The organism is Paraburkholderia sp. SIMBA_053 (assembly GCF_046534895.1).
Lineage (GTDB): Bacteria > Pseudomonadota > Gammaproteobacteria > Burkholderiales > Burkholderiaceae > Paraburkholderia > Paraburkholderia caledonica.
In genome coordinates, this window is record NZ_JAWRXU010000022.1 from 1 (window position 1) to 54,847 (window position 54,847).

A 54,847-nucleotide genomic window follows, 5' to 3' on the forward strand; every position below is an offset into this window, starting at 1 on the left:
AGGCAGTTGAACATGTGGGTCAATTTTCGATGCAAATTTCTATCGGAAATGGGTCAGTTTTATGCGCGTATCAACAGGCGACGCCTCATTGCTTGGCGTGGTCACCTGGTGACGCGTGACATGATGCAGAGGACGTAACGCGGGACGTGTCTCTGGCTTTGCCGCTTCCTGTACGGGTGTCGCAACGGGCGCTTTCGACTGGACGGGCGACTGTTGTGGTACCGGCGCTGGCGCCGGTAGCGATCGCGGTTGCGTGTCCGCCGTAGGGACAGCTTGCGGCGCCGGCGCTGCTGAGGCGACTGTCGCGGGCGCGATGGGCGTTGCGGGCCGCTGGATGCGGATGGGTGACGCCGCCGCGACATTCTCCGCGGCAGGCCGTGCCGTCGGTACCGTCCGGTCCACTACGGGAGCGGATGTCGTTGAAGCGAGCGAGCGTGCGTCGACGTTCGAGAGTGCCGAATGGGTGACGGGCGCAACAGAGTCGAGGTCTTTCGAACTGAGCGGGTGCGGGGGGTTGACGTCGATCGGTCTGTCGCGGGTTGGTTCGCTCGCCGGTACGGGCGCATGAGTTGCCGCCGAAGATGCGGCGAGAACTTTCGGCGCTGCCACCGTCTCATGCATGGCGTGCCAGATGCGCGCGATGCTCATGCCGCCGACTGCGGCTACCGCCGCAATCGCGAGCGCAACAAGCGCCGGCTTCCCGGCCTCGCTCAGTTTGCCGACGAATTTATCTATTCGAGCGCCGGCCGCACCGCCGCGATCGGGAGCGGGCAGGGCGGGCATGGCCGCTGTATGGCTGGCCACGTCGATAACCACCGGTTGAGCGGTATATTGCGCGTGCAATGCCTGAATTTCCCTGAGGTCCATAGTCTCTCCTTTGACAGTTCGAGCGTAACCACCACGGGGCGATGTCAAGTAGCGCGCGGGAACTGTCGTGGTGTGCTGAAAACGGCGAGGCGTTATTGCTCGCGTCGCTCGCCGTCGAAGTCGTACTGATCGTTGTCCGGCATGCAGATCTGTACGACCTGCTTCAACCGGCGTTCAGCGTTGTCGAGGATGCGCGCGCGGTCTTCGCCCGTGATCTTGCCTGTCATCATGCGTTCCGTCGCCCGGGCGTACACACGGTCGTATTGCGTGAGACAGCGAACGAGCAATCCCGCCAGGGGACGGGTGATGGTGAGTTCGATCAGATCGTGCGGTAATTCAATCGGACGAACCTGATGACGCAGCAACCACTGCTCGGTCTTGCGCAGCCAATCGGAGGTCTCGCGCAATGCCGTTTCCAACGCGCGAACTTTACCGCCGCGTGCGACGGCAATTTTCGCGGCGCAGAAGTTGTAGTCCGAGCGGATGTAGTTGCGCGCGAACTGCGACGAATAACGCAGGACGGTCTTTGCGTCTGATTCCGGGTTGATCCGCGATAGTCGCGAATCGCTGGTCAGGCGATCAATGGGTTTCAGGCCACTGCCCGCTGTTGGGGCAATGGACTGTTCAGGTTGTGGAGCGACGCCTGGCGCTGGATGCGGGTCCGGCTCCGGTGTCTGTTCAAGAACGGCGGCCATATGATTATTTCGGGTGGTCTCTCTCACCGGCCATTTTGCTCGCGCACGTCAGACGATTTATGGGTAAAAGCTGCGCTGTTTTCGTCACCTTTCTGACCTACACGGCCTGCGATTTGCGCAATACTGACTCTACTTCTCGCGTCTCTGACGCATCGACATGACCCGGCTAGCCCGGAGTCCATCTTCTGTACCAAGCCGTGCCCTGTGCATGCTCCGACCGGTTGGCTACTGGTGTGGAATTTTCTTCTGATGAGCGCCTCGCCCGCGCTCCCCATTCATTCAGTCATAAAACTCGTCGCCGGCCGCATTCATTTGCTCCGCGACATCGTTCGGACCCGGACATCGGGTGTTCTCTCTCCAGAGCCTAGTCTGGGTAGAACGATCGAAGTCGACTGAACCGTGATCCTGCGGCGGAATGCATTTTCCGAAAATGGGCTGTTGCGCAGCGTGACCATGCTGCGCGAGGACGACTGACGTCCTCGTATATGAGCCCTCGGCTCCCTGAGCGCCACAACCCCGGAAGGGTTGTGGCGCTCAGGTCATTTTTCATCGAATCCCGAAACGCGTTCCTCACTCCGAGGGACGCGTTTTTTTTTCGTCCTGTTGTCCTGTCCAGAAGGAGGTCTTCAATGCTTCCCGACCGTCTTGATGAGCGCATTGCCGAAGCGATCAACCACACGATTGCCGAGGAGCGCGCCACTGCAGATACCGCATCGCCAGCATGGCGGGCGCGTTGCGAGGTCGCCCAGATCGCGAGGTACAGCGATCCGGATCGACGCGTTTTTCTTTCCCACATAGCCGAGCGCCGCGGAGACGCGGCCGCACACGAACTGGAGCAGTCAGCCAGCGAGTTGCGCACCACGGCCATCTTTTTTCTAGCGAGGAAACCCTCATGAACGCAGTAGTCCATCTGGTCAACGGCCCTGTTCGCAGCGTCGTTGAAGAGCGCGCGTTGCGTCCACCGGTCATCGGGCACATTCGTCCGGGCATTAAAGTCCTCACCTCGAAAGCCCGTGGCAACGCGCGTGCGGTCGAGTTGTACAACACGATGGTCGCAGCAGGTGATTCGTTCGATACGATCGCCTCTATGCTCGAGTCGAAGTGCAATCTGAAAAACGCGCTCGTGCCGAAGAACACCGCATATTTCACCTGCCGCCGCTCGGACTTCAATAATCCGGACGTGGCCGACGAAATCCTGCGGCTCTATGGCGAGGACCGCGGTGACGGCGTGAAGCTCTACCGGTTTCCCGTACTGTTCGCGTTCAATGACTGGATGCAGAACCTGCCGAACCAGATGACCGTATACGGCACAAATGGTCGGAAGTTCTTCTCCCAGTACGAGCGCGACGGAATCCGCTATTGCATGACATATGCAAAGATCGAGCGCGATCCGCGTGCGCAACGTGTGATCCGGCACTTCGGCGGACGCACCGTCATCCGTCGTCAGGATGAGGCGATTCCGGACGGCATCTGCGATCCGGAACAGTGCCCGCAGTATCAGGCGCGACACTGCAACCTGTCGGCGAGTTTCGTGTTCGCGGTGCCGGACATCAAGGGGCTCGGCCTGATTGAACTGCCGACAAACTCGATCTACGTGCTGCAGAAGGCCTACTCAGCGATGCAGACCGTGCAGCTTGCACGGGGCAAACTGACCGGCACACGCTTCTGGATCACCAAGCGTGAGTTCGAAATCACGCGTATCAATGAGAACGGCGAGGCAGTGCGGGTCAGCCAGATGCTCACGGTGCTCGATGCAGACATCGATATCGGTGCGTTGCTCGACGCAGCCGATGATGCGCCTTCCGCGCTGGAAGCGGCGAGCCAGGCGGTCGCGTTGGTCGAAGCGGGCGGCAATGTCGTGCGGCTCGGCGGCGAAGTCGATGCAGCGATCGGTAACGCGGTTGCTGAAGGTGTCGTGATGGACGCGTCTGGCGCGCCGGAAGCCGAGGCGGAAGCGGGTGCGGCTGTCGGTGCGACGGAAACTGGCGCAGCCGATAGTGCGGCGGTGGTTTCCACCGCGTCCCCTGTAGCGGAGCAAGGCACCGCGGCTACCACCGGTCCGTTATTGCAACACGTGCTTGCCGCACAGCCGGCAACCGCCGAACCGACGGAAACGCTTGCAGATAAGCGCGACCGGATGTCCGATCTGCTGCAACGGCTTGGCCTGAGCGCGGAGGATCGCAAACAGGACTTCCGCATCTACGCCCATACGAAGTTCGGGCGCGGCTGGACCGATCGCGAGAAGGACGTCGACCAGATGAACGAACGGCTGACGAGAGCGCTAACGGATGTCGCTGAGCTCAATCGCGAGATTGAGGCGGCTACGCTGGCGGTCCTGTTCAACTGATCCTTCCACATTTCGCCAGCCCCTCGGGGCTGGTTTCCTTTCCGTTTCGATTGCGAGAACATTTCAGCAAGCCCGCGTTTGCTCAAATGCTTTCGACCGCGCAACTGCGCATCGAAAAGAGCCCGCCTCGGCGGCCCATTTCCTGTCTGGTTTTCAAGGAGTCGTCCTGTGCGCAAGATCGGCAATTTCACCGCGTTTTTTGGCGCGGACGATGTGTTCAGCAACTGGCATCCCTGCCGCTTCACCTATCACGGCGTTGCGTTCACGAGCGTTGAACAGTTCATGATGTTCTCCAAGGCGAAGCTCTTCAGCGACGAGAAGTCGGCTGCAAGGATTCTCGCCACTCGCGATCCGATGACTCAGAAGATGATAGGCCGCAAGGTTGCCGGCTTTGATCAGAAAATCTGGGAAGCGAAGCGCGAGTCAATTGTCTTCGTGGGATGTCGCGAGAAGTTCGCGCAGAACCCGGGGCTCAGGTCCATCCTGCTCGCCACGGCACCGACCGAACTGGTCGAAGCCAGTCCCTACGATCTCATCTGGGGCATCGGCATAGGCGAGCGCGACCCACGGCTGACTGACCGGTCGCAATGGCGCGGACAGAACCTGCTCGGCATCACGCTGATGCGGGTTCGCGATGCGCTCGCTATGAACTGATCATCCTTTCTTCGCACCCTCGCGGGTGTTCATCCATTAGGCTGCCTTCGGGCGGCCTTTGTGTTTTTTACGGAGGCGAATTTGAAACTCGCTCATTTTTCTGACCTGCATTACGCGCCGGACAATCTGGCCGAGTCCGACCGCTGCTTCAGTTTCGCTGTCGGCGACGCAATCGCGAGCGGCGCACAGGTGGGTGTCATTTCCGGTGACTCGACCGACCACCGGCTTGATGCACATGCGCCGTCACTGCGTGCGCTTGCTACCCAGGTGCATAGGCTCGCTAACGCGATGCCCGTGCTGATGCTGCAGGGCACCTTCTCGCACGAGCCTCCGGGCACCCTCGACAATTTCGCGTTGATGGGCAGAGCGCATGACGTGCACATCGCCGATCGCGTCTCACAGGTCGCGCTCATCGATGGCCGCTTCTGGGCCTCGACAGGTCCGGTCTTTTCGGATGACGAGTTGAGGCAGTTCATCGGCGTGAAGCCCGAAGTCGTGTTCACGTGCCTTCCGACGGTCAACAAGGGCCAACTCGCCGCGAGCGTTGGCGCGCTCGCGGCCGGTACGGAACTGGGCGATGTGCTTGCCGCATATCTGGCGGCGGCAGGCCGCGTGAACATGCAGCTTCGCGCAGCGGGTATCCCCACGGTCGGTGTCTCGCACGGCACCGTCAACGGCTGCACGACGGAGCATGGCGTGGTGATGGCGGGCTTAGATCATGAATTCTCGCTCACGGCGCTTTTCGAGGCCGAATGCGATGGGTTCATGCTCGGCCATATCCACAAGGCGCAGCAGTGGGCGCGCGAGGGAAGACTGGTAGCGTATCCAGGCTCCATCGGCCGGTTTCATTACGGCGAAGAGGGGGAGAAGGGCTATCTCGCGTGGGACGTGCAACCCGGTTTGGCGAGCGCAACACTCATCGCGACGCCATCGCGTCAGATGGTCTGTATCGATTTCGACGGGCCGCCCGACATGGCGCGCCTTGCCGAAATCGCCGCTGACGCCACCGACAAGTTCGTGCGTGTGCGCTGGCAGGTCGACGAGGAGCATCGGCAGGCCGTCGATCGCGAAGCCATCAAGGCGCTGTTTTCCGGCGCTGCGGGCCTCAAGGTCGAATCGCGGGTCCTTCCGGTCGTGCGCAGTCGTGCCGAGGGCATCAGTCTCGAGACGACGGTTGAAGGAAAACTCGCACGCTGGGCCGAACTGACTGTCGTTGATGTCGGTCCTCTTCAGGAGCGCTTGCAGCTGCTGGTCTCGGCCGAGGTGGAGGCGATCGCATCCGATGTTCTGGCGCGCATCGACTCACAGCCGGATGGGCGGTCCGATCCGCAGACGCTTGCAACCGTGCTGCCGCACCCGGCGGTGGGTGCCATCGCGGCAGATGCGCCGGCAGCTTCCGCGGTGCCATCGGCGCCCGCCGGCACTGAGCCTTCGACGCTGGACTGGCTGAATGACGATCTTTTCGCGGCATAGCCGCCATGTAGCGGGGGTGGCCTGTAAGGCGCTCCCGCGCGGGACACGAGTCGTGTTCCGGTAGCGCGTCATCCGCGTGTTACCGGAACCAGATTTACCCGCGTCTCTGACGCATCGATCGCAGTTCGCTGCATCCATTTTCTTTCTAACCCTGGCGGGGAATCATTCCCCCAGGGGATGCACTCCGCCGTTTTTTCCGGAGTGTCCTCATGTTTGGTCTTTATCCCGCCGGCACCCGATGGGTCCGGCACTTCTCTGCAGCACGTACGCCTCGCGAGATCCAGAAGGCCCTCACGGCCCACGCTGGATTCAGCGCAGGCATTTTCCATCAACCTTTCGGAGAGAACCGCGGCGCGGTGATCGCCCAGAAAGGTCGTTTGCTGGTACTCGCAGAACGCATCGATTCGGCGAGTGCAGATCTGGCGCTGGTGCCGGATGTGCAGATGCAGAACCTGCTCTGGTCATTCCAGAGCGGTTACGCAAATCAGTGGGGTTCCCGCGAACTCCGTGTGCTGACCGGTTGCGACAACTGGGATGCGTTGTTGCGGCAGGCAAGCGCTGATTACGCGCAGGCCTGCGACCTCGTTGAGGAAGCTGTCTCAGGCGCGCTTGAAGCGAAAGCGGCAGAGAAGCTTGCCGCCGGGCAGCTGGCCGCTGAAAGGGCGGCTGCAGCACAGGCGTCGGCCGCGTCGCATTCTGCGGCAGATCCTGTCGTCGGCACCATGTACGCCAATGACGACGATGTGCCGTGGCTGCCGTCGGACTACCTCTTCGATGCCCCGCATCCGGAGGTCGCCTCATGCGCCCACTAAAGCTGACCCTGACGGGTTTCATCGGTGTGCGCGACGGCATGAAACGCGAGAGCGTCTCGCTGGATCTCACGGCGCTGCCGACTGGCCTTATCGCGTTGACGGGTCCGAACGGCGCGGGGAAATCCACGATCATGGATAACCTGCATCCGTACCGGATCATGCCGTCGCACGCGTCCAAGCTGTCTGTTGACGGATTCTCGTACTGGGACCACCTGTACGGGACGCACGCGCTCAAGGAGTTTGAATGGGAGCACGGCGGCGTCCGTTACCGCTCATCGTTTGCATTCCGCAAACCGGGGAAAACTGGCAAGGCCGAGTATTTCCTTGCATGGTGCGACGCGAGCGGCACATGGCAACCGATGCAGACCGGAAACGGCACTGTGTCAGACGGGAGAGCCGAAACCTACGATGCGTGCGTCGAGTCGGTATGCGGCTCGCTGGAGTCATTTTTCACCAGCGTCTTCTCTGCGCAGAACCGTCGGCCGCTCGCGTCCTATGGTGCGAGCGAAATCAAGGCACTGCTCGCGGAGCTTCTGCATATCGACCATCTGCGCACGCTGGCGGCGAAAGCCGGCGACGTCGTGAAGGTTCTCGCCCGTGCGCTCGATGCGACGCACCAGCAGCTTGGTGCACTCGGGGCGAAGCGCGACCGGGTTGTGCAGATTGATCAGGCCATCGCTTCAGATGTCCAGTCACTCGTCGCGGCTCGGGAGAGCCGGGAGGCACTCAATGCGAGCGCAGTCAGGCTGAGTGATCAGCGCGCAGTTCTGGTTGCAAAACAGACTGCGAACGTGGATGCGCAAGCGCGGTTGCGGGAACTGGCCGGACGACGCAGTCAGATCGCTTCCTCGTTGCAGGCGCTGGCGAACGACAGCGCGGCTGACGATCGCCGCTTTGCGCAGCGCCTGTCGGCCTTGCGCGAGTCGATTGCCGGTCACAACGCGGTGATTGGGCAGCGCGATTCCATCCTGGGTGCTAGCGCTGCGCGCGACGGTGCCCAGGCACGCCTGGCGGCCCTTGAAGCGCGTGTTGAGCCAATGCAGCAGGCCATCGCGGCACTGGAGGCCAAGCAGCTTGAATTGACCGCGGCCACTTCACGCATCAACGGGCTCATGTCCGAGGGTGAGTCGAAGGCGTCGTTGCTCAAGTCTCTGGAACAGCAGGCTAGCGTGATCGCTGCCGTTCCCTGTGCGGGTCACGCGATGCATGACACGTGCCCTCTGCTTGCCCAGGCGCGTGAAGCCAATGCGAAGGTTCCCGAGCAGCGCATTTCGCTCAACAACCTTCGTGTCGCGTTTCGCACGAGCCGCGAAGCAGTGGATCGTTTGACGCCCGAAGTGCAGCAGCTTGCTACGCGGCGCGCCGAACTGAAGACGCTGTCGGCAGAGATTGCCGCTTCGCGGCGTGATCTGCAAATGGCTATCGATCTTGCGGCACGCAAGCCGTTACTTGATGCAGCAACCGAAGGCGTTCGCAAGGCCAGTGAAGAACTGGCCGCCGTGGAAGCCGAGGCGAAGGCTGTTCGCGAGCGACGGCAGGTACAGCAGGAAAGCCTGTCGCTGCAGGCGAGGGAGCTCGACGCAGAAGTTGCACGGCTCGGTGCCGAAGACGTGAGCGCTGCAATTGCTGATCTGGACCGGCAACTGACGCAATGTCGCGACGGCATCACTGCAGCCGATGCGCGGATCGAATCGCTGATCCGTTCACAGGCGACACGTGAGGTCGAGCGGCAGGCGATCGCAAACGAGCTTGCGGGATTCGACGCGACGCAATCGCGTGCGAACCGTATCTCCGATGAGATCGCAAGCTGGAAGCTGCTTGCGAAGGGTCTTGGCAACGAAGGTGTGATTGCCCTGACGATCGACGATGCGGGCCCAGCGCTGACGAAGATGGTGAACGACCTGTTGCTTGCCTGTTACGGCATGCGCTTCACGGTCGAGATCCAGACTCAGCGCGCACTGGCAAGCGGCGAACTGCGCGAGGGATTTGAAATCCTCGTGCATGACGCCGATATCGACAGCACTAAGGCAGTGACGGTGATGTCGGGTGGCCAGAAGGTCTGGATCAACGAATGTCTGACCCGTGGCATTGCGCTGTATCTGGCCAGTAACGCCGGCCAGCCATATCAGACGCTGTTCAGCGACGAGTCCGATGGTCCGCTCGATCCGCAGCGCAAGCTGCAGTTCATGCGCATGAAGCGGGAAGTTTTGCGGCAGGGCGGCTACGAGCGGGAGTTTTTCATCTCACAAACGCCGGATCTGGTTGCCGAAGCGGACGCCGTTATCAATGTCGAGGCGCTTGCCGCCTGAAAACCTTTTTTACTTTCAACCCTGTGGGGGGGGGACGCTCCCCACAGGGGCGTTCCTTCGCTTTTTTTCAACGAGGAACGCAATGAAATCGAAGCACGACATGTATGCACGAACCGGAGCGGTCACCGTTTCAGTTCGTCCTGCCACGCTGCGCACGGGCACAGTCCACACCTACGTCCTGAACGGCACGCTCCTGCGTGACGTCCTCGTCGGCGGCAAGTGGGTAACGCACCACGCCAGCATCCCTCTCGAATCGCGGGCCGCGTAAGCGGCTCGCCTCTTCAAGCTGAGTTAATTCCATGCAAAACCTGATCATGCTGCTCATTGCAGCGGGCAGTTCATCGCTGTGCGCCTGCACGATTCAACCACAGGCCGAGCCGGTGCCTTCAAGGCACGTCTCAACGATCGTCATCCAGCAGCCGCGAGGTGAGCCGGGCGACTTCATCATCTGCAACGACGGTCGCGTGCTGGTCTTCCCCGTTGCGCACCCTAAAACCTGTTCCTGATCCGCAAGGCCTCGACCTCGAAAGAGTGTCGGGGCCTTTCGCATGGAGAGTCTTCATGAAAAAGCAGATCACAACCGCGGCGGCACTGGGCGCATTGCTTGCCGTCGCATGCCTGCTCTGGGAGCAGCAGTCCGCGGCCGCTTTGTCCACCACGACAGGCAAAGCGACACGCGCATCTCGCGCGAGCCCGTCGCCATTCGATCGGCGACTGAAAGTGGCCGTGTCGACCGGCACGCAACGCGCCTCTCGTCGCGGCGACTGTGTGTCGACCTGACCTCTGACGCATCTTTTTACTCACCCGCCGGGGCAGGCCCCCGGGACGGGGACAGCCTGCGCCGGCAATCCTCTTGTGGAGCAGGCCAATGACTTACTCTTGCACTGATTTTTTCGACGACGTGATGCGCTGTCTCGCCGATTCTGGCGCGATCGCAACCGATGACATTCCGGAAAACAACCCGGGCGCCGCCGCGGATCTGGCGGTGGCGGCAATCGTCACGATGCATCGCGCGAGCCTCTCTTCGAATTTCGTCCGTGAGCTTCTGGATGAAGTTGAGACTCTCGCCGGCGTAGCCGAAGAGCATGGCAACGGAGCGCTCGCATTTCTCTTTTACCTCCAGGCCGCGATTCTTAACGACAGATTCGTCGAGGCGCGGAGCCACGACGACTCAGGTCTGCTTGAGCTTATCAGGCGTCTTCCGTCAGGCGTTACCTGGATGAAGCATGTCCAGGTCGCGGAATCATCCTAGCCGTTTAAGTTTTTCTCTATCCCTCGCGGGGCACGCCCGGGAGGGGCTGCTCCGCATCTTTTATTGGAGTGGCAAATGACGATAGGACCACGCGTCCCCGGCATGCCGGTGCTGCAGAAAAACGCTCATGTTGACGACGGGCTGCTTGTTCGGGTCGGCATCCCTCATAGTGGCGGGCGGCTTGCATTCCACGCTTTCAATGAAGGTTATGCGGCGATGGTGTCGGCGTCCGCCTTCTGGGACCGTAAGACCGGCCGCTTCCGTATCCCGCGGGCGACCGATCTGACGGAGATTGACTTTGCTCTCGATAGCGCGGGCTTTTCGGCGATGAAGCTTTTCCAGTCAAAGGGCGGCCAAAGCGGAATCGCGGGCGTCTATCCCTGGACCATGGAGCAGTACGTCGAACTGGCATCCTGTTCCGGGGCATCCTGGGTCGCCCAGCCGGACATGTGCTGTGAACCGGAGCTCGCTGCAGATCAGGAGGCGGTCGACTATCGCGTGAATGCAACGGCGACGTTGCTCGAGGCCATGCTGCGGGTGGTTTACGCCTGGCAGGATCAGCTTGCGGCAGGTTGCAGCGCCGAAGTTGTGCAGAACACTGTCCGGATTCCTGTACCCGTTGCACAGGGTTGGAAAGTTGACGACTATCGACGGAGCATCGACCTGCTGCTGCAGGTGTGGGAGCGGTGGGCTCCGTGGATCGCGGCGCCGGCTCTGATCGGGCTCGGGTCGGTCTGCCGACGACACCTGACGGATACCCGGCATGGGCTCTTCGCCATCCTGGAAGGACTGGAAGGGCACCTGCCACCCGGATCGAAACTTCATCTCTTCGGCGTAAAAGGGCAGGCCCTCGAGCGCGTCAAGATGTATGAATGGGTGGCAAGTGTGGATTCCATGGCACCGGACTTTGCTGCACGTGTAAAAGCACGGCAGGCGGGGACGCCGAATACGATTGCTCACCGAGCGGCGGAGATGGATCGTTGGATGAGCAGTGCGTCGCGCCGGGTCGCTCCTCAGATCGGCGATCAGTTTCGCCTCACGTTTAACAGCTAGGCGCCGATAGTATCTTGACCAGCCCGTGGGTTCCTCTGGAACCCCGGGCTTTTTTTTTCTGCAATTGGCGTCAGCGTAACCGCGGTCGACCAGCCTGATCGCGCGAGCGACTGGCCGCTCAAAGAACTTCGACGCTGACATCGAAGAAGCCGTTGCATCCGGTGCAGCGGAACAACCGCCGTTTTATTTCCGCTGCCGTACGTTTCCTGGTCCTCTTGAAACCGTGGGGCCGTGCTTCGACCCGCTGCAGGCAGTGCGGGCAGTCCATCATCGGCCACGGTGCTTTGAGACCAAGTCGTACGCGCTTTTCGTAGTTACCCGCAGGATCGAGTACCAATAACCATTCGCGAAACCGCCTGACCCATGCCTTAACGATCTCCGGCGTTGTGCCCAGTCGATCGGCGGCATCTGCGAGCGGCCGATGCTGAGACAGAAGCGGAAGAATCCCGTAAGCGATGTCTTTGCGCAACATCTTGGCCAATGGCGTTCGGGTCGCACGCGAATACAGACGCGCGCAGGCGCGACACTGGAATTGCGGCAAAGGCGAGTCTGCGCGCCTGGCAGAAGCTAGTCTCGTAACGTGGCTGCCGCAATGCGGGCAGGGCGGGGGTTCCACACTGTCTGAGAGCACTTCATCGACGTGGGTCCGCAGAAAGTTCGTCAGTTCTTCGTCCTCGGCCCACCTGCGCGGCAGAGGACTGTTGTATCGCAGCGGCCCGGCGAAATCAAACCGCCCGGCGTCCAGCGGAGAGAGCAGCGGCGCGGCCACCACGGCTGGATTGACCCGCGGCTCCGTCCTAACGGAGCCCGCTTCGACACGTGGGAGATCTGGCGCTTCCAGTCCAGCGCGCCGGCGGCGCTCCGCCGCGTTCAGCGCCAGATCATTGACGACCATAACCGGGACGGCGCTGGCGTTAGAGCTTACGTTGAGCGGCCAAAGATGACCGCATGATGGACATTTCACCCGTCGGCGGTTATCAACGCTGAAGCCGCCATTGCCTAACTGCCCCTCGTGACCGCATCGCGGGCAGGCACCGTGCGGGCGGTATTTCAGGCCGAGCCTGACAAGCGGCGTCCAATGGCCGTCGGGATCGTGTAGCGCAATCAGTTGCCGGAAGCGCATCAACCAGTTCGAGACGGCGCCGTATTCGACGCCCAGACGCCGTGAGACCTCCTCGAGCGGCACCGGCTGGGACAGAAGCCGGAAGAACTCGGGCATTTTCTTCGCGAACCGGAGGCGGGCAATGGGGCTGCCCGTCAGTCGCGTGTACGAACGACGGCAATCGACGCACCGAAAATACGGCACTGCATGATAGTCGTTCGCCCGCTGGTGCAGGCGGCCACGGGCGCCACTGCAATGCGGGCAGCGCGGCACCGGAGTCGCGTCAGCCGAATGGAGCTCCGCCCAGAGGCTACCGACGAAGGCGGTAAGGGCGGGATTCTCTGTGTCGCCGTACTCCCGCGCTCTGCCGCGCGTGATTGGCTCGTGAGCATCGAAGACAACCTGGGGGCTAACGGAGCGTCCAGAGTGCCCGGTGGATTGATCTTTCGGTTGGCCTGCCATCTCGTTCGGCGATCTGCAATAAGCGGTAATTCTAGGAGATATAGTGGTGCACGTCTGGCCAGAGGGCGTCGAGCTTCAAAAACCGACGTTTATCGCCCCGGTTCGTCCGGATCGACGTCGTGAGAAACCTTGAGCATCAAGACCTGCCCACAGTAAAACAACGCCCGCGCGGTATTCACGCATCATCTTCCTGATTTCTTCCCGACGTAGGTCGGGATCGAATTTCCTCGCTTCGACGATGTGTGCGATGAGGTCATCGTCCACGCTTTCCGGCAACAGCAGTTGCATATCACTTAGCGTTAGATATTCGACGGCGTCCCCACTATCGCCAAATTTCTCGTAGCATCGGGCATAGAGCTTAATGGTGTCGCAAGACAGGTTTGTTTTCTTCGCTATGAACTGGTAGACGGAACCTCGCGCCTGCTTCCGTATGGCGGGCGTGTCTCCGTCCCTCGCGACGCAAACTGCCTCGTAACGCTCAACGAGAAGGACAATGGCCCTTCCTGCTTCTGTGTGATGGCGCCTGGCGCCGAAGGTGAGCCGCAGATGATCGAAAACCGTGAGCGTATCTGGTGTGTCGTCCAGCGCAGCGTCGTGGTCCCCGGTGCTTCCGACCCGTCCCGTAACCTCATTCATCTTTGCTCCTTGCATTGTATGGACAGCCTTATCAGCTTTCGGCCGCATCCTGGAAAACTTTAAGCAGATCGTTGCGCAACTCCGACACGTCCATTTGATTCCGGGCGCGTGTAAGGCCCACATACAGCAGGCGCTTCTCCTCGTCGGTAAGCGTAGTGCGTCCATCGTCGTCCGTCTTGAAACGGAAATCGCCGCAGACCTTCACACGGTTCCACTCAAGCCCTTTGGCGCGGTGGATAGTCGACACAACGTAGTCGGCCTCCGCTTCGGGGCTCACGCGTGACAGCATGTCGCGCAGAAAGGCGGTTCCCTCACGGTCGATGATCTGAACCATTGGCAACAGATCGCGGCCGGCGTAGCTCGACGCATAGTCCTGCACGTCGCGCCACGTTTCAAACAGCGCGAGCGACGCCGGGCTGTAGGTGCGTTGACCCCGCATCAGGCGGTCCGCGCCGTCGGCGAATGCAAGGATCTCTTCCACGTTCGCTCGCACGGCGACCTTGTGTCCGTTCTGCAGGCCGTTTGCCAGCGTCCCGATGACAGTCACGTTCTTGCGGCAGAGGATCGCGTCGAAGCTCCGGGTGGGGTCATGCTCCTCGAAGAAGGTCGATGAGATGTTGGCCTGGCCGCGAACCGGTACGCGCTCGCCGAGGAGGTTCAGAACGCGTGAAGCAAGCGCAGCAAAGTGCGGTCCGAAACGGAAGGACTCGGTGAGCGCGCACTCGCGTGCCTTGATCAGATCCATCGCGTTGACCGCGCCGCGCCACTCGTAGATCTGCTGATAGGGATCGCCCACATAGATGACCTGCGCGTGCTCCTGACGACGCAGGACCGACAGCATCAGACCGTCGCTGTCCTGCGCCTCATCGAACAGGATGAAATCGGCGCCGATCTGCGGACGCGACCGCTCCCACGTCTTCAGATACGTGTCCGGGGTGATGGCGGTCTTTCCCTGCGGGTCAATGCTTTCGTTCCAGTGTCGTACCACAAAGGGCAAAAGCATCGCGCGCAACTCGTCGGCCGACTGTTCGGTGACCATCTCGTCGACTGGAATGTGCCACGCTTCTGGCTCGTCCTGAGCAGACCGGCAAAAGCGTGCAGCGCCATCTGCAACGAGGCGGCCGACCTGGAAGGCGGAAAGCTCGACGTTTTTGCCAATAATCGTCGGAACGCGGACGGGGCCGAGCCCGTACCTGGCGGCGAGAAGGTGAGGCGGCTCCTTTGGGAGATTCAGCCGCGCGGTCAGCGCCTTGTCGGTGGCCCGGAAGGCGACCGAATGGAACGTCTGACACATGACGTTGCGCGGAAACTTCCGCTTTGCTTCGGTCGCAATGTCCTTGTTGAAGGCGAGGTACTGGCCACGCTTCGTGCTGTACCGTTCGGCGATCATCCCGAGCGTCGAGGTCTTGCCGGCGCCGGCGCGCGCTTTGACTTTTACCGTGGCGCCGGAGGCGACCGTCTCGAGTGTGTCGAGCTGTTCGTTCGTCGGCTTGATTGTTTTCATGCGCTCTCGAATGATGTGGGCAGCGAAGGGCTGTGATGCGGGTCGCGGGATACACGAACTCCAGGACATTCTGACCGGTCGCGCAGGTGCACGCCCCATCGAAAGAGGGCGTAACAGCACCGCCTTTCGGGCTTGTGAGCGGGCCGACCGCGTCACACGCCTAGCGCAGCGCGTTGGCTATTTCGCGCGGCACGGCAACGGGCTCGGCGTGGCTGGTCTGTACGCGGGTCCGTCCGGCGACAACCGACTCAGACCGGATCGCGACACGTTCCCGAAACAGACCGCGGCCCGTTGTGACATGCGTCGCCTCGTATGGATTGCCACGCTTGATGTAGTCCCCTACATCGAAATCGATTGGAAACAGCGACGACTCTTCGCCGCTCTCGACAACGAGCCGGATGGCGTTCAGCGGAACACCGCGCAGATGAGTATCCAGAATGCGATTCAGGATCTGGTCGCGGACGATGGATGACTCCATCGGACCCTGGTACTCGGCCTTCGTCTCAAGCAGATGGACAATCGCCAGGCGCTCAGTTGTTGCCGTAAGCACAATGCGGAACTGGAGGGCGCACGGCCGGCCCGTTTCATCGGGATAGGCCATGTCCATGAATGATGTTTTGTATGGCATGTAGCACTCCGAACAAACGTTGTGCCGGCGCAAACGAACCGGCAAGACCAGCCTACGGAGTGGGAAGCGAAGTCAAGTCGCCTGGGCTCTGATGGTGTCGCGGATGCGGATAGCGGTGCGATGACTGGTGAGACCCAACATTGCGCTCGTCTGCTCATTGGTGCGGCCAGACAGCAGCTGACGACGCGCGAAGGTATTGCGCAACACGCGCGGGCTCATGTCCGGCGCGGTGAAGCCGATCGCGTCGAGTGCGTCGCGGACGATCGCACCGAGGAGTACATCGTTGATCGGCTTGTCCTCTGTGCGCGGCGCGGGGAAAAGGAGCGCGCCGTCGGGCGACGGATGAAGCCGTTGCCATGCCGCAAGCGCGGGCGTCGAGAAAGCGGGAAGGGCCACAGTCCTCTCGAGGCGTGTCCCTCGCTTTGGAACGGATACCTGCGGCCTTATCCCTTCAATGACGACGTCGCGCCATCGCGCGCCGCGCAGTTCGGCCGCGGTGAGGCCCGCGCCCAGCAGCAGCGCTACGACCGCGCGGTTGCGGCACAGGCGGGCATCGTCGCCGGCGTCGGGTTGGACATAGCCTTGGAGGGCGGTGTCCGCGTCGGTATCGAGAAACAGCGGCTCGGGCTCGTCCTCGGGCCAGGCGGCCGACAGGGCGAAGACTGCGGCCGGGTTGCTCTCGCGAAGACCGACGTCAACCAGGTGGCGGCAGAGCCGGTCTATCAGTTTTACATAGCGCAGGCGCGTAGTCGTTCCCGGCGCGCAGCGGTTGTCGACATCGCCGAAAAATGATTCGAGGTGCTCAGAGCCAAACGTCGGCAGCGCCACGCCGCACGAGAGCAGGTGACGCAGAAAGCGGTCGAACATCGCCTTGTGCTGCACGATGGACCGTTTAGAGAAACGGCGGCGGTCTGCGCCGGCCGCCTCGGTCGTCTGCCATTGCAGGTAGGCGGTGTTTGGCTCTGCGGTCCAGAGACGGGATTCATTCATGGCATTCAGCACCTTATATACTGGATTGGCGTTACCCCTCCACCTCGCGAATCTCCGATTCGCCATTCTGCCTACAGGAAGAAGGGGTAGTCGCTCCCGTTCCATAGACTTCGGCGATCGCCCGCAGGCAGTCAACAGGACCGCCTTCGACGATCCGCATTGCGCACGCGAGCATCAGGTTCAAGGAAAGGGCGAAGTCCTCCACCAGATAGCCGCGCTCGCACACGTGGCCCACCGCCGTCTCTGTGCCCGGCACGCGTTCCCGCAGGACGGTCAGGTCGTGGCGGTAACCCCAGATCGACTTGCCGAGGGCGGCCGCAAAACCGATCTCGAACGCAGTGCCGGTGTCCGGCTCGCCGGCACCGCGAAAATCACCGACGTTCGCCATGACAGTACCCCAGCGGCGAATCGCGGCCACGTTGGCGCCGTAGATCCACCGGGCCTTGTCACGAGCTGCGAGGTTCGCCGTTGCGACGGCGTCGAGCGGGTAGATGCCCTCGGATCCAAAACCGGCACAGACGCGCTGCAGGCCTCGGCCATATTCCGCGGCGTCGGGCCGGAACACGTCGAAACCTGCAAGATAGATGCGGTGCCCGCCCGCGTCGTTGACCGCCCGCATCAGTCGTTGATGAGGAAGCGTTCAAGGTCCTTGTCCTTAAGCCATCGTGGCGCGCGCCCCCGACCGCTCCAGGTCTCGCCCGTTTCCGGGTTACGGTATTTCGGGGCGACCGGTCGGCCGGCGTCCTTGCGGCGCTTGCCAAAGATGTCTTCGGGCGTGAAGCCGAACTCCGCAACCGTCTTGCGGATCTTGTCCAGCTCGACCGCGGCTTCCCGCTGCCGGGCTTCTTCTATCAGCTTTTCCAGTTGCTGTTTTTCTGCAAGGAGCTCTTTGTAGCGTGCCATCGTGTTGATTTTCCGTTGGGTATGATGGACGATTCTACCAGGCGCGAATCCTTGTCAAGCGCCGACGCTGGCTGGCGAGACGCGATGACTGGTCGCCAGCGCCAACGGTAGGTCGACTTCAACATCCGCAAATCAAACATCGATGAAAAGAATTTCTGTGCGCCGCTCAACCGTCCACGGTCGCGGCGTCTTTGCGGTGCAGCCGCTAAGTGCCGGCGAGGTCATCATCGAGTACACCGGTACGGTGATGAGCTGGAAGCGCGCGGTAAGCCGCCATGCGAAATTCGGCACCGAGGGCCACACGTTCCTGTTCGGGTTGGCCGATGGTCGGGTCATCGACGGCTCCATCGGCGGCAACAGCGCACGATGGATCAACCACGCGTGCGTCGCGAACTGTGAGGCCGTCGAATCCGAAGGAAGGGTGCTCATACAGGCACTCAAGGATATCCGGCCCGGCGAGGAACTGTTCATCAGCTACGGTCTGACGACAGATGGCCGCGCCTCGGTATCGGTGAAGGCGCAGTACGCATGCCGCTGCGGTCACCGGCGGTGCCGCGGAACGATGCTGGCTGGTGCGTGAATAGCAAGGCGAGGCCTGGTCACGAACGCCAGTCCAGCAAAAACAGCCCCGATTATCAGGCGTTTCACGCTCGCGGTTTCGTCCCATTGAACTGAGTGAAGCAAGGCGCTCAGGACGATGAATACCTCTTTGCCGAAGAACGCCACCGCGAGAGCAGCGCAGAGAATTGCGACGCGCGCGCGAATCTTTGATTTGTCCATTTGATTTGTGTTCTTACTCATTAGTTTGTGCGCCGTGAAGCCGCGTCGCAAAAGCAGCCACGCATTTACTGCCAACGATGTCCCCGCGACAGCCATGGCAAGCCAAAAACCGGGCGACGAGCGATCAGCAACAGCTACGCCCGCCGCTGACATAGGAACGCTATCCACAGCAGCAACTGGGATGGACGACGCTTCGATTGCATGCTTTTTCTATCCGTCTGCGTCAGGCATCTTCGAACATGCCGAGCCATCCACTGACGGACACCATCTCTAGTGCGTCGAGGTCGAAAGCGTGGAATTTGCCGTCGAGCGCCGCGTCTGGCTCGATCAGCAAGTTCAAGTCTTGACCGATAGATGACGCGACAACCGCGCGTGTGAAACCCGCGTCGCGAGCCTGGGCCTCTGTGGTCGGCGGTGGGCATTTGCAGCCTGAAATCATTGTCGCTTTCCTTCGCGCCGGCACGTCCGGCTTTTTTCATGTCTGGTTACTTTCGCTCGCAGCCCGCGCAATCGCTTCGTCCGCGATGGTCTTCGGCGTCTCCAGCACAACTTGGCCTACTGAGCACCACTTTTCCCGGCCTGTGGTCAGTCGACCTTGATGACTTCTAGCTCGTACTCTGCCATCCACTCAGAACCAGTACCCCCGTCGCTGGTCACGACGCCGTTATCAAGCTGGTCGCGGATCTGTTCCTCAAATTCCTCGACAGAGCCGCAGTCCATTTCTTCGAGCTCTGCGTCGGAAACTTCGATCCTGATAATCATCCCGTCTCTCCTTTTCATCCGAGGCATTGTGCGCAAACGCGCTTTTCCGTCGTTACTGGCTGCGCCGTGATGGAAGATACCTACGCTCGATGGCGCGGTCTAACAAAGCGCCCACGGCGACGACCACAAGGGCGGTCGGCACGCCGATCCACCATGACAAGCCGACGCCGCGACACATCCATAGGATCATCGGAGCGACCAACCATCCCGGCAGAGAAACGATCAACGTCCATCCGGGCAGTTTGCGCGCGTCCGTGCTTTGATTCATGTGTTCCTTGTTGCGCAGCATGAGTTGCTTTTCCTTGGTATGTGCCTCTCGATCAATCGGGAAGACCGAGAAGCTTCCTGAATGCCTTGCTGTCCGCGCGTCGAACCGTATCAGATACCTCATTTCGCGTAACGGTCTGCCACAGCAGCCATGCGCCCGCTGCGTATCCGCGTAGATGCCGCGCAGTTGCCTCATCCGCTTCCCTCTCCGCGCGCGCTAACTCATCCGCGACGATTTGCTTGGTCGCTTCCGTAATTTGCTCGTAGGTGTAGGTATTCATTGTTTTCCGTGTTGCGGCCCGAGCCGCTTTTCCCATGGTTTTTTACCGAGCGCTTGTCGCACTCACTTAGCCTTCCACCGGTTCTCGCGGATAGACCAGCGCTTCCAATCGCTTTCGGTCGGCAAACCATACAGGCTGTTCTTCAGGGTGCGTCAGGCGGTCCCAGGCGTGAAACGCTCCACGCGCGTTCATTCGAAAAGCGTGGGCCAGCCCAGGGTCGCGTTGATCTTCGACAACGGCTGACGCCAAATTCTCTCGGATCACCGCTTCAATCGTCTCGGTGATGCTCGCGTATGTATAAATTGTCATGCGAAGTTTCCCAGTTGTCGCCGTTCAGGTTTCGATGCTGCTTGCTTGAATATGCTGGCCACGCCCTGACTGACCATCCCGTTGCCACCCCTCGTATTCTTGTTTAGCCCGCGCGAGCGCTTTTCCTTAGTCGAACGGATTCAGCAACCGGGCCCCTGTTCCGGCAAAGTCGTCGACGTTGCGTGTAACAACGGTCAGGTCATGAATCAAGGCCGTGGCCGCGATCAGTTTGTCCAACGCATGCTCTGGATGCGGCACGCGGAGCCGTCCCCATAGCTGGCCGATTTCCTCATCAACGGAAAGAACGTTTTGGGCATAGTCAGCCATGATCGCCCCAAGCCACGTCTCGAGCATTGCCGCCTGCTGAGTATCGCCTCTATGGCGGATCAACTCCACTCCACGGCGCAACTCCGCAACGGTAACCACCGACAGATAAATATCGCTGTCCTCTCGCACCGCCTGTCGAAAGAACGCACGCACCCCTTTATTTGCCCGGTCCCGTTTCCTGACCTCGCTAATAACGTTCGTATCAACCAAATACACGCGACGCCTCGCTGTCATCGACGCGCTCGAAGTCCGCATCTGCGCCGACGTTTGGAATCCCCGTCAGCACTTCCGCGAAGCTTTTACGTTTGGGCTTCCGAAGGGCCTTTGCCAGTATTTCGCGATGTTCAGCCTCGGCGCTGCGGCCATGAGCGGCGGCCCGCTCGCGCAGACTCTGGACCAAGCTGTCGTCCACGTTGCGCACCAAAAGATTCGCCATTGCCATACCTCCTGTGATGTCGCTATCAATGATAGCAATGACGCGGCTAATTGCAAGCATTGCTATCATCGAAAACGGCACGCGGCTTCTATCTGATATCGGCTCGTTTGGCAGGCTTCTTCAGTCCAAACGTGACGCGTAGTTGAAGGGATCAGGGCGTCGCGTTTCGGGTATCGGCCGGCCTCTGTCTGCAAAGGATCGCAGATCAGTTCAGAGTCGGGCCCGGAGTTGGACGAGGTAAAGAGCCGCCGGCCGGTGTGCACTAACCGGTCCGCCGCAACGGGGCCCGCGTTTTGCTTGTTGGGGCGACAGAGTGCAGATCAGGAGACCGACATGATGACGCGTGATCAATTTGAGCGCGAGTTGTCCCCATTACTTCGCGAGCGACCTCCTGGCACCGTCGCCCTTCTTGCGGACTGTCTCGCCGCCTACTGGAACGGTCACGCCACCGTCTTCGCCTTTCTCTGCGAACACGGCTCGGGCGCTGTGGACGAAGAGTTCGACCTCGATGACTACGTGTGGGAGGAATGGCAGCCAGCGTTGGAAGCATGGCTCGCCGACCCGATGTTCAGCACGCGGCCGGAAGTCGTGCGGTGGCTCGCCGATGCACCGCCATTCGAAGCAGGCACATAATGGCCGGACGCTGGAACTCCGCGGCCTCGCGGCGGGTACGAGCACCGGCAACCGTACCGGGGAAAATGCCAGGCAGTCTGGAGCCGCAGCTGGCGACACTCGTCGACCGGGCACCAGTCGGCGACGACTGGTCGTACGAAATAAAATTCGACGGCTATCGCATGCTGGTCCGGCTGGAAAACCGCAACGTCAGGATATTTACGCGCAACGGTCACGACTGGACAGACCGGCTACCGAAGCTCGCCGATGCGTTAGCTCATCTGCCTGTCGATAACGCGTGGATCGACGGCGAAGCGGTCGTGCTGGATGCCAGCGGCAAGCCGGACTTCAACGCGCTGCAGAACGCGTTTGACCGACGCAGCACGTCCCAGATCATCCTGTTCGTTTTTGATCTGCTGTGGATCAACGGCGCCGACATTCGCGAGCAGCCGTTGCGCGCTCGACGCACATTGCTGCGTGAGCTGATGGCGCGGACGGACGAACCCCTAGTTCGCTTATCGGAAGACTTCGCTGAAGATCCCGCATCGCTCGTCGCTTCCGCCTGCAAAATGAGGCTTGAAGGCATCATCGGCAAGCGGGGCGACGCGCCATATCGCTCGGGCCGATCAACAGACTGGGTGAAACTCAAATGTAACCTGCGCCAGGAACTGGTAGTCGGCGGCTTCACGCGCGCAAAAGGCGCAAGGTCCGGCGTTCAGGCGCTGCTGCTAGGCGTTCACGAAAGCGACGGCTCGTTGCGCTATGCGGGCAGCGTGAAACCGCACTTTCCATCGAGAGCGGCCGCGTCGTTCGCGCGCCGCGCAAGTCCACTGCAACGTCAGCAACCGGCGTTCTACAATGCACCGGTGCCGGAAAAGGATCGCGACTATGTGTGGCTGGATCCCGCGATAGTCGCCGAGTGTTCATTTCTTGAATGGACGCCTGGCGGCGAAGTCCGTCACCCTGTATTCCACGCGCTCAGGGACGACAAGCCCGCGACCGCAGTGACCGAAGAGACCATGGTCCCTATCGAGGGCGGCGAACCGGTAGAGGTGGACGCGGGATCGACGCGGGATCGCCCGGGGCCGAAACGCAGTGTGACGATCGGCAAGGTGCGCGTGACGAATCCAGGCCGCGTGATGGACCCTGTAACAGGGCACACCAAGCTGGAGATGGTCCGATATTACGAGGCCATTGCCGAATGGGCCCTGCCGCACCTGCGAAATCGTCCTCTTGCGCTGGTACGGGCACCAGACGGAATCGGCCGCGAACTGTTCTTCCAGAAGCACAGCGAGCGCGCGGCCATTCCTGGGATTGAGGAGTTGCCCACTGAACTGCATCCGCGTCATCCTCCGTTGCTCGTTGCTAACACGCCGGAAGCGCTGGTGGGGCTCGCGCAGATGTCCGTTATTGAGTTGCACACGTGGAACGCCGTCGCGCCCGACCTCGAGCACCCGGATCGCATCATCTTCGATCTTGACCCGGACCCGGCGCTGCCGTGGACCGCGATGCTGGAAGCTGCCGAGCTTCTGAAGGTCGTGCTTGACGAGATCGGCCTGCGCTCTTTTCCAAAGACCAGTGGCGGCAAGGGCTTTCACGTCGTTGTGCCCCTGACGCGCCGGCAGGGATGGAGTGAGACCAAGGTCTTCGCGCACGCGATTGCGAAGCACATGGCCACGGTCGTGCCGCAACGATTTTCGGCAGTGCTCGGGCCGAAAAACCGCGTAGGCAAGATCTTTATCGACTACCTGCGCAACAGTCGCGGTGCGAGCACGGTCGCCGCCTTCTCCGTGCGGTCCCGGCCAGGTATGGGCGTATCAATGCCGGTCTCGTGGGACGAGTTGAAGGACGTGACGCGCGGCGATGAATGGACGATGAGCAAGGCTGTCGAGCGTCAGCGGTCGCTCACGGTTGACCCGTGGCACGGCTACTGGCAAACCCGCCAGGGCATCACTGCCGCTATGCGGCGGGCAGTGAGCATAGATTGAATGAATCGCGCGGCGGCCATGGCCACGTTCGTTACAAGCTAGTATGCGGCGACACCGACCGCCGCGCATTTCCACGTCGACCGGCTGTCATCGACCCACTCCGGTCAGACACCTTGCTCCAAACCGGTCAGTCAGCCAATTCCAAGTTTGCATACTGGAATGCCAGTAAGCGGCCGTTGGCGACCTCACCCAATCGGCCACAAGCGGTCGGTCGAAGTCGCCATCCAATTTTGAATTGTCCAAGGTCTCGTCCGCCGTCGCTCAATGGCCGGTTTCCGGCGAGCAAATCGACAGTGGTATTGCCTCAAGGCGGCCAGGAAGCTACGGCCCTCCGCACATTCCGAACGGCCGCAACGTGCACCGGGAACAGACGTGGAGCGAAACGGACGGTAGATTATTGGCGCTCTCGAATCGGCTTTCCATCTCCACTGACACCGCAACCGTCAAACGTTATGCGGCAACCCGTGCCGTCGAAGCGTCGTGCTTGATCGTCATTGGCGAACGCGTCATGGTGAGAACGACTGTTGCACCGACGAGTAGAAGCAGGCCAGCAATGCCGAACGCCCAGTCATAGCTCCCTGTCGCGTCGATCACATAGCCCGTTGCGATGGGCGCGATCATGCCGAAGATGTTGCCGCCGACAACAACGAATGCCATCGCCTTGGCCACGTCGCGCGAATTCGGAAGAAGGTCGTTCAACAGGGCAAAGTTCAGTGACGTGGTGGACGCGATTCCCGTCAGCGTGATCGAAAAAACAATGAGGAGTGCAATCAGATTCGAGGTGAACGGTACGGCGAGGATGGCGGCACCTGTGAGCATGGCGAGCGCAACAGCATTGCGGCGGCGACCCGTGCCTACGCCACTCTTCTTGAGGTATTGATCGCTCAGGCGGCCGACCAGAATGCAAAGTACTACGGCGGCCGCATACGGCACCGCGGAGAAAAGTCCGGTATGCGCGATGCTCAGGTGTCGACTGGTCTGCAGATAACTCGGCAACCAGGTCAAAAACAGATACTGCGTGTAGACGTTGCAACCCTGCGTGATTGCGAGGCCCCAAAGGGTCGGTGTGCGCAACAACGAAAACAGACCGGAGGACTCAGGTGCGGCTTCTTCCGTCGAGGCGGGTTTTGACTCCCTTTCGCGCAGGATCCTGTCGCGTTCGTCGGGTTTCAACCAGCGCACTTTCTCGGGCGCGTCGAAAAACGTCAGCCACGCGGCGAGCCACACGAAGCCGATCGCGCCTGCGACGACAAACGACACACGCCAGCCGAACAATGCAACGAGCGAACCAAGCACGACGGAGCAGATTGCCGGTCCTGCATAAGAGCCACTGTTGAACATTGACGTGACCATTCCGCGTTCGTTGGCGGGGATCCATTGACGAATCACCTTCGCTCCCACCGGATTGCTCGTCGATTCGCCCGCGCCCATCACCAAACGTGCTGCCATCAGACCGGCGAAGCTGGACGCCGCGCCCGTCAACGCGGTTGCAGCAGACCAGACGAAGATGCCGACACCGGCCATGCGTTTGGTGCCGAAACGGTCGATGAGAACGCCCATCGGCAACAGAAAGAGCGCGTAACTCCAGATGAACGAAGAAAACAGATACCCCATGCCTATCGATGTCAGTTTGAATTCGTTCGCAATTGGCTTGGCCGCGATCGACAGGGCGATGCGATCCATGTAGTTGATCATCGAAAGAGAAAAGAGAAAGAGGGCGATCCAGCCTCGGCGATACGACATGGTTGTCTCCGTATGTCCTGAAATTTTGTGCCTCGTAACGGGAGGCTATTTAGCGTTTTGTGATTAGAAAACGCAATAAAGAGCAAAGAAAAGCGGCCGGACGGCCGCGCGCCTCCGCGAATGCCGCAGCACATCAGATGCGCGGCGTGAAGACCTCCTGCGCGTGCACCTTGGCACGCCGCGCGCCTTCGATGTGATCCCGCAAGAGGGCCGCCGCGCGCAACAGGTCGTGCTGCGCAATCGCGTCGAGAATGGCGAGGTGCTCCAACGCCTGCCCCTGACGCGGCTTGCGCGCGCGTGCCTGACGGTATTCGACGAGTCGGCGCAAGCGGTCCATACGCCGCACCGACTGGGCGATGAAACGGTTTCCGGACCACCTCGCAATCGTCTCGTGAAACTCACTGTTGGCTTCGAACAGCTCGACCGAATTCATCGACAGGTAGCCGGTTTCAGCGATGAAGCGCTGCCGGCGCCGCAGCGCTTCCAGTTCGACACGATCCGCGCTGAAAGTCGGCGACATGACGCCAGTCGGCTCGATTGCGGCCCGGAACAGATAGCTTTCCTCATAGGCCTCGACCGAATCGATCATGGGCATGAACTGCCAGCCGTGGCCTACCTGGCGCTCGAGCCAGCCTTCTTCCTGCATACGGGAAAGCACGCGCCGCAGTTCGCTACGCGAGACATCGTATTGCCGCATCAGATCGGCTTCGGATATGACATCGGCGAGGCGATGCGCGAGACGATCCTCGGCGATCTTCAGGTACAGCGGATCATCGGGTTCTTCAAAGAACGGCGCGGCCACGTCCGTCAGATCGCGAGCCGGCCTCGCCATGAAGAAGCCGCGATTGGCGTCGTGGTAGACCACCCCCAGCGTGACAAGATGGTGCAGGGCCACGTTCACGGGTGTGCGCGAGGTACCGATTTTCTCCGCGAGGATCGATTCGGCGAGCCGTTCTCCGACGGCGAGATCCTCGCGCCTTGCCAGCGCAAGTATTTCCCGAGTGACGCGAGTTTGTAGCGGGGTCAGGGCCGCAGCCGTGGTTTCGTCGGAGGAGCGCATGTGTATCGCAGGCAAAGGACGGTCGTCCACGACCGCCAGGCGAGGCGATGCATCTGGGAGACCGATCTGCGATTTTGCCATTGTCAGCTTCTCCGGTGACTGCTGGTTCCGAACCGCGCCAGGGTAATCACTGAGCTTGTGTTCGTTTGCTTATTGCGTTTTATGATCATAGAATGCAGTGCATCGAAACGCAAGCAGCTCAGTACTGCCCTGGAGAAAATCCCGATGTCCCGCATTCTTCCCGATCAGACCGTCGAATTTGTCAGCGTCGCCGATGCGATGCGATCCCTCAACGCAGGGCAGTTCGCACGCATGCCGTATTGCGTGCGGGTGTTCGCAGAAAATATCGTTCGCCGGCAGCCTGCCGCGGACGCCGCGCGCTACTTGCAGGCACTTGCGGCTCGCCGTCATGACGTCGACTTCCCGTACTACCCGGCGCGCGTGGTTTTGCAGGACCTGCTCGGCACACCCGCGCTGGTGGACCTTGCCGGTATGCGCGATGCCGTGGCGGAAGCGGGCGGTGATCCTGCCACGATCAATCCCGTCGTACCGACACATCTTGTGGTCGATCACTCGCTGAATGTCGAGGTGGCCGGGCACGACCCGGAGGCGATGTCGAAGAACATGGCAATCGAGCAGAGCAAGAATGCCGAACGCTTCGAGTTCCTGGCGTGGTGCAAGCAGGCGTTTTCGAATCTCGATGTCCTGATGCCGGGTAACGGCATCCTGCACCAGGTAAACATCGAACATCTGTCGCCCGTCATTCAGGTGAAAGACGGCGTGGCCTATCCGGATACGCTCGTCGGCACGGACAGCCACACGACGATGATCAACGCGCTCGGCGTGCTCGGCTGGGGCGTTGGCGGGATAGAGGCGGAATCGGTGATGCTGGGACGCGCGGTGTGGCTGCGCTTGCCGACCATCGTCGGCGTGGAACTCAACGGCTTCCGGCAGCCAGGCGTGACGGCGACCGATCTGGTGCTGGCCATCACCGAGTTTCTACGCAAGCAGAAGGTGGTTGGTACGATCATCGAGTTCCACGGCGAAGGCGCGCGTGCCATGACTTTGAGCGACCGGGCGACCATTGCGAATATGGCGCCTGAGTTCGGGGCCATGGCAGCGCTCTTCGCCATCGACGAAAAGACGCTGGACTTCATGCGTTTGACTGGACGCGCAGACGCGCAGATCGCGCTGACCGAAAGCTACGCGCGGGCCCAGGGACTGTGGGCGGACGATCTTGCAGAAGCGGAATATGACCGGACGTTGTCATTCGATCTGTCGGGTGTGGGCCGCGCACTCGCGGGGCCATCGAATCCGCACGACCGCGTGCCGCTGTCAGCACTCATCGAGCGGGGCATCGCTCGACCGCTTGCGCGCGTCGCGAACAGCAACGCATCTTCAGCACTCCGGCTCGACGACGGCGCCGTCGTCATCGCCGCGATTACGAGCTGCACGAACACCTCCAATCCGCGCAACATGATCGCGGCGGGCCTGCTCGCCCGTCGCGCTGTCGCGCTCGGCCTGCAACGCAAACCGTGGGTGAAGACATCGCTCGCACCCGGGTCGAAACCCGTGGAGAGTTATCTCCGCCAGGCCAACCTGATGGCGCCGCTCGAAGCACTCGGTTTCGGCATCATCGGGTTTGGCTGCACGTCGTGCAACGGTATGTCGGGACCGTTGCCGAACGAGATTGAAGCGGACATTGTGAGCCGGGATGTGCATGCCGTTGCCGTGCTGTCAGGGAATCGCAACTTCAACGGCCGCATTCACCCACGCGTGAAGGAAGCGTTTCTGGCGTCGCCTCCCTTGGTGGTGGCCTACGCGATTGCCGGCACGATCCATATCGACATCGAGAACGGTGTGATCGGTACGGCTAAGGACGGAAGCGCCGTGTCCCTGAAGGATCTCTGGCCGACTGACGAAGAAATCGACGCGCTGCTCAAGGCAAGCGTCCACGGTGATCAGTATCTGCGCATTTACGCGGAGATGTTCCGCAAATCCGCGCAACTGGAAAGTGCCGGAGCGGTGCCGGCACGCTTTCCGTGGCGCGAAGACAGCAACTACATTCGCCGCCCACCCTACTGGCAAGCGAGCTTCACGCAGCCTGCGCGATTCCAGCGGATGCGCGCCATCGGCGTGTTCGGCGACAACGTCACGACCGACGACCTGTCGCCATCAGGCGCGATTCTGCCCGACAGCGCCGCAGGCGAGTATCTGATTGCCCAGGGTGTAAGCGCGGCGGAGTTCAACTCATATGGGACGCGACGGGGCGATCATAAAGTGGCCATTCGCGCGACGTTTGCAAACAACCGTCTGCGCAACGAGATGGCTGGTGGAAAGGAAGGCTCCTTGACTCGCATGGAACCCGAAGGTACGACGATGCGCCTGTTCGACGCCGCCCAACGTTACATGGAACGAGGGCAAGAACTGATCGTCGTTGCGGGCAAGAACTACGGTGCGGGTTCATCGCGCGACTGGGCCGCGAAGGGTGTCCGCCTCATCGGCGTGCGCGCTGTGGTCTGCGAAAACTTTGAACGTATTCACCGCTCGAACCTGGTCGGCATGGGTGTGCTGCCGCTCGAATTCACTGAGAGTGTGACTCGACAGGCCTTGTCGCTCGATGGCTCGGAGACGTACACGATCGAGGGTATCGCTGGCGCGATCGAACCGGGCGGCCTTCTGACGCTGCGCATCATTCGCCGCAACGGCGACACGCTCAGCACCCCGGTGAAGTGCCGGATCGACACGCTCGAAGAGGCGCAGATTTTCGAAGCGGGCGGTCTGTTGCCGCGCATTGCGGGCGAGTACATGACTGCGGCGTGAGGCGATGACAGCGATGAAAACGATTCATGCCTATGTCGGCTCGCGAACGACACGCGAGCGAAACGCGCGCGGCCGTGGCATCAGTGTCTATGCGGTCGATCCAGCGACCCGGCGCTGGGAGCTGACGGACGTTCACGTCTCGCTCGACAATCCTTCCTTTCTCGTCTTGAACTCGCGACAGGACGTGCTGTACGCGGTGCACGGAGATGGCAACGAAGTCAGCAGCTATCGTGTCGACCACTCGAGCGGACGCTTAAGTCTTTTGAACCGGCAGTCATGCGAGGGCCGCAATCCCGTGCATCTGGCGTTGTCGCGCGACGGCTCCGCGCTCGTGGTCGCCAATTACGCGACGGGAACGGTGGTGCGGCTTCCGGTCGGCGCGGAAGGAGAACTCGGCCCCGTGTCATCGCTGATTCCGCTGCCGGGCGTGCCGGGGCCGCACCGGACCGAACAAGCCGGAGCTCATCCCCATCAGGCGGCCCGCTACGCCACGACGCGCTACAACACCAACTGGCATATCGTGCCGGACAAGGGTCTGGACACCGTGTTTGCGATCCAGTGGCTCGAGACAGGCGAGCCGCGCATCGTCGGACAGCGATGCAGATCAGGCGCCGGGCCACGACACGCGGCATTCCATCCGACGCTGCCACTCGTGTATGTCGCAAACGAGCTGGATTCGACCATCACGGCGTGGAGTTTCGATGTATTCAGCGGCGCGCTGGAACCGCTCCATACGGTGTCGGTGATCCCCTGCAACGCGCACGACGACACGAGCGCAGCCGGCATAGCGATCGATCCTGCGGGTCGCTCGCTCTATGTGTCCAACCGCGGTCATGACTCGGTTGCCACGTTGCCGCTCGACGGTACGACTGGTATGCCTGGCCCACCGCGGTGGACGGACACACAGGGGAATTTTCCGCGGTTCATCAGTCTGGACCCGTCTGGAACCTGCTTGTACGTCGCCAACGAGCGATCGGACTGCGTTGTTCAGTACGCACTCGACAAGACGAGCGGCATGCCGTCGCCGACGGGACAAACGGTCCACACCGGCAGTCCCGTATGCATCGTTTTCAAAACCACTCAGGAGTGACACGTGGCTCAAACCAGGATTCCGGCCGTGTACATGCGCGGCGGCACCAGCAAGGGCGTATTCTTCCGCGCCGACAGCCTTCCGGCGAACCCGACGCAGCGAGACAGGATTCTGCTGCGCGTCATCGGCAGCCCCGACCCCTACGAGAAGCAAACAGACGGCATGGGCGGAGCGACCTCCAGCACGAGCAAGGTGGTGCTGGTGGGTCCTTCGTCGCGCGCTGATTGCGACGTCGATTACCTTTTCGGTGCCGTATCGATCGACAAACCCATGATCGACTGGTCCGGCAACTGCGGGAATCTGACGTCGGCTGTGGGTCCGTTTGCCATCGCGCAGGGTCTGGTCGATGCGCCGGCCGACGGCATTGCAATCGTGCGGATCTGGCAGGCGAACATCAACGCGAGAATCATTGCGCACGTGCCGATGAGAAGTGGCCAGGTCGAGGAAGACGGCGACTTCGAACTCGACGGCGTCACATTCCCGGCAGCCGAAATCCGCATCGAGTTTCTCGATCCCGGGGGCAGTGACGGGAGTGAGGAACGCTCGGGCGGCATGTTCCCGACAGGCAATGTCGTCGACGCCGTCGACGTTCCTGGGTACGGGTCCTATCAGCTCACGCTGATCAATGCGGGCAACCCCGCTATCTTCATCAGCGCGGAGGATCTCGGCCTGAAGGGCAGCGAGATGCAACGCGACATCAACGACGATGCAGCACTCCTTGCCAAATGTGAAGCTATCCGTGCACATGCGGCAGTCAGAATGGGGCTGGCGCGGACACCGCAGGAGGTGACGGAGCTACGCCCACATACGCCGAAGCTGGCATTCGTTTCGTTGCCGCGCGCCTATACCGCATCGAGCGGCAAACAAGTCGAACCGGCGATGGTGGATATCAACGCGCGCATCCTCTCGATGGGAAAACTGCATCACGCAATGACCGGCACGGGCGCTGTGGCCATTGCCGTTGCGGCGGCGATACCCGGCACAGTCGTGAATGCGCTGACGTCAGGCAAGCGGGCGGAACAGGTGCGGTTCGGCCATCCGTCGGGCGTGATGGTAGTCGGCGCTGAAACAGAGCAACGCAACGGCGCGTGGGTGGTCAGCAAAGCGCTCATGAGCCGGAGCGCCCGACGGCTGATGGAAGGCTATGTGCTGGTTCCGTTCCTGGCGGCCCACGACTGATTTCCTTGCGATCTGCTGAAACGTCTGACGGCAGATTGCCCGATCCAATACAACGGAGACATTCATGACCTTTATCCTGCGCCGCCGTGCGGTGTTCGTTGCTTTATCGGGCGCTGTTTTCGCATGCAACGCCCATGCGGAAGAGAAGATCACGATCATCGTCGGTGGTATCAACAAGCTAATCTATCTTCCGCCGAAGCTGGCGGAAAGCCTCGGCTATTTCAAGGATGAAGGACTGGATGTTGAACTTCAGTCGCAACAGGCCGGTGTCGATGCGGAAAACGAACTGCTTGCAGGCGCTGCCCAGGCGGTCGTCGGGTTCTACGATCATTCGATCGATCTGCAGGCAAAGGGTAAGGACGTAGAAAGCATTGTTCTTTTTGGCCTCGTGCCCGGCAGCATGGAGATGGTTCGCGCCGATGCTGCAAATCAGGTCCGGAATATGGGTGATATCAAAGGGAAGACGCTCGGTGTGACGGGGCTAGGCTCATCATCCACGTTCCTTGGACAATATCTCGCTTCCCGATACGGCCTGAAGACGAGTGATTACTCGATGTTGCCGGTCGGTGCGGGCAACAGCCTGATCGCTGCGTTCCGACAGAAGCGCGTCGATGTGGCCTGGACAACCGAACCCACGACGTCATTGCTGCGCGCAAGTGGCGACGCGAAGGTTTTGATTGACCTGAACAGCGTCGAAGGAACCCGCGCCGCGCTAGGCGGCCTTTATCCCGCGTCCAGTCTCTATGTCCAACGCGCCTGGGCGCAGTCACACAAAAAGGAAGCCGGCAAACTCGCAAAGGCCTTTGTCAGGACCTTGCGATTCATTCAGACGCATCCGGCAGAGGAAATTGCAGCAAAGATGCCGGTGGATTACTACGGCGGAAACAAGCTCCTTTATGTACAAGCATTGAAGGCTTCGCTGTCCATGTACTCACCGGACGGCAAGATGCCAGCGGGAGGGCCGGAAACGGTCCTGAAGGTGATGAGCGAATTCAACCCGAACATCAAAGGGAAGCACATCGACCTGTCGAACACTTACACGAATGAGTTCGTGGACCAGGTCAAATAGGGGAGCCGATGTTAATGGAACTGAACGACGCGGCCGTTTCGGCACTCGCGCCCACTGGTCAGCTGCGCGTGACGATCAATCTGGGTAATCCCATTCTCGCGAACATGGATCAATCCACGGGAAAGCCGTTCGGCATCTCCGTCGATCTTGCAACCGAGCTCGCCGAGCGCCTTGGCGTGCCTGTTGAGTTTCTTGTGATCGATGCGGCGGCTAAAGCCGTCGATGCAGTAACAAACGGCTTTGCAGACCTCGGCTTCTTCGCGATCGATCCCGTCCGTGGCGCGGGTATCGCATTCACTCCGCCCTATGTATTGATCGAGGGTTGTTATCTTGTCAGGCAGGAGTCGCCCATCACCGACAATCGCCAGGTCGACGAATCGCACAATCGCGTAGCGGTCGGCGCTGGCAGCGCGTATGACCTGTTTTTGAGCCGGGAGCTCACGCGAGCCGACATCGTTCGCGTCCCGACATCGCCGGCCGTGGTCGATACTCTTATCGAGCAGGGCCTCGAGATCGCGGCGGGGGTGAAACAGCAACTCCTCTCGGATGCCAGGCGGTACGCAAGCCTGCGCCTCCTGGAAGAGCCATTTATGGTGATTCAGCAGGCAATGGGTGTCGCGAAAGTGCGGGGCGATGCTGCAGCGCAGCTGCTGGAGGCATTCATCGAGGAACGGAAAAAAACCGGCCACATGTCCGGCCTTTTGGCGAGGCATGACATACAAGGTGCTACGGTCGCACCCTATCATGCGCAGTGAGCTGGACAGCGCGTCACGCGGAGAAATGCGGAAGAGGCGTGCGTCGGCTATGAGACTACAGTCGGTCATCCCGGAACCATGGTCGAATGACAGCTCAGGGTCGCATGTGGGCGGCCGCCTGAGGCAGCACTGCGCCGCCTACGTGCCGGACAGTAGCCTTGCGGTTAAGGCGCGTATGTTTTCGCGTCAGACAGCGCATGCCGAGGATGTGTCGAGACACGCCGCCGTTCATATCAGATCCGGACTTGGACGGTCCCCCGGCAGCGGCGCACCGTTGGCCACATCGCACAAGGAACACTGATATCGCTGCGATGTGCGGCCGCTAGGATGCTGGGCGGGACGCTGCCAGAATCCACATCTGTAGGCCAAATTCGAAGCCGCTGGCAGGCTTTATCTCCCCGAATACTCCGGCGGATTCCAGCGCCGTCATGCCATGAAGGAAGGCCCACAGCGCGACGGTCGCCTCGGGCGCGCGCGCGTCACCGTACAAGCGCGCAACATGGCCGCTGGTAAATTTCCATGACTGCGAATGGGACGGTTCGTGATCGTTGTCGTCACTGCCTGCTCGTAGCGTCAGCGAAAACACCTGTGGATGCTCACGCGCAAACCGTAGATAAGCTTCGGCGATGCCCCGAATCGCCGCCTCAGGCGGCTTGCCGTCAGCTGCCTCCTTGAGAACCGCGAGGAGCCGGGACCGGCTCTCGTCGGCGAGGGCGGCTTGCAACGCCGCAAGGTTGTGGAAGTAACGGTACAACGCATTAGGGGCAAGCCCAAGCTCGGCGGCAACGCCGCGGATGGCAAGCTTCCCGGTCCCATGTTTCGCCACTTGGTCCATAGCGGCGGCGAGGACGGCGTTCCGATCTGTTTTCGATGGGTACGGCATAAGCCGCACTATACAGGTTGACCCGCGGGCGGCGAAAATGTACGCTGCACACCTTTAAGGTGTACACCGTACACGAAAACGGGAAAACCATGGAATCCAATACGATTTTCATTACGGGCGTCTCCAGCGGCATCGGACGAGGCATCGCCGAAGTATGTGTTAGCAAGGGATTCAAGGTATTCGGGACTGTGCGAAAGGAGACAGACGCGGATCGCCTGCGCGCCGAGTTGGGCGATGCCTTCACGCCGTTGTTAATGGATGTCACGAGCCAGTCGGACGTCAGCAAGGCGGCGGAAAAAGTGAGCATGATGCTGAACGGTGCGAATCTTGCCGGGCTCGTCAACAATGCCGGCGTGTCGCTCGTGGGTCCGCTCCTCTATCAGCCATTGGAAGACGTACGTACGCAACTTGAAGTTAATCTGATATCGCCGCTCCGCGTCATCCAGGCTTTTGCGCCATTGCTGGGAACAGACAAGGCGCGGCGAGGCGGACCGGGTCGCATCGTGAACATCAGTTCCGTTGGCGGGAAGATGGCGTTCCCATATTTGGGTGCCTATGCAGCATCGAAGCACGGGCTGGAAGGCCTGTCAGAGTCGCTCCGACGCGAGCTGCTGCTGTACGGCATCGACGTGATAGTCATCGAGCCCGGATATGTCGACACGCCGATTCTTGACAAGGCACAGGCCGAGGACTATACGCGTTACCGGCTTACCGACTACGCCTCAAGTCTGGAGAGCTTCAGAACAGCGTTCATCGAGGAAGGACGCAAGGGACTCGCGCCTCAACGTGTCGGGGAAGCAGTGTTTAAGGCGCTCACGGTGGCCTCGCCGCGCAGTACTTATCCTGTTATGCGACGGAAGTTCAAGAACTGGACGTTACCGGGGCTAATGCCGAAGCGCGTGTTGGACCGACTGGTCGGCAAGCAATTCGGCTTGCTGCCCACGGCCTAATCTCAAATCCAGCACCGAGCGGTGAATCATTTTGTGGCCAACCTCGAGATGATTCACCGCTTTAGCAGAAACCGTTGGCCGAGGCCGCAGGCTCTCGCTCGCGAGCCCGGTCCTGAATTCCTACGCAGGATGGTGTCTGCCCCGAAGGCCATGCGTGCAAGGAGACTTTTTCGGCAACATCCTTTACAAGTCGGCCGAGTACGACTTCAGCGCCACCAAGGAGACACCGGACTGACGCGAGACGGCAGAAGAGCCGGCGGTTCAGGGTCGACTACGGAAGTTGGCCTCGCGACGCAGGCCGCGGAGATCGCCGGCGCCGGGCAGGCTTGCGTGTCCGGCCACCTTCGGTCGTTCGCCTCTTACATCTCGCACGGCGTATCGTGCCTCGAAGCGAGGCTTCGACGCGTTGAGTTTAGTCTCCCCGGGGCACTGTCCGACGCACTTTGCATCTGTGCGAACTAGCCTGCGTCGTCCGGCTGATACCCGAGGGTCTTTTTCCCCCACTCCGCCATCGCGACCATTACCGGACGAAGCGTCTCGCCCATTGCAGTCAGTCCGTATTCGGTCTTGAGCGGAACGGTCGGATACTCGCGTCGCCAGATTACTCCCCAGCCTTCGAGTTCTTTTAATTCTTTCGACAAGATTCGATCACTGATTGGCGGACATGCCTTTCGGATTTCTGAATAGCGATGCACTCCCCCGCGAAGGAGAGCCCAAACGATTCTTGCCTTCCATCGCCCGCCCGTAATTCGGGAGGTGAACGTCACAGGGCATTGCGGAGGCGCTTTCATGGGGTGCAACACTAACAAAAAAGTCCGTTCTTGTGCAGGCGATCGGTTTTCGACACACTGCCTCGCGTGCCTTCGCCGTTCGAAGGCAAAAGGAGACTCAATGAAAGCGATATGCGTTACAGCTGAACGAAACCTGGAAATTCGCGACGTTCCATTCCCGGAGGCACCGCCTTCCCCTGGTCACGTCTTTGTCGATATAGACTCGGCGACCATTACTCATGGCGACAAATTTTTTCTGACCAGGCCGTTGCCTGGAGGCAGTGCTCCTTCGGCAGGTCCAGCTGTTTACGGTGCCAATGCGTCGGGCAGAGTCACTGCAATCGGCAACGGGGTTCCGACGGAATATTTGGGTAGACAAGTCGCCATTTACAAATCTTTGGCGCGTAGTCCGGACAGTCTAGGCGTCTGGTGCGAAATGGCACAACTGCCTTACTCGACCTGTCTGATGCTGCCTGATGAGCTTCGCGCCCGCGATTACTGCGGGTCCTTCGCGAATGTTCTTACCGTCTACGCGTTTCTGTCGGAAATCCGTGCCGCCGGACACAAGGGTATCGTCGTCACAGCAGGAACCTCTGCGACCGGATTGATTGCAGCGTCTCTGACGCAGCGGTTCGCTCTGAGTGCGATTTTCCTCGTACGGTCTGCACAAGCGGGTGAGCGACTAATGCGGCATGGCGTAAAGCATGTGCTCGTGACGACGGAATCCCATTTTGAAAATGAACTGTGTCGAAAAGCAGCCGAGCTCGAAGCGACGGCAGTCTTCGACGGCGTCGGTGGCGATCTCCTTAGCCGTACCGTGCCTAACCTTCCCATCGATTCGACGATCTATGTCTATGGATTTCTTGGTGCAGCCAGTCCAGCCTCGTTCTCCACGATGCTGCTCATGGGAAGAAACCTGACCATACGACGGTTCTCAAATCTCGAGAGTCTGACGGTCAAGAACCCGGCCCAACTTGCCGCGGCGAGCAAGGCCATCGAAGGGTTAATCCATGATCCGCTATTCAGGACAAACATCGGTAAAGAGTTTCGGTTCGACGAAATTGATGATGCGATGTCCTACGAGACCTCACCAGGAAGACGGGCGATTCTCGTTCCGTAGATATGCAGTCGGCTTGCAACGGTGGAGCGCGGTGGCCCGTGAGGAACCGTTCTTCGAGCGAGGTGTGATCGTGAAATCCGAGGCAATCCGATGTTGGTGCGATGAGTCCGGCAAGGGCTTATCTCGCCGGGTCATGGCCGCGCGCCGCAAGCAGGGTAGCACGCGGCACCTCGACGAGATTTTCGCAACCTGCGTGGCGCCGTACCTGTTTTGGTGCGCGATCGACGACCATCGTGCCGAACTCGACATCTCGCCACAAAAGCGGTGTGATAAGCCCGCGGCCAAACGCTTCTTCAAGCGTGTGTTGGGCTCGAGCCCGGTGCCGCGCAAGACCGTCGGCGGTCAGCTACGGAGCTATCTAGCGGCAAAAGCCGAGAGCAATGCTTACCATGAGGCGTCGAGCCCCCGCGACACAGCCGCATCTGGTTCGTGTACCGGCACCGTCAAAAGGTAAATGATGTCTGGTAAGGCAAAAAGCGATACGAGGGTTCACACACGGCTTATTGCCGAAGTGCCGAAGCTAAGGCCGCAACTAGCGGATGCTGTCGCCCTCGTAGGCTCGTCATTACGATGCACGCCGTCAATTCGTGGCGTTGCGGGAGCTTCCGGAAAATAAGCGTTCGTCCTCGGCTCACGGTGGCCGACTCCGGAATCACTGCAATCCCGACCCCCGCCTCCACCAGAGTGAGCAACGTGGGTAGAACGCTCTCTTGCGCAAAGCTTGGGATCGTTTTGGCATGAGCGAAAGCTTGGTGTACAAGGTGACGGAAGTAAGGGGATGCGTCTGTTCGGTAACCGATCAACTGACGCCCGGATAAATCCTGCAAGTCCAATCGCGGGCGCAACGCTAAATCGTCCTCCGGCCGCATGGCTACATACATGGGTTCGCGATAGATCTCTCTAACTGCCATGTCCGCATCGAATGCGGCAGGGCGCATAAGCGCGACATCGATAGATTTCAATCTAAGCGCTCCTTGCATTTGTACGGAATTCAATTCCTGCAGGTCGATCTCAATGCCGGGCCTTGATTGCCTGAATCGGTACAGCGCCTCCGCCAGCGGCGAACAAGCGGCCGTCGTCGTCAACCCGATAGAAATGCTTCCCGCCTCGCCGCTTACAGCTTGACGGGTGCGCTTCACCATCTGCTCGATCTCATTACACAACTCTTCGGCGAGCCGGCGGAAAACTGTACCTGCTGGCGTGAGACGGACAGACCGTGTGGTTCGTGTGAGCAAGCTCGCTCCAACTGTCTGCTCAAGTCGCTTGATCTGATGACTTAACGCCGGCTGACTCATATGAAGCCTTTCTGCTGCTTTTGCGAAATGCAATTCTTGAGCGACGGTGCAGAACATGACGAGCGCCCGTACATCCATGCTCATTAATTCAGATTTCAACATAGTGAGTGTTTTATTACGAATTGGACATGTATTAATTGAAAGCCTAGTCTCTCGCATATCCAAACACAAGCTTCCCCGCGAAAGCACCAGATATGACAGAACGTGTAAACGACATTCCAACGACCGTCGCATTAGTGCGCGAGGCTGCGCTGCAGCCCGCAGCGCTGATTGACCGAACGCTCAGTTACATCGCTGAACGCGACTCTGCGATTCGCGCCTGGAGCCACATCGGCGCACCCGACGCACTGCAACGCGCGGCCGAAGCGGTTGACCATACCGCCCGACTAGCCGGCGTGCCGTTTGGAGTCAAAGACGTTCTGAACGTTGCGGACATGCCCACTCGTTTTGGAGCGAGGTTGCTGTTCCGAGGAGATGAGCCCTTCGACGCGGCGTGCGTGACGCGGTTGAGATCTGCAGGGGCGATCCCAATCGGAAAAACCGTAACTGCGGAGTTCGCTTACAAGCAACCCGGGCTGACTGTCAATCCGTATGATCCGTCGCGCACTCCCGGTGGATCGTCCAGCGGCTCAGCCGCTGCTGTCGCCGCCGGTATGGTGCCATTCGCGCTCGGCACCCAGACGGGGGGCTCGATAATCAGGCCCGCCGCGTTCTGTGGCGTTGCCGGCTTCAAGCCTACCTTCGGGGCGGTTGAGAGAGATGGCATGAAAGTCGTCTGCGAATCACTAGACACTATCGGGTGGTATGCGCAATCCGTGTGCGATTTGCGCTCGATCGCGGCAGAGCTTCTTTCGGAGGAACCTACCGCTGAGCCAGCGCGGCCTCCGAAGGTTGCGCTAGCACTTAACTACCTGCACATCTTAGACCCCGACGCACGGGAAGTTCTGAACGACGTAGTGCGATTACTTCGCGAGCATGGAGCGTTATGCGCGGACATATCGGTTGCTGACGATCTGACGCAACTGGCGTCGGCTCATCAAGTCATCATGCAATACGAACTGGCTCGCAGCATCGCACCCATTGCACGCCGACACGCGGAACACCTTAGTGAAACACTGCTGAAGTGCGTCAAGCGAGGCCAAGAAACCGATCACGCTGAATACATGGATGCGCGAGCATTTCAACGGGAAATGGCCGACCAATGGCGACGCGTTGCGCAGGGGGCCGATTTTGTACTTACACCTAGCGTTCCCGGCGAAGCACCCCGAGGCTTGACGAACACCGGCTCGTCTGCATTCAACGTCGCATGGTCAGTTCTCGGTTGGCCCTGCCTGCACCTTCCTCACGGACTGTCTCGTAACGGTATGCCTCTGGGTGTACAGCTGGTTGGACAACGGGGCAGTGATATGGACCTGTTAGGGTGGGGAAAGTGGCTGGAACGAGTGATCTTCACAAGCCGCTTGCGCAGCGGGCAACAGACCACGGCCTTTTAATCAAATTAGCGTAGTCGCTCGCAAAATCTCGCAGTGACAAACGCGGAAATCAAGGCGCTAAGCGCCGTCCAGGAGGAGTCAATGCACGCTTTTGTCACCAAATCCGAAGGTGTTGCTTCGGAGACGCATAGTAAGACGGCAATGGCACACACCGTTTTTTCCATCAACGAACGGCTTGACCGCCTTCCAGCGAGTCGGTCCATATGGCTGGCGGTATTGCTGGTTGCCATCGGCGGGTGGTTTGAATTCTACGACTTGTTTATGACGGCTTATGTCGGGCCGAGCCTAGTTAAAAGCGGGATCTATTCAGTAACCACGTCCTCATTCTTTGGATTCAATGGGCTGGGAGCGTTTGTTGCAGCGTCTTTTGCCGGCCTATTCATTGGGACATTCTTTCTGGCGAAGTTAGCGGATCGTTTTGGAAGGAAAGCTGTTTTCACCGCTTCTCTGCTCTGGTATTCGCTGGCGACATTTATTATGGCCTTTCGGGACAGCGCACAGATGGTCAATGTGTGGCGTCTTATCGCGGGCATTGGGGTGGGCGTCGAACTGGTGGTCATCGACACATATGTTAGCGAGCTGGTACCGGCACATTTCCGCGGGCGCGCCTTTGCTTTCGTCCATTTCATACAGTACCTCGCCGTGCCTTCGGTTGCATTCATCGCTTGGTGGTTCGAGCAGCATCCGTTGAGCGGCTTTGAAAGTTGGCGTGTTACGACAGTAATTGGAGCAACCGGAGCATTGGTGGTTTGGGTCATCCGCCGTCGAGTACCTGAAAGTGCGAGATGGCTGGCGCAGAAGGGGCGGCTTCGTGAAGCTAACCAAGTAGTAAGCCGATTTGAATCAAACGCCACGACTCTACATGAGGCCTCGCCCCTGGCGGAGGCTGATCAACAAGAAACGCCTTCAAGAACAGAAGTTTATCCGGCTCGCTTCTATGAAATCTGGCAGCCCCCTTTCCGGCGCCGGACACTTGTCATGTTGACGTTTCACTTGATCCAGTCGATCGGATTTTATGGATTCGCCTCATGGGTTCCATCTCTTCTCGCAGGAAAAGGAATTACCGTCACGCATAGCCTACTGTATTCCTTCATCATCGCAATTGCGAATCCGATCGGCCCTCTCATTGGAATGGTGATTGCGGATCGAATCGAGCGCAAGACGATGATTGTCGTGTCTGCTTTTGGCGTCGCTCTCTTCGGCGGAATGTGCGCTGTGATTCAATCGCCTCCGACTCTGATTGTGTTGGGCGTACTGCTTACGTTCTGCAACACCCTCCTATCGGCCGGCTACCATGCATATCAAACCGAATTGTTCCCGACCCGCATACGGGCACATGCGGTCGGCTTTGTGTATTCCTTGTCTAGACTATCTGCCATGTTTTCGGGGTTTTTTATCGCATTCACCCTGCGGAACTTTGGTGCGGGCGGGGTCTTCATGCTTATTACTTCTGTGATGCTTGTAGTGATGCTGACAATCGGCCTTTTTGGCCCGCGAACGAACCAGCGGAGCTTGGACGATATCTCCAAATAGTCAGGCCGGCATACGTACGGCGACGCGCCCCGCTAGGAAGTTAGTTTGTAACGAACCGGTGGAGTAGCCCCTAGGTATTTTTCTCGGCGTGGGTTCTCCAGTAGCACGCCACCTGTAGACATCGAGGGACTTTATGTATGGCGGACACTCCGCACACAGAATACGTTATCCGAGGCATTACATCGAAAGGTCTTGCGTTTCGTCCTGGCGATTGGTCGGAACGGCTAGCAGGGGTGATGTCAAATTTCGGCCCCTGTGCAGTGGGGATCGATGCCCGTCTTAGATACTCGTATTATGTGCGGCCCGCGACAGTTGAAGCTATGAAATGCGTTATCCTGGATTCCCGTCTTCGTGACATTGAGCCGCTTGCATTCGCCTTCGTATTGCGGTTCGCAAGCGACAATGACTTGGTCGTGACGCGCCGTTCGCCGAGCACGCAAATTCAGGAATGAGGCTGGACGAAGGTCGCGTCGTTACACCTCGCGTCGATATGGCACACCCGCCGCATCGTGTTTGGTAGCGACGCCGACTGTGATGACATCGACGACCGAGTCGCGTGGCTCAAGCAATGCTAGCTGCTTAAGCTCGGTGACGGCTTGCTGCAGTTAAACGGACGTTCCAGCGACCGATGAAAGCAAGATTCAACGTCGGCTAGTGGCCGAACCCAGTCCGATGTCGAACCGACGGATTCGCCTGCCAACGTAATCGGTCTGCGTCGGGCAGAAGTCGACCCCATCGCCTCCGGTCAAGTTTGAGAGGCGAAATGGCCGATATCCAGCGCTCAGCAGCCTATCTCAAAGGTGTGCGATGGGCGTCACCCGAGCTCAATCGGGTGACCGTGTGGGGTGCGGCGTGCAGCGACTTCCCACGCATTGCGACGCTGCCGGAGCATATCGTCTGTCACCAGTCGCTTGATGGTGCTGATGCGCTCCAGTGCCGTCAGCCAGTGGCTGTAGTAAGTGTTGCCGCGGTCCGGGTCGCCAGCGGCCTGCGCGTCACAGATTGCCTGATTCAGACATTCTGCCCATTCCGCCCAGCTGAACATGCCGCGCTTCTGCAAGGCTATTGTCATGGCAAAGGCCTGGGCTTCCCACGGTGCATTAAAAACGAGTCCTGCGTCGTCGCAAGGCAACGCCGGCAAGGCGGTACGCATTTCAAGCAAGTTCGGCCGGGCGGAAGTCATGTCAGGCAGACCCGGCGTTCGGGTAGTCGAGATACGGCTCCCAGCAATCGACACATACCGATGCCGCTGTCGTATCCGTCCCCCAGAGTTCGGCGGCATCGAAGCGCACTGTATAAAGCCATTGCGGCTGCTCGCCGAGCCCAACCGCGTTGGCATCAGGAAAAACGTGCGTGCCGTGCACGGCGATAATGCACCCTCGTTTGTCGCGGCAATAGCGCGGCAAACGGGTGTGCGTAGGCGGATTCAGCGGACGGGTCCACACCCTGTCACCGACGTTAAAGCGTGCGCCGGCGGCCGGGGGGCGATCGACAGGGCTGCCCCGGAGCAGCGCGGCGGCTACTTCGTCGGCCATCAACACGCGAGGGACCGGTGCCGCTGCACTCCTCGACTCGCCGGTCCCGATTTCGTCCGCCGTTGCCAGTCCCGTACTCTGCAGCAGCTTTTTAAGTCCCTCGAACCAGATCTGGTAGTAGCTGCTGGAGAGGTACTCAGCAGGGGGCAAGCTTTCCCGTGCGGCACGAGACATGTCGATGTTCCACTTGCCGACTGCGCCCATCGCCAGCGTGATCGCCAGCACTCGGCGCTCCCAGTCAGCGTGAAAGAGTGAGGCGTCGGCTTCCGCCCGTATCGGACCGAATGCCTGCATGCCGCCGAGGTCTTGTGCGCCGTTCATGCGGGCTCCTGTTTCGAGTCCGGTGTCTTTGGCAATCCTGTCCCGATCATCGAGTTACGTGTTACCAGTCCAGCCAGCGCCTTCCCGGAGAAGTCACTGGTTCCGGGCGGCTGCATGGGCAACACCAGGTACCGGACTTCCGCGGTGGAGTCCCACACGCGAAACTCCACTTCGGCGGGCAATTCGAAGCCGAACTCCTTCAATACACCACGCGGATCGATGACCGCGCGCGACCGGTACGGCGCCGACTTGTACCAGACTGGCGGAAGCCCAAGCACCGGCCAGGGATAGCACGAGCACAACGTGCAGACCACCATGTTGTGCACAGCGGGCGTGTTCTCTAGCACCACCATGTGTTCGCCCTGCCTGCCGGTGTAGCCGAGCGAAGCGATCGCGGCGGTAGCGTCGTCCAGCAGCCATTGCTTGTACGCCGGGTCGCGCCACGCCTTCGCAACCACGCGCGCGCCATTGTGCGGCCCTACCTTGTGCTCGTATGTCTCGATCAGGATATCGAGGGCGCGGGGATCGACGTACCCCTTCTCTACCAGCAGGGATTCCAGCGCACGGACACGCAGCTCCATCTCCGACAACGCACTACCGTTGTGGTCGTGAGCGTCGGCATGCGCATGCTCCTGCTGGTTGCCTTGAGAGACGCTACGGTTCATCGCAGTTCGCCCGGATAATGCCTGATGGAACGAGTATGGTTCGCGCAAGACGCAAATGCAAACGGGCAAGGTACGCGCGCCGTCCACGTGCTGCGCCGCGGAACCGCCCGACTGTGAAAGCAGGTTCGCCGCCGTTTGATTCGGACCATACGCGCGCAGTCGCGGCGGGAGCAGTCGACCCACAAGGGACAGTCGCGCAGTTCGAAAGCGGACATTCAGCAGGCACTGGACGAGATAAATGTCGTTGAAGCAGTCAGTCCGTTGCAGCGATGGTCGGCTCGGCACGGTTGGCGGTCCGCGTTGTTGCTAGCCGCTTGGTGCCCCACTGCACAAGCATTGCGAGGGCCGCCGCCTCCGCGAAGGCCAAGAGTGGAGCCTGCTGAGGCAGCGAGAAGGAGAGTAGCAAACAAAATGCGGCAAACGAAAACCGGCCAAGCACCATACCCCGAAGCAACGAGATAACAAAGGCCGATCCGTGTACGCGGTGAGACGACACCGACAAAACAATTCCGAGCAGCGGAAATACCGCCAAAAGACCGCTCCATGCGGGGCCTGCCCATCCAGATAACGAGGTGACAAGTAGTGTCAACACCGCGCCCGCAACCATTCGGCCAACCAGCTCGGAGCGCGTAAGCGGTCCGCCAGCGGGGACCACCGGACTGCGCGGCAAGAAGGACTGACCGAAACAGACAGCGGCAAGGGCGGCGGCTGCGGCCGATAGCGGTGAAGTGGGCAATATGGAAAGGCCGCACGCGGATATAAACCATGCACCGAGCCCAGCAGCCAGCGCAACCGGCCACGGACGTGAGCGGCAGGTCCATGCATACCCAAAGTTGAATGCTTCTGACGCGAGGATCGCGGAAAGGGAAAGCGTGGCAGCGCGTGCCCCGAAGAGCGGGCCATGCGCGAGCACAAGAATGAACAGAATCGGACCGGCTACCACGGGCAAACCAGCCAACCAGCCAGCAATCGATGGCCCCCACCATTTACCCGACATTGAAACGACAAGCAAGAACAGCGGGACAAGCGTTAGTTTGAGCGCGAGCATGCCGAAGTCGAGCGGATTTAAAGTGGGATCATACCCTCGTCCCCTGATGACGGCTCGTGATTTTTGTCTGTGTCATTGCACCGCCGAACGGCTGTTATCCGGACACCACGACAAGGGAGCGCTTGTTGCCGACTCCCGTCCCGCGCCGAGCAACGCAGCTTGTATCGGTGGTCAGAGCGGCGGTCTGCTTAGCTTGGCCCACTGCTGCACGGACTCTCGTTCCCATTGGCGCGTCGCGTACGACGCAAATTTCGCAGGAACGTTGTCGCCATTCATGACAAGGCGATTCAGCATCACCGCGAGATCCGTGTCGGCAATACACCACTCACCAAAGAGATTCGATGCATCTTGTGAGAGAAGCTGGCCGACTGCAAAGTACAGCTTTTGCACTGCCATTTCCGCTGCGGCTGAAAGCGCCGGAGCCTCCTTCTTATAAAACACTACCTCCGCAGAGCGCTCCTGACGAATGGGCATCAGGTCGCTTCTAAGCCACGCCTGAAGTTGGCGCGCTCTCGCACGAAGATTTCGGTCACGGGGATAAATCAGCGTTTCAGGGAATGTCTCGTCCAGGTACTCGGTGATTGCCGTTGACTCGGATAGCGAGAAATCGCCGTGTGCCAACGTAGGTACGCGCTGAGTCAACGATTCGACAGCGTAGCGCTCTTCGTGGTTAGCGCCGGTTCCAAGATCAACCGCGAACAGCTCAAATTTCAGTTGCTTCTCCTGAAGAGCGACGAACACAGACATCGCGTATGGGCTTGCGAACTGTGCATCGGCATATAAGCGAAGCGGAGCCTCGGACATGGCGCCATCCTGGGTGATTGTTAATTTTTGCGGCTCGGTGCAAGCCAACGAGATGAACAGCTTGAGTGATTGTCGGCGATCTGGGAACTGGTGTCGACCGGCCGCTTTTGGCGGGTGAGGGCCCTGCATACGCGGAACATGCTGCGAGTGGCGGCACGCGTTCCGGGCTTGATGCTTGGTACCGAGGGCAGCGGTCGTTCGGATCGCGTATTCAAGCGAAAGTGTAAAGGACCTCGAATCTCTCACACACGAGAGGCATCGATTTATCAACCGTCCGGCCAATTCGCTTGCACTCGTCGGTGAAGAATCTCCAGTGCTCTGTTTGCCAATGCGATAACGAGCGGTCACCTTCGCCTTCGCTAGCTGCGAAATCGGCGGTCACAGCGTCAAACGGCACGATCTCCACCTCCGTGGCTCGTCGAACAAACGTTGGCTGACCATGCCAGTCAAGCACGATCTCCATATCCCCGACCGCAGGAAGTGTCGTACCGTCGAAACCCCAAGACCAGACCAAGCTGCAAGTACCGCGCTTTACGCCAGTCAGGATGAGGTTGATCAGCGATTCTGAAAGCGCCTCTGAATCTCCGAAACTGCCGATTCCGACGTTACCTTTCGGTAGATGTACGCCTCGCTCGGCCAACTCAGCGATTAACTCATCTACATTCTTGTCCATGCGACAGAGTCCTGTTCATTGCGCCCGCTATATCGGGGCACCTAGCCGCCGATTGTCAACCATCTATCCGGTGCTGTCGAACGTCTCAAAGTGACCGATCAGCGAACGCGGCCATTGATACCATTGGATGTCGCACGATAAGCGGGCGCTAAGGGCGTTTCCGTTGCCTCACCAAATCCATTGGCGGTCATATCCGCCGAAGTCTGAACCCGCTTTCCCATCTCGAACGCACGAATCTCATAGCCAAGTTCATGGTACAAATCGACGGCCTGTTCGTTGAACTCCCAAACGGCCAGTCTCATGTCGGCGGCACCGCGCTTCCGCGCCCACTCTTCTGCGAGCTTCATGAGAGCGCTGCCGACCCCGCGCCCCCTCATTTGTTCCGAGACAGCGACGGAGCCGATGCGACCAACGACCATCGGCTGCAACATTGGGCTTATCGGCTTCACCATCTGAACCGTAATGAAGCCGGCCGCTTTGCTGCCAAGCTCGGCAAGAAACGTCGCTCGATCTTCTTCCTGAAGGCTAGAAAGCCAGTGTGGTTTGTCCCGACCGAACTCCGTAGTGGCATTCGCATAAATGTCGGGGCGCGCCAGGTGGTGGACCGCGTTCAAGATTTGACCCAGTTCGCAGATTGTCAAAATGTCGTCGATAGTTGCGCGTCGATAGCTTATCGGGTCGGTCATCTTCAGCTCTTGATGGTGGAGAAATAAAAAAAGGCGCCTTGAGCGCCTTGGTCGTTTGCACATGGAGTTGGACCAGTGAGGTCGAATCGATGCTATGGACGTAACGAACCACGGCGCAATGGCTTGCGACCGTGATGATGATGAGATTGGCTCGGGACGTTACGGAGTTCCATGCGGCTTATATTGGCACATTAAATTTAATTTGTGAACCGATCGACGTGTCTTGGCGGCCAAGGCTCACTCTCGGGGAGCGGAACAAGCGCCGCACACTCTCATAGATTGTTAGCGATCTGGGCACTAAGGTCGAGTGTCTCCAACTGGCCGCCTTGAGGCAATGCCGCTGTCAATTTGCTCGCCGGAAACCGGTCATTACGCGGGGACGGACGAGACCTCGGGCGTGCAAAGTGGATAGACGCCTCGACCGGCGGCTCCTGGCCGATTATTGCCCGACGCGGTGGCATCGGTGCGGCGGTGTGTCCGCGGTTTGTCAGCCGTTGAAGCGTCGCCATGCGCTTAGATGGCGGATAACGGCCTGCGAATCGCCGTTCTGCTCGTGGAGTCGCGTGAGGTGGCGCAAGGCTTCCTCGTTGGCCGGGTTGATTTCGAGGCAGCGCGCGTAGGCCGCCATAGCCTCGTCAACTCTTCCTAGCTGCTCAAGCAATACAGCGTGGTTCAGTGCCGCCTGGTCGTTCTTTCCGTTGATCTCAACGCAGTGCAGGTAGCCGGCGGCGGCCTCTTCAAGGCGGCCGGCTTCCTCCAGGAGCACCGCGCGATTTGCGTGCAGTAGTTCGGCGTCCTGAAAATATTGCAGCGCTTCATCGAACACTTCGAGAGCGTGTGCGCAGCGATTGTGATCGCTCGCAAGCAGGGCGCCAAGGTTGTTGTAGGCGTGGAAGTCTGGCTCCGGCGAAAGCTCAATCGCCTTGCGGTAAGCGGCCTCTGCGCCGACAGCGTCGGTCGCCTGCAACTGCTCGGCAAGCGAATACCAGTCTTCGGCCTGTTTCCTCCGTGCACTCACGCTGGCCGGCGCATTGTCGAGAAACGTCACGTCGCCTTTCACTTCCGCGATTTCGAAGTCCAGAAGCAGCTGGCCAGAGACGGCGTCCCACTGCGCGTCTCCGGTCGCCACGGCCACCGCGTCGCCGACTGCCGTAATACGCACGCCCGTTAGGGGCGCGGCATCAGGCAACTGATCCTTGATACGTGAGAGCGCCTTGAGAATTCGTCGAGGCGGTATCCGCGAACCGCGCAGTTTCAACGCCGTGCGCAGCAGCACCACGTCACGAAAGGTGAAGCGCAGATCGTTACGCGCGCCGTGCGACGGCTGCACAAAGCCGGCGTCGACCAGGGTCCGCAGGGCGCTGCGCGAGACCCCGAGAAGCGATTGCACTTCCCGTAGCGAAAAGGTGTGCACGGTCGAGCGGCCCGTCACCGTCGTGCCCGCGTTTTAGTGGGCGCGGCCACGGGCTCTTCAACTTTTTCTGCCCGCTTCACCGTCTTGCGAGGCTTCGCGGGGAGCTCGGCGACAGGGGCTGGTGACTTCGCACGAGAAGGCGATGCGGTACGCTTTGCGTTTCTCGCAAGGCTTGCGCGCAACGCTTCCATGAGATCGATCACCTGGCCGCTGTCGGGGGCCGCATTTTCCTGCGGCGTCACAACCTGCTTGCCCTCGATCTTCGCGTCGATCGCTTCGAGCACGCGCTTCTTTTCCTTATCCTCGTATTTTTCCGGCTCATAGCGCTCGGTTTCGCCCTGCTCGATGATCTTGAGGGCAAGCTGCAATTCATTTTCGGTGACGGGCGCGTCGTCGATGTCTAGGTCTTTGAGTGAGCGAACAGCATCGCCCCACAGCAGTTGCTGAAGGATGAGTCCGTCGTCGGTCGCCCGCACCTGGACCATATGGGTCTTGGCCTTCCAGTTCCATGACGCAAGTGCACATCGCTTGCTCGCCAGAAGGGCCTTCTTGAGCAGGCAGTATGGTTTGCCGCCCCGTTTGTCGGGCGCGACGAAGTACGCCTTGTCGTAGTAGACCGGGTCGATGGACTGGTCAGGCAGGAAGGCCAGAATCTCAACGATGTGACTGGGGCTTTCCTCGAGCGCCTTCAGTTCGTCCTTTGTGAAAACGACGAACTTGTCTTTCTCGAACTCATAGCCTTTCTGCATTTCGACGCGCTCGACCACCTTTCCCGTGGCTTTCGACACGTATTGCTGCTGGACGCGGGAGCCGTCCGGAGCGAGCAGATTGAAGCTGATGGTCTCGGACGCTGAGGTCGCCGAATACAACCGCACAGGGATGGACACCAGTCCAAAAGAAAGCGAGAGCGATGCAATTGAACGGGCAGCCATGGGCGTCTCCTGATGAACAGAAGAAAAGGCGGCGCTTGAGCGCGCCGGGGCGATGCAAACAGATTAGCACTCGTTTGTGGGCCGGCAAGTGGCCACATTCAGCAGATGGCGTCCCTGTGGAAGACGGGCGCGCCACTTGCTTGACAGGACGGATCAATCCATCAAAAGGAGAGGCAGAAATGGCAGACCAGCATAAGCCAGGCGAGATCGTTAAGACGTCCGGGATCTACAAAGTAGTGAAGGAGGGCGGCGACGGGCCGGAATTCGAGGTGACGTGCGTCGAAGGCGAGCATTTTCCGCCGACCCGCTCGGGCAAGGGCGCGCACTATGAACTGGTCCACGGCGCGACGCATTCGCACAAGCACAGCGAGCTTGGCAGCGGCGACAAATAGCGACGCCATGGAACGCCCGGAGGCCTGCGTTGAGGGAACGGTGCAGCCGGGCAGGCCGTTGATCTGTCTGGGCACCGGGCCAAGTTCGGCGGTGCCGGGAGGGCGGCGATATGACCAGACGATGCGCAGTCGTGGCGGCAATGTTCGCTTCGACCTATCTGCTCGGCTGCGCGGCCCGCGGCCTGCCGTATAACCGCCCTTATCTAACGCGACAGAATGCCGTGAACTCTCGGCGCTGAAGTCGAATGCGCCCCCGACCATGGCGCAGCACCAGAGTGAGCTGGCTGCGCTTATGAAAGCGGGCTATGCTCCGTCGCTATGGCGCGACGATCCGTATTACCGCGATGACCTGCAAGCGGCACAGCGCCTCGTCGACTACTGGTTTCAGACCGAATGTCAGCGGCCGCGGCCCGGATGATGGGCGTGAAATTACTGACGGTCCCTAGGACAACCGGGAACCCGGTGGGAGTTCCCCTTTGCGGATGCCGATTCCGGTCGTACCATGCGATTTCGTCCGATGAAAAGGAGGCGCGCATGGTCAAGCGTTACTATATACGCAAAGGCGACAGCACCACCGCGGGCGGCACGGTAACCGAAGGCTCGGCCGTCATGCACTGTGATGGCTTGCCTCTCGCGTTTGAAGGCGACGCGGTGAGCTGCCCTGCATGCCACAGCACTGGCAAGATTCTGTGTGACGGTCCCCGCTGGCCAAAGGCAGGTCCCGATGGCAGACAAACCGCACTGAGTGATGATCTCTGTCTGTGCCGATGCAATCCATTGCCGCGGCTCATCGCTTCGCAAAGCACAATGTCAATGTCGATGGACGGCTCGCCGGCAGACCCAGTAGTGCAGCGGGCCACGGCCCATGTGTATGCGCAGAACCCGGCAGCTTCGACCCCGGCGCCAAGCGCAATCTCTGGGTCAGCGGGGAGCGGGCTGAAGCAGTCGGCGCCGCTCGCCTTTGCCAGCAACGCGGCGAATAGCGGGGATGTGATGGAACTGGCCGCGCGAGGCGTGAGCGAAGACGACGAGGCCGAGTGCCATGCGCAGTACGAACTCGACATGGAAACATGCAATGCTGCCAGAGCCATGTATAAAAATCCCGCGTATTTTCTGGCCTGCTCGCAGCGGGCGTTTGAGCGTTATCAACAGTGCAGGGGTTACTAATGGAAGCCAAGCGCAAGACGTGCGTGATCACGCTATTCGATGAGGACGCAAAGGCCATTTCGTATCATCATGTTCCGCAGGATCTGGTGGCGGCAGCCATCGAGAAAAGCACCAGCGTCGACGTGCCGCTCGAAGACTTTGATAACCGGCTCGATGATGATTTCGCACGTCGGCTGGGCGGCATGATCCTGCTCATTCTTGCCGGCCGTTCGCCGTTCCTCAAGAGCCATCTTGCGCTCACCACTGAAAGCGATCATGACGCATCTGGGTCGTCCTCTGGACCGGGTACGACGCCCCCGGAAACCGGAAAACGTTCATGGTGGGGCAAAAAGCCGTAACGCACCGCGAGCGGCAATGGGTCCCCTGGCGGCCGGAGGAGGCGACGTGCAAACGGCTCCCGGCGATCTGCATTTAGTGCAGGCACGACCGTGGCAGAATGGTCGCTCCGATCTCAGCGGAGACTGGCATGTCGATTCTGGTGGGCACCGCTTCCTGGACTGACAGGACGCTGATTGAGTCCGGAGCCTTCTACCCTCCCGGCTGCGCTAGCGCTGAGGCGCGCCTGCGGTACTACGCGAGCGTTTTCCCGCTCGTTGAAGTCGATTCGTCTTATTACGCGATGCCGAGCGCCACGAACAGCGCGCTATGGGTCGAGCGCACGCCTGCGGATTTCGTCTTTGACGTGAAGGCTTTCCGGCTGTTCACCGGCCACCAGACGGAGCCGCGATTTTTCCCGAAGGATCTGCAGGCAGATCTACCTGTCACCAGCAAGAAGAACCTCTACTACAAGGACATTCCGCCGGCGGTGCTCGATGAATTGTGGGCGCGCTTCTTCGAGGCGCTGCAGCCGCTACACGCGGCCGGCAAGCTTGGCTCAGTGCTTTTCCAGTTTCCTCACTGGGTGACCGCGGTGCCGAAAGCCAGGGCGCACGTTGAACACTGTGCTGAGCGCATGCATCCCTTTTTGACGGCATTCGAATTCCGGCACGAAAGCTGGTTTGGCGAGAAGCACCGTGAGTCGACGCTGGCAATGGAGCGGGAGCGCGGGATCGTGCACGTCATCGTCGACGCGCCGGAAGGCGTGGCAAAGCGCGCGCACTCTGTGTGGGAGGCGACATCGCCTGAGCTGGCGATTGTGCGACTGCACGGCCGCAACGCGTCGACCTGGAGTGGCGCCGAGTCGGCAGCCGAGCGGTTTAACTACGACTACAGTGATCCGGAATTGCGCGAGCTTGCGCCATCGATCGCGCAAATTGCACGGCGTGTAGCGCGTACGCACGTCCTGTTCAACAACTGTTATCGCGACGTCGCGCAGCGCAACGCCGCAACGATGACACGGCTGCTAGACGGAATCGAGGTGTAAGCCGAACGGCGCGTTTTGGCCGGGCACGATCCCACAGTCGGCAAACTTACGCATTGGTCCGGGACTCACGGGCCAACGTAACCTTTGCCGTCGCCGTCTGGTTCCTCGGTCAGGCAGACAGGAACCTGGAGGACAGGCTTTCCCGCCCCCCGCTTGCCGCGTCGACCTGCGTTGTCAGTCCGGCTGTTGACGCCCCGCCCGTCAAATCACAGTTCCGTATGCCCTTGCCGCGGAGAGCGCTCGCCGGCGGCCAGAAAAGACACCGCTTTGACCGTCTTATCGGGGTTTCAGACCGTGCGGGTCGGCGCTATCCTGAGGGTCTCTCAGGTTCTGCCACGACCCTCGGAAATGGGCAGAATCATTCAGCCGACCCTTCGCGGTCGGCTTTTTTTCATGGGCGGCTTTTTCCGAGGATTTCCCGTCTTGCCTTGCGTCGAGCCTGGTTGGCAGCTATTCTGACGGTCGCAACCTCTGAATAGAACGCTTTTGTGTCTGGAAAAGCATGGCGAAAACCCCCTACATTGAAGACGCACGCCTAAGACACTTGCTGAAAGTCTCGGCCATTTCGGGCGAGAGCCGCGAGCGCAACGTCGCATTGCTCATGGTTATATATGGCACGGGCATGATGCTCACCGAGGTCGCGCGCCTGCCGGTTTCCGCATACCTCAAAGGCGACGGGACTTTGCTTGAGAAGTCGAAGATCGCCGTCGAAATCGCCTACAACGGGAAGGAGCGCCCGTTGTGGTGGTCCAATGCCAAGGTAGTCAACGCAATCGACAAGTACGTGGCGTACCGCATTGAGAGTGGGCACGGAGTTACGACGCGCAAGGCCGCATATCGCGGCCTCGATCCAGAGTCGCCTCTGTTCTTGACGGGCGACGGAAAGCCGTACCGGCTAATGACGCGAAAGACCGCCACCGGAGCAGTCAGTTACTCCTGCGATTCCCTGAGCCAACTGTTTCGCAAGCTGCACTCTCAAGCAGGTATCGAGGGGGCAAGCGCAATGTCAGGACGCCGAACGTTTGCCGTGCGGCTGCATCGAACCGGCTACGATCTTCGGCACATTAACGAACTACTTGGACACGAGACGCTGACCGCGACAAAGCGGTTGATTGACGCCGATCCTGTGCGTCTAGGCGCGATTGTCGCGGGGGTAATTTAGAAACAATGACGGCAGAAGAACTTGAACGTATCCGCGATCAAATCGGCCTGACCCAAGAGGCTATGGCCGACTTGTTGCAGGTTGATTACGTTGGCTACAAGCGTTACGCCACGGGGGCGCGAACGATCCCCCGGTATGTGGCACGCAGCGCGAAAGTGCTGGAATTCGTGCATGAGAGCGGGTTGCTGGACCGGCTTCAAAAACACTTTACCAAGTACCAATGGCTACTACGATTGCGTCAAGTTCGGCGCACGAGTGCCGATAACACGAACAGGGAAAAGCGCTCGGAGCCGTCAAACAAAGAGGATGACCATGACAAACCAACAGAAAGAACAGGAAACGACTTCGAGCGCGGAGCTGAACAACGAGTTGTGGCGCGCGAGTGTTGAAAAGACGCTGGTTGAAGTGCTCGCAGTCGCGGAAGGGCGTACAGACGCTTTCTGGTCCGGTTTTCAGCAGGCGACCGAAGAAATTGCGGAGCGTCTTGGCGTGAAGCTGCCAGAACCCGGCGCACACGCCAGCGAGTCATTCGCGTTGCGCGCCGAAGCTGAATACAACGTCGAATCGCTTGAACGTCTTTCGTGTGAAGCCGATGACAAAGGGCTCCCTGGTATCGCACGCATCTACCAGAAAGCTGCGAATACGATTCGCAAGCTGGCGCGCGCTCGATGGGGGATGATCTACGATCGCGAACGCCTCGGGCTGCTGCGCGCACATGGCGAGCGGATCGCAACCGGTGCCGCTGACGACGCAACACGGCTTCACTGACGACACCACGGAAAATTGGAGGGCGCCGTGAGCGAGGTTCTGTACGTCTATAAATGCGCCGCATGCGGTAAGCGTGGCAACCAACACCTCGAAGGTGATTCGCACGACGGCGAAGCATCTACCTGTGCTTCCTGTGGGTCGGCAGTGACATTGGAATGGGATGGTGGCGTCGTATTGGAAACGCCGCAGACCATCGCAGCCGACGCAATTGCGCGCGCTCGCGAGCGCAAGTAACCGGACAACGGAAAATAGGCCGCCGCGTGCGGCACTGAAAATGGGATCGACAATGCCCGCGCCCCCAACTTTGAACACCGTCGCCCTCATCCCGGAACTCGTGAAGGGCTTGCCGGCGGCGTTTGTGACGCTGATTATCGGCTTAATCGCAGCGGGAATTGCCTTTCGCCAATATCGAATTGCGCGTGCGAAATTTAAGCTGGACCTTTTCGACAAGCGGCATGCAGTCTTCCTTCAAACGTGGGCCTTCATTTCCCTGATGCTTGACTCGAAGCGGTTCATCGACGTTAAGGAAGTGATGGAGTTTCGCCGCGAGGCTGCCAACGCGAAATTTCTTTTCGGCTCAGATATCAAGCACTTTGTCGACGCTGTGGAGAAAAAGTCGTTGGAGCGTGGCGATGCGATGGTCGCGGTCCGCAAAGCGGCTACCGAGGCTGAGCGCAACGAGGCTTCTCGACTCATCGAGGAAAC

Annotated in this window: 65 protein-coding genes and 1 pseudogene (1 of these 66 cut by a window edge); 35 read left to right on the plus strand and 31 right to left on the minus strand. The window is 60.1% G+C overall.

Annotated features, from left to right (window positions below; all coding sequences use genetic code 11):
* Window positions 1-39: 39 nt before the first annotated feature.
* The gene (locus tag SB753_RS32950) at window positions 40-867 is read right to left on the minus strand and encodes a hypothetical protein (protein WP_410804092.1); all 828 of its coding nucleotides are present in this window, start codon (window positions 865-867) and stop codon (window positions 40-42) included.
* Window positions 868-959: 92 nt separating this feature from the next.
* A complete protein-coding gene (locus tag SB753_RS32955; protein ID WP_410804094.1) occupies window positions 960-1,562 on the minus strand; it encodes a DUF1845 domain-containing protein in 603 nt (200 codons plus the stop codon).
* A 629-nt stretch (window positions 1,563-2,191) separates the two neighbouring features.
* Here SB753_RS32955 and SB753_RS32960 point away from each other — a divergent pair.
* The 11 genes from SB753_RS32960 (at window position 2,192) to SB753_RS33010 (ending at window position 11,462) form a co-directional block, all read left to right on the plus strand.
* Window positions 2,192-2,458, plus strand: a complete 267-nt coding sequence (locus SB753_RS32960; RefSeq protein ID WP_410804096.1) for a hypothetical protein — start codon at window positions 2,192-2,194, stop codon at window positions 2,456-2,458.
* Window positions 2,455-3,909 (plus strand): hypothetical protein, encoded by a 1,455-nt coding sequence (locus SB753_RS32965; RefSeq protein ID WP_114158380.1) that lies wholly within the window; start codon window positions 2,455-2,457, stop codon window positions 3,907-3,909. Before SB753_RS32960 ends, SB753_RS32965 begins: the two co-directional genes overlap by 4 nt.
* Before the next feature lie 168 nt (window positions 3,910-4,077).
* Complete coding sequence (locus tag SB753_RS32970) at window positions 4,078-4,563, plus strand: NADAR family protein (protein ID WP_114158381.1); 486 nt, start codon at window positions 4,078-4,080, stop codon at window positions 4,561-4,563.
* A gap of 81 nt (window positions 4,564-4,644) precedes the next feature.
* A complete protein-coding gene (locus tag SB753_RS32975) occupies window positions 4,645-6,036 on the plus strand; it encodes a metallophosphoesterase family protein (RefSeq protein ID WP_410804099.1) in 1,392 nt (463 codons plus the stop codon).
* 209 nt (window positions 6,037-6,245) lie between these two features.
* The gene (locus tag SB753_RS32980; RefSeq protein WP_410804101.1) at window positions 6,246-6,848 is read left to right on the plus strand and encodes a hypothetical protein; all 603 of its coding nucleotides are present in this window, start codon (window positions 6,246-6,248) and stop codon (window positions 6,846-6,848) included.
* Window positions 6,836-9,157, plus strand: coding sequence for an SMC family ATPase (locus SB753_RS32985; protein ID WP_410804103.1), 2,322 nt, complete (start codon window positions 6,836-6,838; stop codon window positions 9,155-9,157). The genes SB753_RS32980 and SB753_RS32985 overlap by 13 nt, the downstream gene beginning before the upstream one ends.
* 82 nt (window positions 9,158-9,239) lie before the next feature.
* The gene (locus SB753_RS32990) at window positions 9,240-9,425 is read left to right on the plus strand and encodes a hypothetical protein (RefSeq protein ID WP_114158384.1); all 186 of its coding nucleotides are present in this window, start codon (window positions 9,240-9,242) and stop codon (window positions 9,423-9,425) included.
* A 31-nt stretch (window positions 9,426-9,456) separates the two neighbouring features.
* Window positions 9,457-9,663 carry a hypothetical protein gene (locus SB753_RS32995; protein ID WP_027780566.1) on the plus strand — a complete coding sequence of 69 codons (207 nt, stop codon included), beginning with the start codon at window positions 9,457-9,459 and terminating at the stop codon, window positions 9,661-9,663.
* Between the two features lie 55 nt (window positions 9,664-9,718).
* A complete protein-coding gene (locus SB753_RS33000) occupies window positions 9,719-9,937 on the plus strand; it encodes a hypothetical protein (RefSeq protein ID WP_114158385.1) in 219 nt (72 codons plus the stop codon).
* Window positions 9,938-10,025: 88 nt separating this feature from the next.
* Window positions 10,026-10,409 carry a hypothetical protein gene (locus SB753_RS33005; RefSeq protein ID WP_114158386.1) on the plus strand — a complete coding sequence of 128 codons (384 nt, stop codon included), beginning with the start codon at window positions 10,026-10,028 and terminating at the stop codon, window positions 10,407-10,409.
* 75 nt (window positions 10,410-10,484) lie between these two features.
* Window positions 10,485-11,462 carry a hypothetical protein gene (locus tag SB753_RS33010; protein WP_244146115.1) on the plus strand — a complete coding sequence of 326 codons (978 nt, stop codon included), beginning with the start codon at window positions 10,485-10,487 and terminating at the stop codon, window positions 11,460-11,462.
* A 118-nt stretch (window positions 11,463-11,580) separates the two neighbouring features.
* Here SB753_RS33010 and SB753_RS33015 read toward each other — a convergent pair whose 3' ends face one another.
* The 7 genes from SB753_RS33015 to SB753_RS33045 all read right to left on the minus strand — a co-directional run bounded on the left by SB753_RS33015 (window position 11,581) and on the right by SB753_RS33045 (window position 17,687).
* The gene (locus SB753_RS33015) at window positions 11,581-12,681 is read right to left on the minus strand and encodes a DUF746 domain-containing protein (RefSeq protein WP_410804106.1); all 1,101 of its coding nucleotides are present in this window, start codon (window positions 12,679-12,681) and stop codon (window positions 11,581-11,583) included.
* Window positions 12,682-13,101: 420 nt separating this feature from the next.
* Entirely contained in the window at window positions 13,102-13,662 is a 561-nt protein-coding gene (locus SB753_RS33020; RefSeq protein ID WP_410804108.1) for a hypothetical protein, read from the minus strand.
* A 31-nt stretch (window positions 13,663-13,693) separates the two neighbouring features.
* Window positions 13,694-15,166, minus strand: a complete 1,473-nt coding sequence (locus SB753_RS33025) for a 3'-5' exonuclease (protein ID WP_410804110.1) — start codon at window positions 15,164-15,166, stop codon at window positions 13,694-13,696.
* A gap of 160 nt (window positions 15,167-15,326) precedes the next feature.
* Window positions 15,327-15,773, minus strand: coding sequence for a hypothetical protein (locus SB753_RS33030; RefSeq protein WP_410804112.1), 447 nt, complete (start codon window positions 15,771-15,773; stop codon window positions 15,327-15,329).
* 93 nt (window positions 15,774-15,866) lie between these two features.
* A complete protein-coding gene (locus SB753_RS33035) occupies window positions 15,867-16,784 on the minus strand; it encodes a tyrosine-type recombinase/integrase (protein ID WP_410804114.1) in 918 nt (305 codons plus the stop codon).
* 31 nt (window positions 16,785-16,815) lie between these two features.
* On the minus strand, window positions 16,816-17,403 hold the full coding sequence (locus SB753_RS33040) for a nucleoside 2-deoxyribosyltransferase (RefSeq protein WP_410804116.1): 588 nt from the start codon (window positions 17,401-17,403) through the stop codon (window positions 16,816-16,818).
* Window positions 17,403-17,687: an H-NS histone family protein gene (locus SB753_RS33045; RefSeq protein WP_110406200.1), complete on the minus strand. Its 285-nt coding sequence runs from the start codon at window positions 17,685-17,687 to the stop codon at window positions 17,403-17,405. Before SB753_RS33045 ends, SB753_RS33040 begins: the two co-directional genes overlap by 1 nt.
* A 142-nt stretch (window positions 17,688-17,829) precedes the next feature.
* Between SB753_RS33045 and SB753_RS33050 the strand changes: the two genes are divergently transcribed.
* On the plus strand, window positions 17,830-18,267 hold the full coding sequence (locus SB753_RS33050) for an SET domain-containing protein-lysine N-methyltransferase (protein WP_110406201.1): 438 nt from the start codon (window positions 17,830-17,832) through the stop codon (window positions 18,265-18,267).
* Here the strand turns inward: SB753_RS33050 and SB753_RS33055 are convergent.
* The 8 genes from SB753_RS33055 to SB753_RS33090 form a co-directional block, all read right to left on the minus strand.
* Entirely contained in the window at window positions 18,228-18,620 is a 393-nt protein-coding gene (locus SB753_RS33055; RefSeq protein WP_410804119.1) for a hypothetical protein, read from the minus strand. The genes SB753_RS33050 and SB753_RS33055 overlap by 40 nt on opposite strands.
* Window positions 18,621-18,690: 70 nt before the next feature.
* Window positions 18,691-18,906, minus strand: a complete 216-nt coding sequence (locus SB753_RS33060; protein WP_410804121.1) for a hypothetical protein — start codon at window positions 18,904-18,906, stop codon at window positions 18,691-18,693.
* Window positions 18,907-19,052: 146 nt separating this feature from the next.
* Window positions 19,053-19,229, minus strand: coding sequence for a hypothetical protein (locus tag SB753_RS33065; protein WP_171800594.1), 177 nt, complete (start codon window positions 19,227-19,229; stop codon window positions 19,053-19,055).
* A 52-nt stretch (window positions 19,230-19,281) separates the two neighbouring features.
* The gene (locus SB753_RS33070) at window positions 19,282-19,518 is read right to left on the minus strand and encodes a hypothetical protein (RefSeq protein ID WP_410804123.1); all 237 of its coding nucleotides are present in this window, start codon (window positions 19,516-19,518) and stop codon (window positions 19,282-19,284) included.
* A gap of 31 nt (window positions 19,519-19,549) precedes the next feature.
* The gene (locus SB753_RS33075) at window positions 19,550-19,777 is read right to left on the minus strand and encodes a hypothetical protein (protein WP_410804125.1); all 228 of its coding nucleotides are present in this window, start codon (window positions 19,775-19,777) and stop codon (window positions 19,550-19,552) included.
* A 66-nt stretch (window positions 19,778-19,843) separates the two neighbouring features.
* Window positions 19,844-20,086 carry a hypothetical protein gene (locus SB753_RS33080; protein ID WP_410804127.1) on the minus strand — a complete coding sequence of 81 codons (243 nt, stop codon included), beginning with the start codon at window positions 20,084-20,086 and terminating at the stop codon, window positions 19,844-19,846.
* Window positions 20,087-20,212: 126 nt separating this feature from the next.
* Complete coding sequence (locus tag SB753_RS33085) at window positions 20,213-20,629, minus strand: PIN domain-containing protein (RefSeq protein ID WP_171800604.1); 417 nt, start codon at window positions 20,627-20,629, stop codon at window positions 20,213-20,215.
* Window positions 20,616-20,849, minus strand: a complete 234-nt coding sequence (locus SB753_RS33090; RefSeq protein ID WP_110406208.1) for a FitA-like ribbon-helix-helix domain-containing protein — start codon at window positions 20,847-20,849, stop codon at window positions 20,616-20,618. The genes SB753_RS33085 and SB753_RS33090 overlap by 14 nt, the downstream gene beginning before the upstream one ends.
* Window positions 20,850-21,182: 333 nt before the next feature.
* On the opposite strand from SB753_RS33090, the gene SB753_RS33095 reads away from it, so the two are divergent.
* Entirely contained in the window at window positions 21,183-21,482 is a 300-nt protein-coding gene (locus tag SB753_RS33095; RefSeq protein ID WP_410804130.1) for a hypothetical protein, read from the plus strand.
* Window positions 21,483-21,547: 65 nt separating this feature from the next.
* Window positions 21,548-23,449 carry a DNA ligase D gene (gene ligD, locus SB753_RS33100; protein ID WP_410804132.1) on the plus strand — a complete coding sequence of 634 codons (1,902 nt, stop codon included), beginning with the start codon at window positions 21,548-21,550 and terminating at the stop codon, window positions 23,447-23,449.
* A gap of 450 nt (window positions 23,450-23,899) precedes the next feature.
* On the opposite strand, the gene SB753_RS33105 is transcribed toward ligD, so the two are convergent.
* Window positions 23,900-25,192, minus strand: coding sequence for an MFS transporter (locus tag SB753_RS33105; RefSeq protein WP_410804134.1), 1,293 nt, complete (start codon window positions 25,190-25,192; stop codon window positions 23,900-23,902).
* Between the two features lie 133 nt (window positions 25,193-25,325).
* On the minus strand, window positions 25,326-26,333 hold the full coding sequence (locus SB753_RS33110; RefSeq protein WP_410804136.1) for a GntR family transcriptional regulator: 1,008 nt from the start codon (window positions 26,331-26,333) through the stop codon (window positions 25,326-25,328).
* A gap of 144 nt (window positions 26,334-26,477) precedes the next feature.
* Here SB753_RS33110 and acnA point away from each other — a divergent pair, with 144 nt between their 5' ends.
* From acnA to SB753_RS33135, 5 genes are all read left to right on the plus strand, one after another.
* Complete coding sequence (gene acnA, locus SB753_RS33115; RefSeq protein ID WP_410804138.1) at window positions 26,478-29,075, plus strand: aconitate hydratase AcnA; 2,598 nt, start codon at window positions 26,478-26,480, stop codon at window positions 29,073-29,075.
* 13 nt (window positions 29,076-29,088) lie between these two features.
* A complete protein-coding gene (locus tag SB753_RS33120; RefSeq protein ID WP_410804140.1) occupies window positions 29,089-30,165 on the plus strand; it encodes a lactonase family protein in 1,077 nt (358 codons plus the stop codon).
* 3 nt (window positions 30,166-30,168) lie between these two features.
* Entirely contained in the window at window positions 30,169-31,344 is a 1,176-nt protein-coding gene (prpF, locus tag SB753_RS33125) for a 2-methylaconitate cis-trans isomerase PrpF (protein ID WP_410804142.1), read from the plus strand.
* Between the two features lie 64 nt (window positions 31,345-31,408).
* Window positions 31,409-32,413, plus strand: a complete 1,005-nt coding sequence (locus SB753_RS33130) for an ABC transporter substrate-binding protein (RefSeq protein WP_410804144.1) — start codon at window positions 31,409-31,411, stop codon at window positions 32,411-32,413.
* Window positions 32,414-32,427: 14 nt separating this feature from the next.
* Window positions 32,428-33,168 carry a transporter substrate-binding domain-containing protein gene (locus SB753_RS33135; RefSeq protein WP_410804146.1) on the plus strand — a complete coding sequence of 247 codons (741 nt, stop codon included), beginning with the start codon at window positions 32,428-32,430 and terminating at the stop codon, window positions 33,166-33,168.
* A 322-nt stretch (window positions 33,169-33,490) separates the two neighbouring features.
* Here the strand turns inward: SB753_RS33135 and SB753_RS33140 are convergent, their stop codons facing one another.
* Window positions 33,491-34,003 (minus strand): TetR/AcrR family transcriptional regulator, encoded by a 513-nt coding sequence (locus SB753_RS33140; protein WP_410804148.1) that lies wholly within the window; start codon window positions 34,001-34,003, stop codon window positions 33,491-33,493.
* A gap of 65 nt (window positions 34,004-34,068) precedes the next feature.
* Between SB753_RS33140 and SB753_RS33145 the strand changes: the two genes are divergently transcribed.
* On the plus strand, window positions 34,069-35,001 hold the full coding sequence (locus SB753_RS33145) for an SDR family oxidoreductase (RefSeq protein WP_410804150.1): 933 nt from the start codon (window positions 34,069-34,071) through the stop codon (window positions 34,999-35,001).
* A gap of 458 nt (window positions 35,002-35,459) precedes the next feature.
* Here SB753_RS33145 and SB753_RS33150 read toward each other — a convergent pair whose 3' ends face one another.
* Window positions 35,460-35,792 (minus strand): winged helix-turn-helix transcriptional regulator, encoded by a 333-nt coding sequence (locus tag SB753_RS33150; RefSeq protein ID WP_410804152.1) that lies wholly within the window; start codon window positions 35,790-35,792, stop codon window positions 35,460-35,462.
* A gap of 100 nt (window positions 35,793-35,892) precedes the next feature.
* On the opposite strand from SB753_RS33150, the gene SB753_RS33155 reads away from it, so the two are divergent.
* Complete coding sequence (locus SB753_RS33155) at window positions 35,893-36,891, plus strand: Zn-dependent oxidoreductase (protein WP_410804154.1); 999 nt, start codon at window positions 35,893-35,895, stop codon at window positions 36,889-36,891.
* A gap of 31 nt (window positions 36,892-36,922) precedes the next feature.
* Window positions 36,923-37,345, plus strand: coding sequence for a hypothetical protein (locus SB753_RS33160; protein WP_410804156.1), 423 nt, complete (start codon window positions 36,923-36,925; stop codon window positions 37,343-37,345).
* A 46-nt stretch (window positions 37,346-37,391) separates the two neighbouring features.
* Here SB753_RS33160 and SB753_RS33165 read toward each other — a convergent pair whose 3' ends face one another.
* Window positions 37,392-38,288, minus strand: a complete 897-nt coding sequence (locus tag SB753_RS33165; RefSeq protein ID WP_410804158.1) for a LysR family transcriptional regulator — start codon at window positions 38,286-38,288, stop codon at window positions 37,392-37,394.
* Between the two features lie 92 nt (window positions 38,289-38,380).
* Here SB753_RS33165 and SB753_RS33170 point away from each other — a divergent pair, with 92 nt between their 5' ends.
* The 3 genes from SB753_RS33170 (at window position 38,381) to SB753_RS33180 (ending at window position 41,664) form a co-directional block, all read left to right on the plus strand.
* Complete coding sequence (locus tag SB753_RS33170; protein WP_410804160.1) at window positions 38,381-39,679, plus strand: amidase; 1,299 nt, start codon at window positions 38,381-38,383, stop codon at window positions 39,677-39,679.
* Between the two features lie 81 nt (window positions 39,680-39,760).
* Window positions 39,761-41,212 (plus strand): MFS transporter, encoded by a 1,452-nt coding sequence (locus SB753_RS33175; protein ID WP_410804162.1) that lies wholly within the window; start codon window positions 39,761-39,763, stop codon window positions 41,210-41,212.
* Between the two features lie 137 nt (window positions 41,213-41,349).
* Window positions 41,350-41,664, plus strand: a complete 315-nt coding sequence (locus SB753_RS33180) for a DUF3579 domain-containing protein (protein ID WP_410804164.1) — start codon at window positions 41,350-41,352, stop codon at window positions 41,662-41,664.
* 362 nt (window positions 41,665-42,026) lie between these two features.
* On the opposite strand, the gene SB753_RS33185 is transcribed toward SB753_RS33180, so the two are convergent.
* The 9 genes from SB753_RS33185 to SB753_RS33225 form a co-directional block, all read right to left on the minus strand.
* Complete coding sequence (locus tag SB753_RS33185) at window positions 42,027-42,395, minus strand: nitrile hydratase accessory protein (RefSeq protein ID WP_114200320.1); 369 nt, start codon at window positions 42,393-42,395, stop codon at window positions 42,027-42,029.
* Between the two features lies 1 nt (window position 42,396).
* Complete coding sequence (gene nthB / locus SB753_RS33190; RefSeq protein WP_410804167.1) at window positions 42,397-43,068, minus strand: nitrile hydratase subunit beta; 672 nt, start codon at window positions 43,066-43,068, stop codon at window positions 42,397-42,399.
* Window positions 43,065-43,733, minus strand: a complete 669-nt coding sequence (nthA, locus tag SB753_RS33195; protein WP_410804169.1) for a nitrile hydratase subunit alpha — start codon at window positions 43,731-43,733, stop codon at window positions 43,065-43,067. Before nthA ends, nthB begins: the two co-directional genes overlap by 4 nt.
* 253 nt (window positions 43,734-43,986) lie before the next feature.
* A complete protein-coding gene (locus SB753_RS33200; protein WP_042320349.1) occupies window positions 43,987-44,781 on the minus strand; it encodes a hypothetical protein in 795 nt (264 codons plus the stop codon).
* A gap of 171 nt (window positions 44,782-44,952) precedes the next feature.
* Window positions 44,953-45,585 carry a glutathione transferase gene (gene yfcF / locus SB753_RS33205; RefSeq protein ID WP_410804171.1) on the minus strand — a complete coding sequence of 211 codons (633 nt, stop codon included), beginning with the start codon at window positions 45,583-45,585 and terminating at the stop codon, window positions 44,953-44,955.
* Between the two features lie 211 nt (window positions 45,586-45,796).
* A complete protein-coding gene (locus SB753_RS33210) occupies window positions 45,797-46,258 on the minus strand; it encodes an ASCH domain-containing protein (protein WP_114200318.1) in 462 nt (153 codons plus the stop codon).
* 98 nt (window positions 46,259-46,356) lie between these two features.
* A complete protein-coding gene (locus tag SB753_RS33215) occupies window positions 46,357-46,944 on the minus strand; it encodes a GNAT family N-acetyltransferase (RefSeq protein ID WP_410804173.1) in 588 nt (195 codons plus the stop codon).
* A gap of 487 nt (window positions 46,945-47,431) precedes the next feature.
* Entirely contained in the window at window positions 47,432-48,376 is a 945-nt protein-coding gene (locus SB753_RS33220) for a tetratricopeptide repeat protein (protein WP_110406211.1), read from the minus strand.
* A complete protein-coding gene (locus SB753_RS33225) occupies window positions 48,373-49,290 on the minus strand; it encodes a Ku protein (RefSeq protein WP_110406212.1) in 918 nt (305 codons plus the stop codon). Before SB753_RS33225 ends, SB753_RS33220 begins: the two co-directional genes overlap by 4 nt.
* 179 nt (window positions 49,291-49,469) lie before the next feature.
* Between SB753_RS33225 and SB753_RS33230 the strand changes: the two genes are divergently transcribed.
* From SB753_RS33230 to SB753_RS33275, 10 genes and pseudogenes are all read left to right on the plus strand, one after another.
* Complete coding sequence (locus SB753_RS33230) at window positions 49,470-49,682, plus strand: hypothetical protein (protein ID WP_027780548.1); 213 nt, start codon at window positions 49,470-49,472, stop codon at window positions 49,680-49,682.
* 110 nt (window positions 49,683-49,792) lie between these two features.
* A pseudogene (locus tag SB753_RS33235) lies at window positions 49,793-50,100 on the plus strand (DUF4148 domain-containing protein).
* A 116-nt stretch (window positions 50,101-50,216) separates the two neighbouring features.
* A complete protein-coding gene (locus SB753_RS33240) occupies window positions 50,217-50,849 on the plus strand; it encodes a PAAR domain-containing protein (RefSeq protein WP_410804176.1) in 633 nt (210 codons plus the stop codon).
* Complete coding sequence (locus tag SB753_RS33245; RefSeq protein ID WP_110406214.1) at window positions 50,849-51,187, plus strand: hypothetical protein; 339 nt, start codon at window positions 50,849-50,851, stop codon at window positions 51,185-51,187. Before SB753_RS33240 ends, SB753_RS33245 begins: the two co-directional genes overlap by 1 nt.
* 128 nt (window positions 51,188-51,315) lie before the next feature.
* Window positions 51,316-52,212 (plus strand): DUF72 domain-containing protein, encoded by an 897-nt coding sequence (locus SB753_RS33250; RefSeq protein ID WP_410804178.1) that lies wholly within the window; start codon window positions 51,316-51,318, stop codon window positions 52,210-52,212.
* Between the two features lie 502 nt (window positions 52,213-52,714).
* A complete protein-coding gene (locus SB753_RS33255) occupies window positions 52,715-53,374 on the plus strand; it encodes a tyrosine-type recombinase/integrase (protein ID WP_410804180.1) in 660 nt (219 codons plus the stop codon).
* Window positions 53,375-53,379: 5 nt separating this feature from the next.
* Window positions 53,380-53,763, plus strand: a complete 384-nt coding sequence (locus tag SB753_RS33260) for a hypothetical protein (RefSeq protein WP_410804182.1) — start codon at window positions 53,380-53,382, stop codon at window positions 53,761-53,763.
* On the plus strand, window positions 53,687-54,142 hold the full coding sequence (locus SB753_RS33265) for a hypothetical protein (protein ID WP_146221199.1): 456 nt from the start codon (window positions 53,687-53,689) through the stop codon (window positions 54,140-54,142). The genes SB753_RS33260 and SB753_RS33265 overlap by 77 nt, the downstream gene beginning before the upstream one ends.
* Before the next feature lie 27 nt (window positions 54,143-54,169).
* Complete coding sequence (locus SB753_RS33270) at window positions 54,170-54,376, plus strand: hypothetical protein (protein WP_216649347.1); 207 nt, start codon at window positions 54,170-54,172, stop codon at window positions 54,374-54,376.
* Window positions 54,377-54,446: 70 nt separating this feature from the next.
* Window positions 54,447-54,847, plus strand: partial view of a hypothetical protein gene (locus SB753_RS33275; protein WP_171800699.1) — the 5' portion only. The gene runs 79 nt beyond the window's last position; only the first 401 of its 480 coding nucleotides appear in the window; its start codon is at window positions 54,447-54,449; its stop codon lies beyond the right edge, outside the window.

Coding starts and splice junctions, on each gene's coding strand:
- SB753_RS32955 (WP_410804094.1), bottom strand. CDS start 1,562: ATGGCCGCCGTTCTTGAACAGACACCGGAGCCGGACCCGCATCCAGCG.
- SB753_RS33025 (WP_410804110.1), bottom strand. CDS start 15,166: ATGAAAACAATCAAGCCGACGAACGAACAGCTCGACACACTCGAGACG.
- SB753_RS33260 (WP_410804182.1), top strand. CDS start 53,380: ATGACGGCAGAAGAACTTGAACGTATCCGCGATCAAATCGGCCTGACC.
- SB753_RS33210 (WP_114200318.1), bottom strand. CDS start 46,258: ATGGACAAGAATGTAGATGAGTTAATCGCTGAGTTGGCCGAGCGAGGC.
- SB753_RS33250 (WP_410804178.1), top strand. CDS start 51,316: ATGTCGATTCTGGTGGGCACCGCTTCCTGGACTGACAGGACGCTGATT.
- SB753_RS33180 (WP_410804164.1), top strand. CDS start 41,350: ATGGCGGACACTCCGCACACAGAATACGTTATCCGAGGCATTACATCG.
- SB753_RS33135 (WP_410804146.1), top strand. CDS start 32,428: ATGGAACTGAACGACGCGGCCGTTTCGGCACTCGCGCCCACTGGTCAG.
- SB753_RS33175 (WP_410804162.1), top strand. CDS start 39,761: ATGCACGCTTTTGTCACCAAATCCGAAGGTGTTGCTTCGGAGACGCAT.
- SB753_RS33090 (WP_110406208.1), bottom strand. CDS start 20,849: ATGGCGAATCTTTTGGTGCGCAACGTGGACGACAGCTTGGTCCAGAGT.
- SB753_RS32985 (WP_410804103.1), top strand. CDS start 6,836: ATGCGCCCACTAAAGCTGACCCTGACGGGTTTCATCGGTGTGCGCGAC.
- SB753_RS33070 (WP_410804123.1), bottom strand. CDS start 19,518: ATGCTGCGCAACAAGGAACACATGAATCAAAGCACGGACGCGCGCAAA.
- SB753_RS33155 (WP_410804154.1), top strand. CDS start 35,893: ATGAAAGCGATATGCGTTACAGCTGAACGAAACCTGGAAATTCGCGAC.
- SB753_RS33000 (WP_114158385.1), top strand. CDS start 9,719: ATGAAAAAGCAGATCACAACCGCGGCGGCACTGGGCGCATTGCTTGCC.
- nthA (WP_410804169.1), bottom strand. CDS start 43,733: ATGAACCGTAGCGTCTCTCAAGGCAACCAGCAGGAGCATGCGCATGCC.
- acnA (WP_410804138.1), top strand. CDS start 26,478: ATGTCCCGCATTCTTCCCGATCAGACCGTCGAATTTGTCAGCGTCGCC.
- SB753_RS33225 (WP_110406212.1), bottom strand. CDS start 49,290: ATGGCTGCCCGTTCAATTGCATCGCTCTCGCTTTCTTTTGGACTGGTG.
- SB753_RS33130 (WP_410804144.1), top strand. CDS start 31,409: ATGACCTTTATCCTGCGCCGCCGTGCGGTGTTCGTTGCTTTATCGGGC.
- SB753_RS33240 (WP_410804176.1), top strand. CDS start 50,217: ATGGTCAAGCGTTACTATATACGCAAAGGCGACAGCACCACCGCGGGC.
- SB753_RS33200 (WP_042320349.1), bottom strand. CDS start 44,781: ATGCTCGCGCTCAAACTAACGCTTGTCCCGCTGTTCTTGCTTGTCGTT.
- SB753_RS33005 (WP_114158386.1), top strand. CDS start 10,026: ATGACTTACTCTTGCACTGATTTTTTCGACGACGTGATGCGCTGTCTC.
- SB753_RS32965 (WP_114158380.1), top strand. CDS start 2,455: ATGAACGCAGTAGTCCATCTGGTCAACGGCCCTGTTCGCAGCGTCGTT.
- SB753_RS33055 (WP_410804119.1), bottom strand. CDS start 18,620: ATGTCAGCGGCGGGCGTAGCTGTTGCTGATCGCTCGTCGCCCGGTTTT.
- SB753_RS33120 (WP_410804140.1), top strand. CDS start 29,089: ATGAAAACGATTCATGCCTATGTCGGCTCGCGAACGACACGCGAGCGA.
- SB753_RS32990 (WP_114158384.1), top strand. CDS start 9,240: ATGAAATCGAAGCACGACATGTATGCACGAACCGGAGCGGTCACCGTT.
- SB753_RS33215 (WP_410804173.1), bottom strand. CDS start 46,944: ATGACCGACCCGATAAGCTATCGACGCGCAACTATCGACGACATTTTG.
- SB753_RS33020 (WP_410804108.1), bottom strand. CDS start 13,662: ATGAATGAGGTTACGGGACGGGTCGGAAGCACCGGGGACCACGACGCT.
- SB753_RS33010 (WP_244146115.1), top strand. CDS start 10,485: ATGACGATAGGACCACGCGTCCCCGGCATGCCGGTGCTGCAGAAAAAC.
- SB753_RS33040 (WP_410804116.1), bottom strand. CDS start 17,403: ATGCGGGCGGTCAACGACGCGGGCGGGCACCGCATCTATCTTGCAGGT.
- yfcF (WP_410804171.1), bottom strand. CDS start 45,585: ATGTCCGAGGCTCCGCTTCGCTTATATGCCGATGCACAGTTCGCAAGC.
- SB753_RS33045 (WP_110406200.1), bottom strand. CDS start 17,687: ATGGCACGCTACAAAGAGCTCCTTGCAGAAAAACAGCAACTGGAAAAG.
- SB753_RS33050 (WP_110406201.1), top strand. CDS start 17,830: ATGAAAAGAATTTCTGTGCGCCGCTCAACCGTCCACGGTCGCGGCGTC.
- SB753_RS33185 (WP_114200320.1), bottom strand. CDS start 42,395: ATGACTTCCGCCCGGCCGAACTTGCTTGAAATGCGTACCGCCTTGCCG.
- SB753_RS32980 (WP_410804101.1), top strand. CDS start 6,246: ATGTTTGGTCTTTATCCCGCCGGCACCCGATGGGTCCGGCACTTCTCT.
- SB753_RS33095 (WP_410804130.1), top strand. CDS start 21,183: ATGATGACGCGTGATCAATTTGAGCGCGAGTTGTCCCCATTACTTCGC.
- SB753_RS33075 (WP_410804125.1), bottom strand. CDS start 19,777: ATGAATACCTACACCTACGAGCAAATTACGGAAGCGACCAAGCAAATC.
- ligD (WP_410804132.1), top strand. CDS start 21,548: ATGCCAGGCAGTCTGGAGCCGCAGCTGGCGACACTCGTCGACCGGGCA.
- SB753_RS33265 (WP_146221199.1), top strand. CDS start 53,687: ATGACAAACCAACAGAAAGAACAGGAAACGACTTCGAGCGCGGAGCTG.
- SB753_RS32960 (WP_410804096.1), top strand. CDS start 2,192: ATGCTTCCCGACCGTCTTGATGAGCGCATTGCCGAAGCGATCAACCAC.
- SB753_RS33245 (WP_110406214.1), top strand. CDS start 50,849: ATGGAAGCCAAGCGCAAGACGTGCGTGATCACGCTATTCGATGAGGAC.
- SB753_RS33230 (WP_027780548.1), top strand. CDS start 49,470: ATGGCAGACCAGCATAAGCCAGGCGAGATCGTTAAGACGTCCGGGATC.
- SB753_RS32950 (WP_410804092.1), bottom strand. CDS start 867: ATGGACCTCAGGGAAATTCAGGCATTGCACGCGCAATATACCGCTCAA.
- SB753_RS33035 (WP_410804114.1), bottom strand. CDS start 16,784: ATGAATGAATCCCGTCTCTGGACCGCAGAGCCAAACACCGCCTACCTG.
- SB753_RS33065 (WP_171800594.1), bottom strand. CDS start 19,229: ATGATTATCAGGATCGAAGTTTCCGACGCAGAGCTCGAAGAAATGGAC.
- nthB (WP_410804167.1), bottom strand. CDS start 43,068: ATGAACGGCGCACAAGACCTCGGCGGCATGCAGGCATTCGGTCCGATA.
- SB753_RS33060 (WP_410804121.1), bottom strand. CDS start 18,906: ATGATTTCAGGCTGCAAATGCCCACCGCCGACCACAGAGGCCCAGGCT.
- SB753_RS33165 (WP_410804158.1), bottom strand. CDS start 38,288: ATGTTGAAATCTGAATTAATGAGCATGGATGTACGGGCGCTCGTCATG.
- SB753_RS33150 (WP_410804152.1), bottom strand. CDS start 35,792: ATGAAAGCGCCTCCGCAATGCCCTGTGACGTTCACCTCCCGAATTACG.
- SB753_RS33140 (WP_410804148.1), bottom strand. CDS start 34,003: ATGGACCAAGTGGCGAAACATGGGACCGGGAAGCTTGCCATCCGCGGC.
- SB753_RS33105 (WP_410804134.1), bottom strand. CDS start 25,192: ATGTCGTATCGCCGAGGCTGGATCGCCCTCTTTCTCTTTTCTCTTTCG.
- SB753_RS33080 (WP_410804127.1), bottom strand. CDS start 20,086: ATGACAATTTATACATACGCGAGCATCACCGAGACGATTGAAGCGGTG.
- SB753_RS33015 (WP_410804106.1), bottom strand. CDS start 12,681: ATGCCCGAGTTCTTCCGGCTTCTGTCCCAGCCGGTGCCGCTCGAGGAG.
- SB753_RS32995 (WP_027780566.1), top strand. CDS start 9,457: ATGCAAAACCTGATCATGCTGCTCATTGCAGCGGGCAGTTCATCGCTG.
- SB753_RS33030 (WP_410804112.1), bottom strand. CDS start 15,773: ATGGACATGGCCTATCCCGATGAAACGGGCCGGCCGTGCGCCCTCCAG.
- SB753_RS33110 (WP_410804136.1), bottom strand. CDS start 26,333: ATGGCAAAATCGCAGATCGGTCTCCCAGATGCATCGCCTCGCCTGGCG.
- SB753_RS33170 (WP_410804160.1), top strand. CDS start 38,381: ATGACAGAACGTGTAAACGACATTCCAACGACCGTCGCATTAGTGCGC.
- SB753_RS33255 (WP_410804180.1), top strand. CDS start 52,715: ATGGCGAAAACCCCCTACATTGAAGACGCACGCCTAAGACACTTGCTG.